Here is a 57,671-nt window from a genome sequence, read left to right as displayed (position 1 = left end):
ACAAGGTTCCAGTCAACTGAACGTCTGGACCGGCCTGGCCAACAACCAGATCGGCGCGTCCATTCAGCACTACAACCCGATCATCGATGAGCTGGTTGCTTCGGCCTTCGATATTCCGGCCAACTGGCAACTGCGCGCGCAGATGCCATTCGGGTCAATTGTTGCCCCAGCCGGTGCGAAGGACACGATGGCTAAAGCAGACCAGTTCAAGGTCCTCAACTAAATTGCATCCCTCACGCGGCCCTCACACTCAGTGGGGGCCGCGTTTTGCGGCCAGCGCTTCGGCTTCACGCAGCCCCTGCTGGGCGAGGGTGTGCGCGCCTTTATTTTGGGCCTCCGGCACCCACTGCCACAGCAGGAGGGTGAATTGGGCCATCAAAGCGGTCAGTTTTGTGACATAATCAGCGTAGTGCTTCGCGTAGCGTTTATCCATCGCCTCGATCACCAGCTTGGAGTCGGATGCGAGCCGCACGCTGCCGGTGCGGCCGCTTTCAATAAGCAGGGTGAGCCCGGCGATGACGGCCTCAAACTCGGCTGCGTGGTTCGACATGGCCGCAAGCGGCCGATGCACCTGGGTGGCCTGACCGTTTTCAACGATCAAAATCCCGATCCCACCCAATCCAAAGTTGCCTTTTGTCGCCGCGTCTGTGTATAGTCTTATCATAAATTCATTTACCCCAAGGAAGTGTTTGTGTGATCCCAAAGCGGTTCTTGATTCAACCCGCCTGGCTTGATTTTATCATTTTTTGGGCCCTCATCGTGAGCGGGGTGGCTGTTGCGGTCATTCTGCAGATGGAGCTCGTCGGTTACGGTCAGCCGGCCCCAATCGCAGTGGGGGTGCTACTCGTCACGCTCGCGCTAGCCGGCGTGCAAGTTTCGCGCTCACGCCTCATCATTGACGACCAGCGCGTGACACTGCGCCGCCTGCTGCCGGGCAACACGCTGACGTTGGCCCCCGGTGCGCTCACCGCGGTGCGCGTCCACGGCCACCAGCTCACACTCGTCACGCAACCCTATGGTGAGGTCGTCGTGGTGCGCCTAGGCAACCCCCGGCCCCTTGTTGATGCTTTGACCGCAACACTTAGAAAGGAACGGGACAATGTCTGATATCGAAATTGCACAAGCGAACGAAAAAACCGAAATGAAGCCGATCCAGGCGATCGGCGCCATGGTCGGCCTGACCGAAGATGACCTGGAGCTGTATGGCAAGGCCAAGGCCAAGATCAGCCTGCCGACCTTGCGCCGCCTGCAGCATCAGCCGCTGGGCAAGCTGGTCTTGGTGACCTCGATCAACCCGACACCCGCCGGGGAAGGCAAGTCGACGGTCACGATCGGGCTAGGCGATGCCCTGCGCCTGCGCGGCCAAAACGCCGTTATCGCGCTACGGGAACCCTCGCTTGGCCCGGTCATGGGGATGAAAGGCGGGGCGACTGGAGGCGGCTATTCCCAAGTCGTGCCGATGGAGGACATCAACCTGCACTTCACCGGTGACATGCACGCCCTGACCACGGCGGTGGACACCCTGGCGGCATTGATCGACAACCACCTGCAGCAGGGCAACGCGCTGAACCTCGACCCGCGGCGGATCATCTGGCGCCGCGCGCTAGACATCAATGACCGCTCGTTGCGCCACGTCACCATCGGGCTGGGCGGCGCCACGAGCGGTGTGCCCCGTGAAACCGAGTTTGATATCACGGTGGCCAGCGAGCTGATGGCCGTCCTGTGCCTCGCCAGTGACCTCGGCGACCTGAAGGCGCGGATCGCCCGCATTGTGATCGGCTACACCTATGACCGCAAGCCGGTGACCGTGGCCGACCTTGAGGTGACCGGCGCGATCGCCATGTTGTTGCGCGACGCCATCAAACCCAACTTGGTGCAGACGCTGGCGCACACGCCCACGCTGATCCACGGTGGGCCGTTTGCCAACATCGCCCATGGTTGCAACTCCGTTTTGGCGACGCGCACGGCGCTGGCCCTCGGAGACATCGCACTGACTGAAGCTGGCTTTGGCGCGGACCTCGGGGCGGAGAAGTTCCTGGACATCAAGACGCCGGTGCTGGGCAAGACCCCAGACGCCGTGGTGATTGTCGCCACCGTGCGAGCGCTGAAGTACAACGGCGGCCAGGCGCTCAAGGATCTGACCACGGAAGACCTCGCGGCGCTCAACACTGGGTTTGCCAACCTCGCGCGCCACATCCAAAACATGGCGCAGTACGGCGTGCCGGTGTTGGTCGCCATCAACCAGTTTGCCACCGACACCGAAGCAGAGCTCGCCACCCTGGTAGCCCTGTGCGCGCAAGTCGGCGCAACGGCGATCCCGGCCAACGTCTGGGGCGAAGGTGGCCACGGCGCGCTGGCACTGGCTGATGCGGTCGTTGCAGCGGTGGCGCAACCGAGCCACTTCACGCCGTTGTATGACCCAGCCAGTGACGTGAAGGCGAAGATCGAAACCATTGTGACGAAAATCTATGGTGGTGCGCGCGTTGAATACGACCACAAGGCGGAACTGGCACTCAAGACCATTGCCCAAAACGGCTGGAGTCAGCTACCGGTGTGCATGGCCAAGACGCAGTACTCGCTGTCAGACGACCCGAAGCGCTTGGGTGCACCAAGCGGCTTCACGATTCACGTGCGCGACATCACGCCCAAGCTTGGGGCGAGCTTCTTGGTCATCATGACCGGCAGCGTGTTGACGATGCCTGGGCTCCCGAAGCGCCCGGCCGCAATGAATATGGATGTGTCAGACGATGGCGTTATCTCAGGTTTATTCTAAGGCGCAGGGGCTTGCGCTGCCTAACACCGCTGGCTTTGTCCCGGGCCAAGGGGCGACTCACCCGCGCCTGATCCTGGTCGGGGAGGCGCCGGGCGAAACGGAGCTCCCCACCGCGCGGCCCTTCACCGGCCGCGCCGGAGTCAAGCTCGACTTGATGCTGGCTGCGCTTGGCCTCACGCGCCAAGAAGTGTTCATCACCATGGCCTTTCACCGGCGACCGACCCGGATGAGCCCCAGTGGCCGCACCGTGAACCGGCCGCCGACTAAGGCTGAGATGCTCGCCGAGGGCTTTTTGCTGGACGCCGAGCTGGCCGCACTGCCGCAGGTCCCATTGCTCCTGATGGGGAACACCGCGCTGTGGCGGTTGTACCGCGGACAAGTCAAGGACTGGCACGGCCAGGTGCTGCACGCACCGCTCAACCGCGTGGTGGCCGGGGCCCTGGTGCCCGGGCCAATGCGGCGCTTCGGCGTCACCGCACACCCGGCGGCGCTGTTATACCGGCAGGCGACACAGGCGATGGTCCTGGCCGACCTCGCGCAACTCAAACCACACTTGTTATTGGAGGCAACACATTGATTAGCTATCTTATTATCGCCGCGGCGCTGGTCGGGCTGGACCAGTGGGTGAAGGCCTGGATCATCGGCCACGTCGCCTTGGGCCAAACGGTCGGGTTCATCCCCGGGGTCGTCAGCCTAACGCACATCAAAAACACCGGCGCCGCCTTTTCCATTCTCGAAGGCAAGCAGTGGTTCTTTTACATCATCACCGTCGTGTCCTTGATCATCGTCGGCATGCTCTGGCGGGACGCCGGCAAGTCCCGGTGGTACCGGCTCGGGCTGACGCTGATCGTCGCCGGTACGCTCGGTAACGTGATCGACCGTCTGCGTTTTCAGGAGGTCACGGACATGTTTCAGCTGGACTTCATGAATTTCGCCATCTTCAATGTCGCGGACGCCTGTTTGACCGTTGGCGTACTGATCGTGCTGGTTTACTTGCTGTTTTTTGACGGCAAGGGGGCCCACCGATGAGCACTACACTGACCATCACCACCGAAACAGGGCGGCTGGACAAGGTGCTGGCTGACAGCCCGCTTGACGTCACGCGCTCGCAGGCCGCCAAGTGGCTGGCCGCCGGGCTGGTGCTGGTGAACGGCGCGCCTGGCGTGGCCAAATACAAGGTGCAGCCTGGCGACCACATCGCCGTCACTCCCCCGGCGCCCACCCCCCTTGAGGCCGGCGCCCAGCCGATGGCGCTTGCGATCGTCTATGAGGACGACCAGGTGATCGTGGTGAACAAGCCGCAGGGCATGGTCGTCCACCCGGCCCCCGGCCACCCGGACGGGACACTGGTGAACGGGCTTTTGGCCCACACCGACTTTTCCGCCATCAACGATGTCATCCGGCCGGGCATCGTCCACCGCATCGACAAGGACACCTCGGGCCTACTGATGGTGGCCAAGACCCCAGCCGCGCTGGAATCCCTCAGCGCCCAGTTGAAGGCCAAAACCACCATTCGCGAGTACTGGGCGATCGTTCACGGCACGTTTCGCGAAGCCAGCGGCACCATTGACGCGCCGCTGGGCCGCGACCCCAAGGACCGCAAGAAGCAGGCGATCGTCGCCGGTGGTCGGCACGCGGTGACACACTTTGAAGTGCTGGAACAGTTCACGCATTACGCGCTGGTCAAATGCGTCTTGGAAACCGGCCGCACGCACCAGATCCGCGTACACATGGCCTCAATTCACCACCCAGTGGCCGGCGACCCGCTGTACGGCCCCAAACTGACGCTGCCGGGGCACGGCCAGTTCCTGCACGCGCGTACGCTTGGCTTTGTGCACCCAACGACCGGTCAGTCGATGACCTTTGAGGCAGAGGTGCCGGAATTATTTGCCCAAACCCTGACGGATCTGCGCGCAGGCATTGACAGAACCGCTCGAATTCGCTAAACTACGGATAACTTAATAAGCACCTTTAACTAAGTCCAGAGAGGCTTAGAAGGTATCGTTCCCGCCGCGGCGGGAGACTAGGTTCGCACAATAGGCCGCCTTCTACACCCATACTGGATGCAGGAGGCGGCTTTTTTGGCGGCAAAGCAGAGAGGATGAGCAAATTGGCAAAACAAGTGGTCGATGCAGTCACCATGCAACGCGCACTGACGCGGATTACATACGAAATTATCGAGCAAAACAAGCAGCTCGACGAACTGGTGCTGGTCGGGATCAAAACCCGGGGGATCTACCTCGCTAACCGCATCGCGGCGCGCTTACAGCAACTTGAAGGGCTGACAGTACCAGTGGGGGAGTTGGACATTCGCCTTTACCGCGATGACATCCACAAGGCTGACTACCTCACGCAACCGGATGTGACCGGCGCCGATCTGCCGGTGTCCATCACCGACAAGCACGTGATCCTCGTTGATGACGTCATCTTCACCGGCCGCACGATCCGCGCGGCCCTGGACGCCTTGATGGATCAGGGCCGGCCAAAGAAGATCAGCCTGGCGGTGCTCGTCGACCGCGGGCACCGGGAGCTGCCGATCCGCCCAGATTTTGTCGGCAAAAACATCCCCACCGCGCGCACGGAAGAAATCAATGTGGCGGTTTCAGAAATCGACGGCACCGATGGGATCAGCATCGGCAAACTGAAGGAGTAATCATGGCCTACCGAAATGAAGACGCAGTATTAGACATTCACGACCGGCCGAGCTTCGGCCACTGGATGGGCCTGTCCATCCAGCACCTGTTCGCCATGTTCGGCTCCACCGTCTTGGTGCCGATCCTGGTGGGCCTGGATCCCAGCATCGCGCTGTTTTCCAGTGGAGTGGGGACGCTCATCTACATCCTGATCACCCGCGGCAAGATCCCGGCCTACATGGGCTCAAGTTTCTCTTTCATCGTGGTCATGCAGTCGCTGATGAAGGGCTTCGGTTATCCGGCCATCGCGCAGGGCACCGTCGCAGTCGGCGTGGTTTACCTGCTGGTGGCGCTGATCGTTAACTTCGCCGGGAGCGCCTGGATCGATAAGGCGCTGCCACCGATCGTGGTGGGCCCGATCGTCATGGTGATCGGGCTGAGCCTAGCCGGCACCGCCGCCACGGACGCGACGATGCGTCCCATCAGCGCCACCCAAAGCGTGTACGACCTGCGCTACTTCGCCGTCGCGCTGATCACACTGGCCGCCACCATTGCGTACAACATGTACCTCAAAAAATTCATCAGCCTGCTGCCGATCCTGCTCGGTCTGGTCACCGGGTACGTCGTCGCCATCGCCTTTGGCCTGGTCGACTTCACGCCGGTGCTTGAGGCGGGCTGGTTCACCTTGCCGGCCTTCCAGATCCCGTTTGTGACGTACCATCCCGGCTTCTACTGGGGCGCCATCATCTCTATGGCCCCGATCGCCTTTGTCACCATGACGGAGCACATGGGCCACATCATGGTGCTCGATGAGATGACGCACCGCAACTTCTTCAAGGATCCCGGCCTGAACCACACACTGGCCGGGGACGGGACAGCCAGCATCATCGCCGGATTCGTCGGTGGTCCCCCGGTCACGTCTTACGGGGAAAACATCGGGGTCATGGCGATGACCAAGGTGCACAGCGTCTATGTGCTGGGCGGGGCGGCCTTTTTCGCCATCCTGTTCGCCTTCATCGGCAAGCTCTCCGCCTTGATCCACACGATTCCAAGCCCCGTCATCGGCGGTATCTCCTTCCTGCTGTTCGGCGTCATCGCCAGCAACGGCCTGAAGGTGCTGATCGACAACAAGACGGACTTCGGTCAAAAACGCAACCTGATGATCGGCGCCACCATTCTGGTCATCGGCATCGGCAACGCGACCCTGCAGCTGGGCAAGTTCCAGTTCAGCGGCCTGGCGTTGGCCACGGTCATCGGCATCGCGCTGAACTTCATCCTGCCGGCGCACGCCGCTAATGAGGAGGCCTAACATGCAAACGCAAACCCGCATGACGCACTTTTGTTCCGCCGATCAGGTCGACCCGGCACTAGCCGCGCAGCTGATCGCCCGCGCAACGGCGTTCAAACGGGGGGCCACCCCGAGCATCCCGCTGCCGACCTACGTCGCGAACCTGTTTTTTGAAAACAGCACGCGCACGCACACCAGCTTTGAAATGGCGGAGCGCAAGCTGGGGATGACGGTGCTTCCGTTTGACCCCAAGCAAAGCTCGCTGACCAAAGGCGAGACGCTCAGCGACACCCTGCGGACGCTTGCGGCGATCGGCACGCAGGTGGCGGTGATCCGCCACCCAACGGACGCCTACTACCAGCCCTTGATCGACGAAGACATTCCGCTGCACCTGGTGAACGCCGGTGATGGGGCGGGGCAGCACCCCTCCCAGATGATGCTGGACCTGATGACGATCCATGAAGAATTCGGCCACTTTGACGGCCTCACAGTCGGCATTGTCGGCGACCTGACGCACTCGCGCGTCGCCCACAGCGACATGCAGCTGTTGACGCAGCTGGGGGCCAAGGTCGTCTTCTCCGGGCCGCGCGCCTGGTACACCCCAGAGTTTGAGGCGTACGGGGACTATGTGCCGCTAGCCGAGCTCGTGCCGCAGGTCGACGTCCTGATGCTCCTGCGGGTGCAGCTCGAGCGCCTCAGTGACGCCGAGCGCGCAGAGTTTTCCGCGGCCACATACCACGAGCGCTTCGGGGTCACCGAAGCGCTGTACGCGACCCTCAAGGACACCGCCATCATCATGCATCCCGCACCGGTCAACCGCGGCGTTGAGCTGGCTGATGCCTTAGTCACCGCGCCGAAGAGCCGCATTTTCACCCAGATGCAAAACGGGGTGTTCATGCGCATGGCCATGCTTGAACTCGTCTGCAACAGCTAAAGGAGCACTCATGAAAACACTGATTAAACATGCGATCGTTGCCGGCCCCAACGGCTTCACCGGCGACCTTTTGATCGAAGACGGGCGGATCGCCGCCATGGGCAGCCACCTCGCCACACCCGCGGACGCCACGGTAATTGAAGCCGCCGGGGCGACCGTCATGCCTGGCCTGGTGGATGTACACGTCCACTTCCGCGAACCGGGCTTCACCCAAAAGGAAACCATCAAAACCGGCGCGGCCGCAGCCGCGCACGGCGGCTACACCACGGTGGTGGCCATGCCGAACCTCGACCCAGTGCCCGATAACGTCACCGACTTGACTGCGCTGGTGGCCAAAAACGCCAGCGACGCCATGATTCACGTCGAACAGTTTGCCGCCATCACCACTGGCCTGCGCTCCACCGACCTGACCGACTACGCCGCGATGAAGGCGGCCGGCGCGCTCGGTTTTTCCAACGACGGGGTGGGGGTCCAAGACGCCGCCACCATGTACCACGCGATGCAAGGGGCGGCCGCCGTTGACGCGCCGATCGTTGCCCACATCGAAGACAACGGACTGGTCAACCACGGCGTGATCAACGCCGGCCCCAAGGCGCAAGCGCTGGGCCTGCCGGGCATCAACCACGTCAGCGAATCCGCGCAACTGGCGCGCGACCTGACGCTGGCCGAAGCCACAGGCGTGCACTACCACGCCTGCCACATCTCCACCAAGCAAAGCATTGAACTGATCCGCGACGCCAAGAAGCGCGGCGTCAACGTGACCGCCGAAGCCACGCCGCACCACCTGCTGCTGGACGACGGCCACATTCCGGGCGATGACGCGATGTTCAAAATGAACCCACCGCTACGCTCCGAGATGGATCGCCTGGCCCTGATGGACGGCCTGCTGGATGGCACCATCGACATGATCGCCACCGACCACGCCCCGCACACCGCGGCCGAAAAAACAGGCTCGTTCAAGGACGCCGCATTCGGCATCGTCGGGTCTGAAACCGCGTTTGCGCTGCTGTACACGAGCTTTGTGCGCTCCGGCTGGTGCACCCTGAATCAGCTGATCGACTGGATGAGCACCAAGCCGGCGGCGGCGTTTGGCCTAGACGCCGGCCGCATTGCTATCGGTGCCCCGGCTGACCTGACGCTGGTGGATCTCGACCACGCCTACCAGATCGATGACGCGACCTGGCTGTCCAAAGGGCACAACAGTCCGTTCATCGGCCACACCGTTTACGGCAAGGTGCTGGCCACCCTGGCAGCCGGCCAGCTCGCCTACCAAGAGGAGGGAACCCTGTGAAGCGCTACTTGATTCTAGAAGACGGCAGTGTGTTTGCCGGTGAGGGCTTCGGCGCCCAGACCGTCACCACTGGCGAGATCGTGTTTAACACCGGCATGAGCGGCTACCAAGAGACAATCACCGACCAGAGCTACAACGGCCAGATCATCACCTTCACGTACCCGCTGATCGGCAACGCCGGCATCAACCGCGACGATTACGAAAGCATCAACCCAACCGCCAAAGGCGTGGTGGTACGCGAAACCGCGCGTGTCACCGGCAACTGGCGAGCCCAGATGAGCCTCGATGAGTTCCTGCGCCGCAAGAAGATCCCCGGCATCACCGGCATCGACACACGCGCGCTGACCAAGCGCCTGCGCGAAGCCGGCACTATGAAGGCCAGCATCGTGGACGCCGCCGATGCCCACGCGTTCGACCAGCTCAAGGCCCTTGTGCTGCCGAAGAACAATGTGGAACAGGTCGCGACCAGCCAAGCCTACCCGGCGCCCGGCACCGGCAAAAACGTGGCGGTGATCGATTTTGGCCTCAAACATAGCATCCTGCGCGAGCTCTCCAAGCGCGAATGCAACCTGACCATCCTGCCGCCCACCGTGACCGCCGCGGAGGTGCTGACGCTCAACCCGGATGGCGTGATGCTGACCAACGGCCCTGGCGACCCCAAGGACGTGCCGGCCGCGCTCGACTTGATCCGCGGCATTCAGGGCAAGCTGCCGCTGTTCGGTATCTGCCTGGGCCACCAGCTGTTTGCCTTGGCCAACGGTGCGGACACCTTCAAGATGAAGTATGGGCACCGTGGCTTCAATCACCCGGTGCGCGAAATCGCCACCGGCCGCATTGATTTCACGAGCCAAAACCACGGCTATGCGGTCGACCCAGCCAGCGTGAACCCGGATGTGTTGCTGATCACCCATGAGGAGATCAACGACCACACCGTGGAGGGCCTGCGCCACCGCCTGTACCCGGCGTTTTCCGTGCAGTTCCACCCGGACGCCGCACCTGGCCCGCACGATGCCGATCACCTCTTTGACGAGTTCATGGAAATGATGGACGCCAACGCGCACAAAGGAGTCGAAAATGCCTAAACGCCAAGATATTCACAAGATCCTCGTGATCGGCTCCGGCCCGATCATCATTGGCCAGGCCGCCGAGTTTGACTACTCGGGCACCCAAGCCTGCCTGGCCCTCAAGGAGGAGGGCTACGAGGTGGTCCTCGTTAACTCCAACCCGGCCACCATCATGACCGACAAGGAAATCGCCGACAAGGTCTACATCGAACCGTTGACCGTCGAGTTCGTCAGCCAGATCCTGCGCAAGGAGCTGCCGGATGCGATTTTGCCGACCATCGGCGGCCAGATCGGGCTGAACCTCGCCATGAGCCTGGCCAACGCCGGCATCCTTGATGAGCTGAACATCGAGCTGTTGGGCACCAAGCTGTCGGCCATCGACCAGGCTGAGGACCGTGAGCTGTTCAAGAACCTGATGCAGTCACTGAACGAGCCGATTCCCGAATCGACCATCGCGCACACCTTCGAGGAGGCGCGGGCCTTCTCCGAAACCGTGGGCTACCCGGTCATCGTGCGCCCGGCCTTCACCATGGGCGGCACTGGCGGCGGGATCGCCAAAACCGAGGCCGAGCTAGCCGTCATCTGCGACAACGGGCTGACCCTAAGCCCGGTTCACCAAGTCCTGATCGAGCGCTCCATCGCCGGCTACAAGGAAATCGAGTTTGAAGTGATGCGCGACGCAGCGGACAACGCGATCGTGGTCTGCAACATGGAAAACTTCGACCCGGTCGGCGTGCACACCGGCGACTCCGTGGTGTTCGCCCCGGTGCAAACCCTGACCGACAAGGAAGTGCAAATGCTGCGTGACGCCAGCCTGCGCATCATCCGCGCGCTGAAGATCGAAGGGGGCTGCAACGTGCAGTTGGCGCTTGACCCCAATTCCTTCAAGTACTACGTGATCGAAGTCAACCCGCGGGTCAGCCGCAGCTCCGCGCTGGCCAGCAAGGCGACCGGCTACCCGATCGCCAAGATGGCGGCGAAGATCGCCGTGGGTCTGCACCTGGACGAAATCAAAAACCCGATCACCGACGCGACCTTTGCCGAGTTTGAACCAATGCTCGACTACGTAGTTGCCAAAATTCCGCGCTTTCCGTTCGACAAGTTCGAAAGCGGCGACCGGACACTTGGCACGCAGATGAAGGCGACTGGGGAAGTCATGGCGATCGGCCGCACCATCGAGGAAGCCTTGCTCAAGGCTGTGCGTGGGCTTGAAGTCGGGGCCTTGCACCTGTGGCGCAAGGGGGACGCGGCGGTCACGGACGACGCCTTGACCCACCAGATCATCACCCCCAACGACGACCGCCTGTTTTACCTAGCTGAAGCCTTCCGCCGGAACTTCACGATCGAGGAACTCAGCGAGCTGTCCGGCATCAACCCATTTTTCCTGGACAAGCTTAAGCACATCACCGAGCTTGAAGATGACCTGCGCACCCATGTCGGCGACCGCGACCTGCTGACGATCGCCAAGCGCAACGGGTTCGCCGATGCCACCATCGCCACGCTGTGGGCCACCACGGCCGACGCGATCCGCGCCCAGCGCAAGGAGGCTGGGATCGTGCCCGTCTACAAGATGGTGGACACCTGTGCCGGTGAATTCGAAAGCACTACGCCGTACTTCTACAGCACCTACGAAACCGAATCCGAGTCCAGCCGCGACCCGCGTGAAAGCATTCTGGTGCTGGGCTCCGGCCCGATCCGCATCGGCCAGGGGGTCGAGTTCGATTACGCGACCGTGCACTCCGTCAAAGCGATCCAAAAAGCGGGCTACGAGGCCATCATTATGAACTCCAACCCGGAAACCGTGTCGACCGACTTCTCGATTTCCGATAAGCTGTATTTCGAACCGCTGACCGTGGAGGACGTGATGAACGTCATCGACCTCGAGCAGCCTAAGGGTGTCATCGTGCAGTTTGGCGGCCAAACCGCCATCAACCTGGCGGCGCCGCTGGCCGCGCACGGCGTCCAGATTCTGGGCACCAGCCTCGACGACCTTGACGCCGCCGAGGACCGCGACCGCTTCGACGCCATCATCACCGCGCTGAAGATCCCGCAACCGGTCGGCGATACCGCCACCGACAAGGCAGGGGCCATCGCGATCGGCAACCGCATCGGCTACCCGGTGCTGGTGCGGCCAAGCTACGTGCTGGGCGGGCGCGCGATGGAGATCGTGCACTCGGAAGCCGAGCTGGCCAACTACATCGACCGCGCCGTGTCCGTTTCCAACGATCACCCCGTTTTGATCGACCAGTACCTGGTGGGCACCGAGTGTGAAGTCGACGCCATCACCGATGGCGAAACCGTTGTGATCCCGGGCGTCATGGAGCATATCGAGCGGGCCGGGGTACACTCTGGGGACTCCATGGCCGTGTATCCGCCGCAGGACTTCAGCCAAACCGTGCTCGACCAGATCGAAGCCGCCACCATCAACCTGGCCAAGGCGCTGCACTGCATCGGCATCATGAACATCCAGTTCATCGTCAAGGATGAGCAGGTCTACGTCATCGAAGTCAACCCGCGGGCCAGCCGCACCGTGCCGTTTTTGAGCAAGGTCACCGACATCGCCATGGCGCAGCTCGCCACGCAGGCCATTCTGGGCCAAAATCTGGCCGAGCTGGGCTACCGCACCGGCATTCAGCCACTGCGCCCGGGCGTACACGTCAAGGCGCCGGTGTTCAGCTTCTCCAAGCTCAATCACGTGGATTCCATGCTCGGCCCCGAGATGAAGTCCACCGGGGAAGTGATGGGTTCTGACACCACGCTCGAAAAGGCGCTGTACAAGGCCTTTGAGGCCAGCCACACACACCTGCCAAGCTACGGCACGGCGCTGTTCACCGTGGCCGATGCCGATAAGGCTGAGGCTGTGGCGCTGGCCAAGCGGTTCCGCGAGGTGGGCTACCAGATCGTCGCCACCACCGGCACCGCCAAGGCACTTGAAGCGGCCGGTGTGACGGTCAAAACCATCAGCAAGCTCGGCGAAAGCGGTGAGGACGCGATCCTCGATGCCTTGGCCGACCACAAGCTGCAGGTGGTCATCAACACGCCGAACGCCAACCGCGCCGCCACCAGCGACGGCTATCGCATCCGTGAGGCGGCCATCGCCCACGGTGTGCCGCTGATGACCAGCCTGGACACCGCTACGGCGATCGTCCGGGTGCTCGAGTCCCGCGCTTTCACGACACAGGCGCTGTAAGTCACACAAGCAGGCGCAGGGTTGCGCCTGTTTGTGCGCCATCACAAAGGAGTTCACATGCTACCGATTATTGCGTTAGATTTTCCCACGCCCGAAGAGGCCACGCGGTTCATCGCGCGGTTTGACCCCAAAGAACCGCTGTTCGTGAAAGTGGGCATGGAGCTGTTCTACGCCGCCGGCCCCCAGATCATTCGCGACTTGCAGGCTGTTCGTCCCGTCAACATCTTCTTGGACCTGAAGCTGCACGACATTCCGCACACGGTGGAACGCGCGGCGTACCAGCTCGGCCGCCTCGGCGTTCAGCTGACCACGGTGCACGCCGCCGGGGGAAGTCGCATGATCACCGCCGCAAAGGCCGGGCTGCTGGCCGGGGCCAAGGACGCCGGGTGTCCGCCGGCGCGCCTGCTGGCGATCACGCACCTGACCTCCAGCGACCAGGCGATGCTCAGCAATGAGCTGTCGATCAATGTGCCGCTGACCCAAGCGGTGCAGCACCTCGCCGCGGTGGCCCAGGCCGCCGGTGCCGACGGAGTCGTCGCCAGCGCCCAAGAGGTGCCGCTGATTCGCGCCGTCACCGCGCCTGATTTTCTGATCGTGACGCCGGGCATTCGCCCCGCCAACGCCGCGGTGGGGGACCAGGTGCGCGTCGTGACGCCAGCCGGTGCCGCTAAGCTGGGCAGCAGCGCCATTGTCGTCGGCCGCCCAATTACCCAAGCCCCAGACCCGGTCGCGGCGTATGCTGCGATCAACACTGAATGGAGGACCCACCTTGCCTGATTACGAAACGCAAATTGCCACCGACCTCTTGTCGATCGGTGCCGTCAGCCTACGCCCCAGCGCACCGTTCACCTGGGCCAGCGGCATTCTCAGCCCGATCTACACCGATAATCGCATCACCATCTCGTATCCCGCCGTGCGCACGCGCATCGCAGCCGGCCTCGCCGCGCTGATCCAGGCCAAGTTCCCGGCCGTAGCGGTGATCGGCGGGGTGGCCACGGCCGGCATTCCGCACGCCGCCTTGGTGGCCGACCGGTTGAACAAGCCGATGGTGTACCTACGCAGCAAGCCCAAGGACCACGGGGCAGGCAAGCAGATCGAAGGTGCCTTTGAGCCGGGCCAAAAGCTCGTCTTGATCGATGACCTGCTGAGCACCGGCGGTTCGGTCCTCAAAGCCGCCGAGGCTGCCCGCAAGGAAGGGGCCGACGTGATCGGCGTCGTGGCGATTTTCAGCTACCAGCTGCCAGCTGCCACCACAAACTTCGCGGCCGCAGACATTCCATTTGCCACGCTGACCAACTACACCGCGCTGATCCACACGGCCGCTGCCAACGGCACCGTGACGCCGGCCGAGTTGACACTGCTCAAAACCTGGCGCGAAGACCCCGAGCACTGGGGCAAGTAGCCACACAAATGAAAAGCAGAGGCCAAGACGATTTTCTGTCTTGGTCTCTGCTTTTTTAGATATTTTCCGGCAGAGTAAGTATTCAGCTGCCGGACTCCGGTTCAGCCCGTGACACTTCCAGCTCCGGCGGGTGGAGCGGCGCAACTTGGGACCCAACAGTGTCGCGCTTCTTAGCGATTTATCGCTTAGAAGCTGGGCCGTGTTTGAGATTGGCTTGCGATTTTGGCAAGACAGGCTTTTTCCGGGCCCACTGCGTTCCGGCCTCAAAAGTTGCAGAGCGGAACCTGCCGGCCTAGGTGTCCGACCTAAATCGATCTGGCAAACAAAGGCTACTTGCGCTGTCGCAGACGCGCCACGGTTGCCGCATCCGGCGTTGCGGTGACGGTGCGCTGGCCCTCATACACCACAAAGCCGGGCTTGGCGCCGTTGGGTTTGCGGATCTTCTTGACCTGGATCCAGTCCACCTGCACGTTGGCGCCGGCGCGGTTCTTTGAGAAGTAGGCCGCAAGCATGGCCGCCTCGGCCAAGGTCTGGTCGCTTGGATCACTGGCGTCGATGATGACGTGAGAGCCCGGGATGTCCTTGGCGTGCAGCCAGATGTCGGTTTTCTTGGCCTTGCGCAGGGTCAGCTGGTCGTTTTGCAGGTTGTTCTTGCCGACCCAGATCTTCGTGCCGTCGCTGGCGTAGAATTCTTCAGGTGCCGCGATCTTGCGCTTTGGGGCCTTTTTGCCCTTCTTGACCTTCAAGCCCTTGAGGTAGCCGCCGTCCTGCAGCTCCAGGCGAATGTCTTCGAGGTCCTTGGGGCTGGCCAGCTCGATTTGGGTCATGATGCCGTTCAGGTAGTCGAGCTCGGCCTGGTTGGCGGTCATCTGCTCACGGACATAGCTGACGGCATTGCGCAGCTTCTGGTACTTGGCAAAATACTTCTGCGCGTTTTGCGACGGACTCAGCTGGTTGGACAGGGTAATGGTCAGCGGCGCCATCTCCGCGTAGAAGTTTGGCAGCGTCACTTCGGTCATCCCGCGATCCACCTGGCTGAGGTAGGTGGTCAGGATCTCGCCGCGGATGCGAAACTCATCCGCACGGTCGCTGTCCGCCAGCGTCTGGGCGAGCTTGCGCTGCTTCTTGTTGTCCTTATCGATCACGTTCTTGAGCACGTGAATGATGTTGCTACCCTGGTTCTGCACGCGGTCGTGCTCGGCCTTTTGCGCGTAAAATTGGTCCAGCATCGCACTCAGCGTCGGGTAGGTCTGGGTCGTGCCGGCAATCGTGGTGTACGGCTGGGCGGCAAATGTCACCTTGGCCCCGGTGGTGATGGTCGGGGTGGGGGCGTCAAAACCGGCCAGAAAGTCAGCCCACGCCGCATCCGGGTCACCGCTTTGCAGTCGGGCGGCCAGCTCTTGGGCCGAGTCCAGTGCCAGCCCCTGGTAGTGGCGTTGCAGCAGCTTGGCCAGCGGCAGGTCGCTGGTTTTCATCAGCTCCCGATAGCCACGGCTGGTGTCGGTGAACGGGTCCACCTTATCCTGGCGCGGCGGTTCCACGTAGGTCGCACCGGGCATCAGCAGGCGATAGCGGTTCTGGTCGGCGCCGACATGGCGGATCAGGTCGATGATGCGGTTGGTGGTCAGGTTGACCAGGGTGATGTTGCTGTGGCGGCCCATCAGGTCGATGACCAGCCGCAGGGTCTGGTCATCCCCCAGCTCGTCGCGCGTGGCAAAATCCAGCTGCAACACGCGGTCATTGGCCACCTGCGCGAGGCGCTTGAGCGTGGCGCTGGCCAGGTACTTGCGCAGCGTCATCGTGAAGTTGGTCGGGACATCGGGGTTCTTGTACGGGATCTCGGTCAGCTGTACGCGCGCAAACTCAGGGTGCGCCGACAGTAGCAGCGGCCAGTTCTTCCGGTTGGCCCGAATCCCGAGGATCACTTCGTTAGCGTAGGGTTGGGTAATCTTATTGACGCGGCCGCCAACCAGCAGGTCTGCCAGTTCGCGCTGCATCGCGTGGGTAAAAAGTCCGTCAAATGACATGGGAGCCTCCATCCGCAAACGCCGATTTCATGACGTTTGATCCTATTGATTGTACCGTTTTTGGCGCACCGGCGCAAAAGTCGCTCTTGGCTTTTCGAGGAGAAATCATTCAAAATAACCGCGTTTCATGGTATGGTTATGGGAGCTAATTTAGAAAGAAGTGGGTGCACACATGAAGATCGCGGTCGTCACAGACAGCACAGCATACCTGACCGAAGCACAGGTCGCCGCGAACGACATCAAGGTCGTTCCGATCCCGGTCATTTTGGACGGTAACGTGTACGATGAAGGCAAAGACATCACCACGCCGGCGTTCTACGCCAAGTTGCGCACCGCCAAGACATTCCCGAACACCTCCCAGCCACCGCTGGGGGAGATGCTCAAGCTTTACGAGAACCTTGCTAACGAAGGTTACGACACCATCTTGAGCATTCACCTGGCCAGCACGATCTCCGGCTTCGTGAACACGTTGCGCGGCGCCGTCAGCGAAGTTAAAAACGCGAACGTCATCGTTTACGATTCCCAGATCACCGTCATCCTGATGGGCGAGCTGGTGTTGACGGCCGCGCGCATGGCGCAAGCCGGCCAACCGGTCAGCGAGATCATCGCCACGTTGGATGCGCTGCGGGCCACCATCGGCGAGTACTTCATCGTCAACGACCTGCAGAACCTCGTGCGCGGTGGCCGCCTCAGCAACGCCGCTGGGTTCATCGGGGGGATGCTGAAGATCAAGCCGCTGTTGACCTTTGATGACGAGAGCCACAAGATCGTCGCCTTTGAAAAGATCCGTTCGCTCAAGAAGGCATACGGCCGCGTGGAGGACCTGTTCACCGCAGCGCTCGCAGCAGTCGACTACCCGGTGAAGGCCTGGATCATCGATGCCAACGACCCCGAAGCTGGCGACGCGTGGCTGGCGACCCTGCAGGCCAAGTTCCCAACCGTCAGCTGGGACCGCTCCTACTTCGGTCCGGTCATCGGCACCCACTTGGGTGAAAAGGCCATTGCGCTGGCCTGGATCAAAGACACCACGAAGTAATTTGATGCAATCACGCGCGGCGCCGCACAATCGGTGTCGCGTTTTTGTGTGCCGTCTGCTAACATGGAAGGCAATGAGCATGAAGAAGGAAGGCATTGCTATGTTTCTGACCGCATCCCACACGCCTGGCCGCATCCTAGCCAGCCGGCCCGTTTACACGGGACCGATTTTCACCGTGGCGAAGCAAACCATCGACACCCCCGACGGCCTGCGCGTCGAGCGGGACCTGATCCACCACGCCCCGGCAGTGGCGATTCTTGCCATCACGCCAGACGACCAGGTGATCGTCAACCGCGAATACCGCGTTGGCGTCAACCGCGAGTCCTTTGCGCTACCGGCCGGGCTGATCAATCCGGGGGAAACCCCGCTGGCTGCTGCCAAGCGCGAGCTGGTCGAGGAAACCGGCTACGCAGTGCAGACCCTGACGCCGCTGTGTGCGGTCCACTCCAGCGAAGGGATGACCGATGAGCTGGTCCACCTGATGCTCGCCACCATCGACCCGACCCAGCGCACCGCCACCCATTTTGATCAAGACGAGTTCGTCACCGCCCAGCTGGTGCCGCTGCCAACCGTTATCGCGGCCGTGAAGGACGGTCGCATCACCAGCGCCCAAAGCGTGAGTGCGCTGAGTTACTACATGGCCTTTTGCCGCCAGGAAAGCTGAAGGGATCCCGCTTGAAAAACATTCAATTCATTGCCACCGATATGGACCACACGCTGCTGACAGAGGCGGGGACGCTACCGCCACACTTTGACGACTACCTGGACACCCTGGAAGACTTAGGGGTGCAGTTTGCCATCGCCAGCGGCCGGCCCCTGTACACACTGGCCAACCTGTTTCCGCGCCACAAGAACCAGCTGACGCTGATCGCTGACAACGGGGCGGTCATCTCCCACCGCGGGCAGATTTTGCACAAAACGTTACTGGACGTGGCGGACTATCAGGACATGGCCGCCTTCATCAAGGGCCATACCGATGGGCGCCCCTTGGTGTGCGGCCTACAAGCCGCCATTGCGGAAGAAGCGGACCGCGCGCTGGGGCCAGTGTACCAGGAGTTTTACCACAACCTAGAGTTCGTCGCGGACACCAGCCAGTGGGCGGGGGAAGCGGACAAGGTGACCATCTACCTGCCCAATGACGACGCCCAGGCGACCTTCGAGCAGGCGATCGCACCCCGTTACGGTACGCGTTTTTCGGCGACCGTTTCCGGGCCGGTGTGGATCGACATCATGCCCCAAGGCGTCAACAAGGGCAACGCGATCGAAGCGATCGGGCAGCACCTGAACATCCCGCTGGCGAACATGATGGCCTTTGGCGACACGTTCAATGACGCGGAAATGCTGGCCACAGTGGGCCACGGTTACCTGATGGCCAATGCCGCCAACGGCATGGCGCAATACGCTAAGTATCGCACCGCCAGCAACGAGGACTACGGCGTGCTCAAGGTCTTAGACCAAGTCATCGCCGCCAAACGCGGCTAGGGCCAAAGGAGGGGACTCATGCAAATCACGGCAACTTCTTTGCAATCGGTGCCCCTGACCGCGGCACCCGCTGATCTCCGCACGCACCGCGGGCCGGCCTGGGTACTGGCAGACCCAATGCCACTCGCCCTCGTCACGGTGTGGCGCAACGCGCTGCACCCCACGCTGCTCCATTTTGACTTTGGCTTGACCGCGGCGGGGACCACCTACGCCCCCGCCGCGCTGGCCGATGCGCTGATCAGCACGGTGGTGACGCACGCGAAGGCCACCAGCTTCCGTGGGGTGATCCTCAGCACGGACCGGCCGCTCACGCCACTGCTGGCTGCGCTGCTGTCGCGCGGGTTGCGGCGCGTGCGCACGACCTTCATGCCGACGCTCATGCTTGCGGCGGGGACCTTGCCCGAGGCGGCGCTACCCGCGGGGATGCAACTGGTCAGTGCCGCCACCATTCGCCAGACCCCGGCCCTTCAGGCGCAACTACTCACGCAGACATTTGCCGCCTACACCGCCGCGCACCAGGTCAATCCAGCCGCGGCCACTGCACCAAGCAACTGGCCCAGCCTGATGCTGCGCGACCTGGTGCCCGATGTGCCCGTGGCACTGGTGCACGCGCAGACCCTGATGGCTTACTGCCTGGTTTACACCAACGACGCCACTAGCGTCGACTTCGGCTACGCCTGGGGGCAAGACGCAGCCGCGCTCGCGCATCTGGCCCCGCAGACGCTTAGCGCACTGGCGGGGAGCTACCAGCGGCTGAACGGGGAATTTGACGACACCGACCCGTTTGCGATGCAGATCGCCCGCTACTTTCCGCCGGTTGAGGGACCTGAGCTGGCCGCTTACACCCTTGTGTTTTAACCCCACCCCAAAATCGCCCCGCCTGCAGCATTTGCAGACGGGGCGATTTTGTTGGTTATTGCAAGGCGGCCAAGACGCCCAACAGCGTGTCGGTAGCGGTCACCAGCGGCAACCCATGGGTGAGGGCGTAATCGTTGAGCGGCGAACTGGTGGTTTGCGTCGTCGCCGTGTTGACAACGGCCCAGCAGTCCTTCGCCTGCGCACGCGCGGTCACGCCGCGCAACCCCCAAGTCCCCAGTGCCTGCTGCACCGCCGGCGCGGCGGCGGCCGTGGCGTCCAGCAGAACCGTTTGACCCGCTTGGGGGACCGTCAGGTGGTAGCTGTCCACCAACGCTTTTTGCATCGCCGCCGCGTAAGTTGGCGCGATCCCGATTGTTTCACCGGTCGACTTCATCTCTGGCGCCAGTGCCGTGGGCAAGCCGGGCAGCTTGGCAAAGGAGAAGACCGGGGCCTTGACCGCCACCTGCGTGGGCACCGGCAGGTCACCGGTAGGTAAGCCGAGGGCCGCTAACGGTTCGCCAAGGGCCAGGCGTGTGGCAAGCTTCGCGAGCGGGTAGCCGGTCACTTTGCTCATGAAGGGGACGGTGCGGCTGGCACGCGGATTCACATCGATCACGTACACTTGCTCGGCCACAACGAATTGCACGTTCATCATGCCCTTCGCCTGCACCGCCAAGCCGATCTTGGTGGCGATGGCCCGAATCGTCGCCTGCTGCGCGGCTGTCAGGTGCTGTGGCGGCATCACGGCTAGGGAGTCCCCTGAGTGGACCCCAGCGCCTTCCACGTGTTCCATGATGCCCGGGATAAAGACCTGCTGACCGTCACTGAGCAGGTCCACCTCACACTCCAGGCCGCGCACGGCGTGATCGATCAAAATGGGTTGGTGCGGCGCGGCGTCAATGGCGGTTTGCACATAGGCCGCCAGGTCGGCCGGCGCCTGCACAACCGCCATCGCCCGCCCGCCGAGCACGAAGCTTGGGCGCACCATCACCGGGTAACCCACCGCTTTCGCAATTTGGGTGGCGGAATCGCGATCCGTTGCCGTCGCCCCGGCGGGCTGGGCGATCGCCAGCGACTTGAGCAGGGCGGCAAAGGCGGCCCGGTCCTCCGTTTGCCGGATCCCGGCCAGGTCGGTGCCCAGAATCGGTACCCCGCCTGCCACTAAGGCTTCCGTCAGGTTGATCGCCGTTTGCCCCCCGAACTGGACGATCGCCCCAAGTGGCCGCTCTAACGCCGCCACCGCCAGCACGTGTTCCGGCGTCAGGGGCTCAAAGTAAAGGCGGTCGGACACCGAGAAATCCGTGGACACCGTCTCCGGGTTGTTGTTGATGATAATGGCGTGGTAGCCCATCGCCTGAAGCGCCTGGACGCAATGCACCGTGGTGTAATCAAACTCGACCCCTTGCCCGATGCGAATGGGGCCCGACCCGATCACCAGTACGCTGTGGCCCAGCGGTTGGCTCTCGTTGGCGCTAGGATAGTGCGTACTGTAAAAGTATGGCGTGGCACTGGCAAATTCACCGGCACAGGTGTCCACCATCTGATAGCTCGGCGGCAGTGCAAGAGCCGCGACCGCCGCCAGTGGTTGCGCCCAGGCGGCGGCCAGCATCGCCTGAGTGAAACCGAAGCGCTGCGCCGCCTGAACCGCCGCAGCGGTCATCGGGGTCTGCTTCAGGGCCGCCAAGCGCGCCCAGATGCCCGCGAGTTTGCCCAAGAAAAACGCCGGGATGTGCGTTTCGGCGGCCACCTGCGCCACCGTCCAGCCTTGGTGAACCGCCGCAAAAATGGCGAACAGCCGCTGCTCGGTCGGCTGGCGCAGCGCCTGCATCAGCGCAGCACCCGTGGGTTCCGGCGTCGGCAGCAGGGTGGCCTGCGCCTGCGGGTCGCTGGCCAACGAGGCGATCGCCTTGAGCAGGGCCTCCTCGAAGGTGGTGCCAATGCCCATCACCTCACCGGTCGCCTTCATCTGAGTGCCCAGTGTGCGCTCAGCCGTGGGAAATTTGTCGAAGGGGAGGCGCGGAAGCTTGACGACCACGTAATCCAAGGCGGGTTCAAACGCTGCAAAGGTAGTGGCCGTCACCGGGTTTTGAATCTCCGCCAAGCTGAGGCCCACCGCGATCTTGGCAGCGATCTTAGCGATCGGGTAACCGGTCGCCTTGCTGGCCAAGGCAGACGAGCGACTGACCCGGGGGTTGACCTCGATCACCGCATACGCGTCAGAGTCAGGCGCCTGGGCGAGTTGCACGTTACAGCCGCCGCGAATGTCCAGCGCGGCCACAATTGCCAAACTCGCTGTGCGCAAACGCTGGTAGGTGACCTCATCCAGCGTCAGTGCCGGGGCCACCACCATTGAATCGCCCGTGTGGAGGCCCACTGGATCCAAGTTTTCCATGCAGCACACGGCAATGGCCGTACCTGTGGCGTCGCGCATCACCTCAAACTCAATTTCCTTCATCCCCGCAATGCTTTTTTCGATCAAGCACTCGGTAATGGGGGACTGCCGTAACCCCCGGTCACAGATCGTCGTTAACGCCGCCGCATCGGCGGCAATGCCCCCGCCGAACCCGCCCAGGGTGTAAGCCGGGCGAACGATCACGGGGTAGCCGGCAGTCGCAGCAAACGCCAGCGCCGCCTCAACCGTGTGAACGGTGCGGCTGGCCGGCACCGGTTGATGCAGCTGGTGCATCAGCTGGCGAAAGGCCTCGCGGTCCTCCGCCTGTTCAATGGTGGCCAGGCTCGTGCCCAAGAGCCGCACGTGGTACTGGGCTAAGACACCGGCCGCATCTAAGGCCTTGGCGAGGTTCAGCCCGGTCTGGCCCCCCAGCGTCGGTAACAGGGCATCCGGGTGCTCAGTCGCGATGATCCGCGTCAGTGACGGCACAGTGAGGGGCTCCAAGTAAACCGCATCGGCGATCTCAGGGTCCGTCATGATGGTCGCCGGGTTGGAGTTGACCAAGACGACTTGGTACCCTTCCTCGCGCAGACTTAAACAGGCTTGGCTCCCAGAGTAATCAAACTCCGCGGCCTGTCCGATCACGATCGGGCCGGACCCGATCACCATGATTTTATGAATGCTTTGATCCTTAGGCATGACGTGTCACCCGCACTTCCATCAGCTGAACGAACTGGTCAAAAAAGGGCCGTGCTTCCGCCGGGCCCGGCGCCGCTTCCGGATGATACTGCACCGAAAACACCGGGCGCGTCTTGTGGGCGAGGCCCTCAATGGTGTGGTCGTTGGCCTCTACGGCAGTCACCACCAGCGGGGTCTGTGCCAGCGAGGCTGGCACCACCGTGTAGCCATGGTTCTGGCTGGTCATGATGGTTTGCCCACTGGCAAGGAGTGTGACTGGGTGGTTGAGCCCCCGGTGACCAAACTGCAGCGGGGCGGTGCGCGCCCCGTTAGCCAGTGCGAGGAGCTGGTGCCCCAGGCAGATGCCAACCAGCGGGTAACGCTGCTGCAAGGCGCGAATCAGCGGCAGCACGGTCGGCATCGCCGCTGGATCACCGGGCCCATTGGACAGCAAAATACCATCGGGCCGAAGCGCCGTGATTTGCGCCAGTGACGTGGTCGGCGGGACCACGGAGACGGCACAGCCGTGCGCTTCCAGCTGGGCGATAATGCCAGCTTTGGCGCCAAAGTCCACCACCACGACATGGGGATGCCCCCCGGGCTGGGCCAGTCGTAGCGGGCGCACCGGTTCTTTGGCCGCAGCAGTCAGCCGTGCATAGACAGGCGCGAACGCGGCCGTCAGGGGCGCATCCAAAAGGAGGGCCTTGAGCGGACTGTGTGCGCGAATCCGCTGCGTGAGCGCCCGCGTATCGACACCCACAATGCCAGGCACGTTGCGCGCTTGCAGAAAGGCGTCAAGCGTCACGCCGGTTGGCCCCGGGGTGGCCTCAAGTGTATGCAAGATCACGGCCTGACAGCCGCTGGCCGTGCTTTGGTTACGGTCAGGCAAGACACCGTAAGTGCCGATGATGGGGAAGGTAAACGTCAACAGCTGGCCCGTGTATGAGGGATCCGTCAGCGCTTCCTGATAGCCCACCATGCTGGTGTTGAACACCAGCTCACCGGCGACTGCACCCGGTGCACCGCAAGCCGTGCCGCGCCAGCACGTGCCGTCTTCTAAGTAGAGATACTTTTCCATTGTGGCCATCTCGATTCTGAATGGGGTTTCATTCAGTAAACGGCATCATGATTAAAATGTCAACTATTATGTATAATTGTCGGATTTTTCACGGAAAAATTCTGAATAATCGGATTTTTTGTGCATATTTAGTATTTTTTGCTTGTGTTTCTAAAGGCCGAGTTGTAAGCTTCTCTCAACACATGAAATGAGGCGATCGCATGCAAGTCGCATTGATCGGCGTCACCGGCTACTCCGGGATGACGCTTTACCAGATGCTCCTCAGTCACCCCGCCATCAAAGCGGTGACTCTCTACGGGCACAACCTGACCACCCCGACACCGTTAGCCACGCTGGTGCCACCGTTGGGGTTCTTGACCCCTGACGCCATGGTGCAACCTTATTCCGCAACCCGGATCATGGCCACCACCGAGGCCGTCTTTTTCGCCACCTCAGCCGGGGTCACGCGCCAATTAGCCGCGCCGTATCTGGCCGCTCAGTTTCCCGTTATCGACTTGTCGGGCGACTTTCGGCTCAAAGACCCTGCGGCTTACACCGCCTGGTACCACCAGCCCGCCGCGCCCGCCGAGGCGTTGGCTTCGGCCTACTACGGGTTGGCGGAGTTCGGCTCTGCGGCAGGGCATGCCTACGTGGCGAACCCGGGGTGCTATGCGACCGCCACACTACTGGCCCTGGCCCCACTGGTGCAGCAGCACCTGATCGACCCGGCACGCATCATTGTGCACGCCATGTCCGGGACGTCCGGCGCAGGCAAATCGCTGAGCACGGCAACGCACTTCAGCGTCACCGATGAAAACCTGCAGCTCTACAAACTCAACCAACATCAACACCTCCCCGAGATGTTGCAACAGCTTCAAGCGTGGGATCCAACGATCAAGGCGCTACAGTTCAGCACCACGCTGCTACCGGTGACCCGCGGCCTGATGAGCACCTGTTATCTGACCTGCACGCCGGCCCAAGCGGCGCAAGTCGACCAGGCCTTCACGACCACTTACGCCAATCAGCCTTGGGTGCAGTATCTCGGCGAAACGATGCCGACCCTGAAAACCGTTGTCGGCGCCAACTACTGCGCCATCGGGGCCGTCTATAACCCGGCCACCCAGTGCCTAATGGTGGTCAGTGTCATCGATAACCTGATCAAAGGGGCAGGGGGCCAGGCGCTCCAAAACTTCAATCAATTCTTTGGCTTTGCCCCAACGGCAGGGCTTCCCACCACGGTCACACTGCCTTAGGAGGCGCCTCATGAACGAAACCAACACACTGCTTTGGCCCAAGGGTTACTACACCGACGGGCTCAACGCCGGCCTGCGCCACACCAAAAACGACCTCGGCTGGCTCGTTTCCACCGTGCCTGCGGCCGCTGCCGGCACGTACACCACCAACCAGTTTCAGGCCGCCCCAACGCGCGTGATGAAAGCGCTCATCGGGGGCCAGCACCAGTTGCAAGCCATCATCATGAACAGCGTGTGCGCGAACTCGTGCACCGGCGCCCAAGGCCTGGCCAATGTCGCCACCGTGCGCCAGTGGGGCGCGGCCGCTTTAGATCTGCCTGAGGATCTGGTCGGCGTTGCGTCAACCGGCGTGATCGGCACGCAGCTGCCGATGGCAAAGCTTAAAGCCGGCATCGCCCGGTTGCGGTTGACCCACGACGCTGGGGTGACCACCGCCATTATGACCACCGACACGCACCCGAAAGTGGTCAGCGTGACGCTGACCCTCGACGGGCAGCCGGTGACGATCGCGGGCTTTGCCAAGGGCTCGGGGATGATCCACCCCAAAATGGCCACCATGCTCGGGTTTATTTTTACCGATGCCGCCATTGAGGGAACCGATCTGCAGGCCCTGCTCAGCGCGACCGTTGACCAGACCTTCAACCAGATCACCGTCGACGGCGACACCTCCACCAACGACATGGTGTTGGCCCTTGCAAACGGTGAGGCCCACAACCACCCCTTGACCCCGCAGCACCCCGAATTTGCCGCCTTTCAGCAAGCGTTCACGCGGGTGCTGACAGTCCTGGCGCAAGGCATTGCTGCGGATGGGGAAGGGGCCACCAAGCTGGTTGAGGTGAACGTGACCGGTGCGGCCACGCATGCCGACGCGCAAAAGGTCGCCAAGGCAGTGGTCGGGGGGAACCTCGTCAAAGCCGCGCTGTTCGGCAATGATCCGAACTGGGGCCGCATCATGGGCGCCATCGGCCAAACGGATGCGGCGGTGGCCGTCGACCACACGGCAGTGGCCATCAACGGGTTGCCGCTGGTGCAAGACAGTGTTGCCGTGGCATACGATGAAGCGACCGTCAAGGCCAGCATGGCCCAGCCCAAAGTCACCATTGAAGTAGCACTGGGTGTTGGCACCGCCACCGGTCAGGCATGGGGCTGTGACCTCACTTACAACTACGTCAAAATCAATGCGTCCTACCGCAGTTAGGGGCCCACTCATGAAAGACCTGATTATCATTAAACTCGGGGGCAATGCCGCCACCAGCCTGCCTGCCAGCTTTTTTCACCAGCTGACTACTTGGCACCAGCAGGGGATCGCGCTGCTCCTCATTCACGGCGGGGGGCCACAGATCAACGGCTGGAGCACTCGGCTCGGCCTGACCCCGCGCAAAATCAACGGCATTCGCGTCACCGATGCCGCCACACTGACTGTGACGCAGGCGGTCCTCCTTGGACTCGTCCAGCCCGCATTGTGCCAGGCCCTGAGCGCGGCAGGCTTGCCCGCGCTTGGCCTCAACACCGCCGATCAACAGCTGCTGGTCGGCACCCCCCTTGAGCCGGCATACGGAGCGGTGGGTCAAATCACCAGCGTCAATCAGGCCCTGCTGCGCCAGCTGCTCGCGACCCACATCGGCGTGCTCGCACCACTAGCCCAAACCACGGCGGGGGCCATGCTGAACGTCAACGCCGACATGGCCGCAGCCAGCATCGCGCAGTTTCTTCACCCCAGCCGCCTCATTCTGCTGACCGATGTGCCCGGGGTGATGGCCAACGGGACCGTTCGCCCAACGCTTACCACGCGCGAAGTGACGGCACTGATCGACCAGCACATCATCACCAACGGCATGCAACCAAAAGTGCAGGCTGCACTGGTCGGGGCCCAAAGTGGGGCGCAAGTCGTCATCACGGATGACCTGACCCATGCCGGCACCCACATTCGGCGCGCCAGCTAGTTCATTGCGAAAGGAAGCCCTTATGACACACCTGTTTCCCACTTACGACCGATTCCCCATTGACCTCGTTTCAGGCACCGGCGTTCACTTGACCGATGCCACCGGTCAAACCTACCTCGACATGACCAGTGGCATCGGGGTATGCAGCTTTGGCTACGCCCACCCAGCGATCACAGCGGCCGTCAGTGACCAGATGACCCGCCTGTGGCACACCTCAAACCTTTACGCCAGCGCACTTCAGGAACACACCGCTGACTTGCTGGCCACACCAGCACAGCGCGTCTTCTTTTGTAACTCCGGCACCGAAGCCAACGAAGCCGCGCTCAAACTCGCGCGCAAAGCCACCGGTCGCACCCAGGTGCTGGCCTTCAACAATGGGTTTCACGGGCGCACGTTCGGCGCCATGTCCATGACCGGCAACCCCTCAATTCGCGAAGGATTCGGGCCACTGGTGCCAGATATCCAATTCGCGGATTACAACGATCCAGCGGCGGTCACGGCCATCACCCCGGCGCTGGCCGCGGTTATTTTGGAAGTCATCCAAGGGGAGGGCGGCGTCTATCCCGCCGACACCACTTGGCTGACTGCCATCGCGGCGGCCTGCCACCAAAATGGGGTACTTCTGATCGTCGATGAGGTGCAGACCGGGATCGGCCGCACCGGGACACGATTCGGCTACCAGCAATACGGCCTCACGCCCGACATCGTGACCTGCGCCAAGGCGCTGGGCAACGGGCTGCCGATCGGCGCCATGATCGGTTCGGCAGCTCTAGCGCCAGCGTTTGGCCCAGGGGTGCACGGCTCGACCTTCGGCGGCAACCTGTTGGCGTTGGCTGCGGCTAGTGCGGTGTTGACCGCGCTGACCCCTGACTTCCTCGCGCAAGTCCAGCACAAGGCGATCGGGGTTTGGCAGCAACTGACCACAGAGATCGCCCCATTACCGGCGGTCACCGGCGTGTCTGGGCGCGGCCTCATGATCGGCATTCACTTGGCGCCCGACCGGCCGGTCACAACGGTCATTCGTCAACTTCAGGCAGCCGGCGTCCTAACGCTGGCCGCGAAGCATAACACGCTTCGGTTGCTACCGCCACTGATCAGTACACCAGCCGAGCTCAACCTCGGGCTGACCACCATTGCCAATGTTCTGAAGGAGGAGCCCCATGAATCACTTTAAGAACCGTTCTTTTCTCAAAGAAATCGACTTCACGCCCAAAGAGCTGCAGGTGCTGATCGATTTTGCCCAGCACCTCAAGTCTCTCAAGGCAGAAAACATCCCACACCCGTACCTGCAGGGCAAAAACATTGCGCTGCTGTTCGAGAAGACGTCAACGCGCACCCGCGCCGCGTTCACTGTTGCTGCCACCGACCTGGGGGCGCACCCGGAGTTTCTGGGCAAAAACGACATTCAGTTCGGGCAAAAAGAGTCCACTGAAGACACCGCCAAGGTCCTCGGCAGCATGTTTGACGCCATTGAGTACCGTGGCTTCGCGCAGGCCACCGTTGAGACCCTAGCTGCCAACAGTGGGGTGCCCGTCTGGAACGGCCTGACCGATGAGTGGCACCCGACGCAGATGATCGCGGATTTTCTGACGCTTCAGGAACACTTTGGCCACCTCAAGGGGCTGACGCTCGCGTACTTTGGTGATGGGCGGAGCAACATGGGCAACTCGCTGATCACCACGGCGGCCATGCTCGGCGTAAACATCCATATCGGCGCCCCTGAGGCGCTTTGGCCGGCGCCGGCGATTGTGACCCAGGCCAAAGCTTACGCGGCGCAGGCGGGCAGTGAGGTCCTGCTGACGGCAGACGCACAGGCGGCTGCAGACGGCGCCGACGCTGTGTACACCGATGTCTGGGTCTCCATGGGCGAAGTCGTTGACCCAGCCGAGCGCATCGCGCAGCTGCTGCCGTACCAAGTCAACGCCGCGCTCGTGGCCGCCACCGGCAAGCAGCCGCTCATCATGCACTGCCTGCCCGCTTATCACGACCACAACACCGTGGTGGGGAAACAGCTCGGCGAACAATTCGGCCTTGCGGCGCTGGAAATCACCGATGAGGTCTTCACCAGTCCGCAGTCCGTTGTCTTTGAAGAAGCCGCCAACCGGATGCCAGCGATCAAAGCCATCATGGCCGCCACCTTAGGCGACCCGTTTTTGCCCGAGGCCTTGTTCAACTGACCAGGCGCCATGCATGTAAGTCAGATTGATTGCTGCGGGCAGCGTTATCGATTACGATGAGCGCAAGGAGATGACGACCATGGCAGAAATTTTTGAATTCATTTTACTCATCGGCGGTTTTGGCCTCTTGTTCTTGGCTGTTGCGCTCGGCGTCAGATTCGGCATCTTGTGGGCACTGCGCGCTTTAACGGACGATGACCTGGCCAAACTCAGACGCCATTTTCACGCGGACAACTAGATTCGATGCACACGCCACTTGCTTGGAGCGGGTGGCGTTTTTGATTGTAGCCAATCGATTGAGACGTGAAAGGGCCTGGTCAGTTGCTGATCGATAGCGACCCAAATCTGACCGTTTAGATTCGGCGAGTTGTTCAAACCAGTCAAACGGTGCAATGTGGTTTGAGCTGCACCGGAACTGGAACTGGCTCGGGCCGCAAAACCAACCCGGGACCGAATCTGATCGGCGCCGCAATGAGACAAACAAGCTGAACAATGGCGCGATCATCAGCAAGCGCGCCTCACAAACACTCGCACAACTCTCAGCAAAGCACAAGAAAGCACAAGCCAACTGCTGAACCAACTGGCTCGCGGTGATCGGCGACTGGATATGGGGATCATGCTGGTCACACGCGCCAGTCAAACCCAAGGGGAGTGCGCAATGATCCCACAGATTTCCCTTATATTTTCTAGTTGTAGAGTCCATTATAAAGTGCAACAAGACGACCACCAGACCCCACCTATCAGCATTCGCTATGTGAGAATCTAGTAGTAGCAAGGGCTGGGGCTTGTTTGGCGTTCTTTGACAAGTGAATATTGCTTGTATGAAAAAACAATAAGGAGTAGATCGTCTAAGCGTTAATATTTGTATTGTTCCCTTATCAGAAAAGGCTTACACTTCTGATAAAGGGGTGAGCTGATTGCAGGAAGAAAACGATGTGCTGCTTAGACAAATCAAAGCATTTTCACAAGGTCTTGGGTATCTATTGGGTAAGGGTAATGGCAATCCGGGAAACGAGATCGTCTTTCCTCAAAAGGAAGCTCAGAAGTTGCCCAATCAAGAACAGCTTGAACAGTTTATCAGTGACGGCACCTTGCACGAAGCCACCAGATTCTTATTCAGTCGCAGATACGCAATGTCTGAGGAGAAGTTTATCGTACTTGGAACGTGGTATTTTGGAGAAATCAACAATATGAGTGATAGCCAACTCATGCAAAATAACTACACGAGGCATGAAATAGAATTGGGACTCGAACAGCTTGGCAGAATCCAACGTGGTGAGACATAGCGACTCAGGAGGCCTTTCGTCATGAAAAAGATATTGATTGCATCGCCAACTTTTGTGTTTCTTGTGATGGTCATACTCGGTTTATTTGGTCACCAATCTGCGGGCTCACAGAGCAATTTGTTGGGCTTCGGGACTATGGGTCTAATTGGTTATTCGTTTATCGCAATATTTGCATACGGCCTCTCATTTGCATTTCAGGGACATTCACACGTTAAGTTTTCTCAAATGCCCCGTGGTAGCAAATTACTCTTTGAATATTTAATAGCCGTCCTTGTAGTCACGCTATTTACAGCAATTTATTTCATGGCACATAACTAACAACCAACACCGCCTAAACGGAGGCCATTAATTCTTGGCAACTATTGACTTAATCAGACATGGACAGCCCGACACAACGATTCACGACGACTTCAAGCGCCCGTTAGCCGCTCATGGACGTGAACAGGCTCAGCAACTCGTAAAACAGCTACACAGCACGCCATACACTGCGATTTATTCCAGCCCTCTGTTACGCGCATTAGAAACCGTAACGCCACTAGCAGCAGATCATCAGCTCCCGATAATCCAAGATGAACGATTAGTCGAGCGCAAAATGCCTAGTTGGATCTCGGATAAAGCAGAGTTTTCCGACTACGTGCTGCATCAATGGCGTGATCTTGGATTCGCTAACGGTGAAGGTGAGTCGATCCGCGGTGTACAATACCGATATTTAGACTTCATGCGCAGCCTACCTGAAGATGCTTGGGTTGCGGTTGGCGCACATGGCACGGCAATGAGCAGTATCATCGAAGCGGGCATTCCGGGATCGGGGTATGCTTTCTGGGGACAGATGCACTTCGGAGACATCACACGCGTCACTATGCACGATGGCGGCTTGGTCGAATTTTCTTCCTGGTCTTTATAAACAAACACAAAGAGTCGCAGACATCGTCTACGGCTCTTTGTGTTTCAAGGTGGGTACAGCAGAATGAACGCAGTTTTCAGCTAAAATTCAATCACGGAGAGGGTGGTAGCAACATGACATTCAAGCATCTAAGTGAGGCCGAACGCGGTAAAATTGAACTTTTATGGAACGATGGTAAGACTCAAGCAGACATCGCGCGTATACTACATCGAAACCGTAGCACAATCTCACGCGAAATCCTACGCAGCCAAGAGTTCCAGGATTACAAGATGCTTAGGCCAAGGCAGCGTCAACGTATCCTTCGCTATAATGCCATGATTGCCGAGACTAATGCCCGCTCACGGAGTACTAAGATTGGCCGTAAATGCTTTGTGACGACTAAAATGGTCGAAATTATCGCAGAAGGTTACTCACACCACTGGTCGCCCGACCAAATCGTACATGGGAACGTAGAAATCACTGTATGCCGCAATACCGTCTACAACTGGATATTTCGTGGCTGGGTTCCAAAGGTCGGTCACGACCAGATTAAACGGTATCACAGGCGTCCTAAGCGTCGCAAAGAGGCCCTTACGGAAGCAAAACGTAAAATGATCAAAGACCGCTCGATTGATAATCGTTCCGAGGTCATCAACAATCGCGAACGTTTTGGTGATTGGGAACTTGATTGCGTTCTACCGTCACGTGATGGCAAAAAAGTGATTGTCACGTTCAATGAACGGCTCACACGACTAACATTTGCGGCGTTTGCAAAAGCTCAGACAGGTAAGGCGTTAGTCCCTGTAATTGATACGTTCATGTCGTTGTATGGCAATCACGTGTTGTCGTTGACGTGCGATCATGGAGCAGAGTTCGCTAATACAACACTGATCGGCAGAATTGAAGACACATACCACAAAAAGCTGTATTTTGCGCATTCTTATGCGCCTGAAGAACGCGGTACTAACGGTACTAATGAGAACAGCAACGGTCTAATTCGTGCGTTCTTGCCCAAAAAACAAACCTTTGAGGGCAAGACTCAATCTGACATGATTAATATCACCAAAGAGTTAAATACTCGGCCTCGAAAGATGCACGATTGGAAGACGTGTGAGGAGATTTTCAACAATGAAATCCAAAAAGCCGAAATTGTATAAATATCGCAGGGGAGTGTTTAATATTTTGTTAAGTTGTTGCATTTTATCTTGACATCCGTCTTATATTTTCTAGTTAACATAATATATATTATACGAATAAACGTAATCGGAATTAATTGAAGCCAAAAACCAGCTTCAACCATCGCAAAGTCTCCATAGCCTCCGCAGCAGCCTCCGCGAACTCCGCCGACTTGCATTAACGCGCCTCCGCCAGTACACCAGCACATCTGATTGTTCGACTGACTCACATCAAGCCGTACGTCGCGCCCACGAGTCAACTCAAGTGATCGTCACACGGCCGCAATCTGCTTCGTTTGCACCAGACCGACCAACCATGGCACCAACCAAAAACGCCCCGCACAACACCTCAACCGAGATGTCATGCGGGGCGTAATTTCATCCGTGAGACGTGTCACACGGTCTCGAATCAGCCTTTGACTCGTGCGGATACTTTGCCTAATCCACGCTACTGAAGCTGGCGATGGTGGCCGCATCCAAGCGCTTGAGCAGAGCCGACACCAGGCTAACAGACGTCTGGAAATCGCTCAGCGCCGTGTAGTTGAAGGCCGAGTGCTCATAACGCACCGGAATCCCAACGACAATGGTCGGCACGCCTTTCCAGTACCCGATGGCTGCCCCATTCTGTCCCCCACCGGTGCGGACAGCCCGGGTGTAGGGCAGGTGCAACTCATCGGCGAGATCAGCGGCAAACTGCTGAAACTGCGGGTTAACGATGAACGTCGTGTCCATGTCGCGCAGCATTGGCCCGCCCTTCATCCGAGTCTGGCTGAGCCAATCGGGTTCAAAGGTATCGTCGGCCGGACAGCCTTCAAGGACAATGGCGAGGTCTGGCTCGACTTTCCGGGCGGTCACGTAAGCGCCGCGTAGGCCAACTTCCTCCTGTGTCGACAGACCGGCCACCACGTCCACGCTCAGCGCCGCCTCAGCCACATTGGCCAGTGTGTTGACCATCGCAGCGGCCCCAATGCGATCATCGAAGGCCTTGCCGAAAAACATGCCATGTTTCGCGTCAAACTGGCAATCAACGGTCGGCACGATCGGACAGCCGGTGTCGATGCCAAAATCGTTGATGGTTTCCTCACGGCTGCTACTGCCCACATCAATGGACATCTCGGCGATCTGTGGCACGGCGTTACGTTCCGCGGCCGTCATGAAGTGCGGTGGCTTGGTCGCCACGACCCCAGGGATGTACTCACCGCGTTTGTTGCGAATCGTCACGGCCATCGCAGGCACGTTGGTTGGCACCCAGCCACCCAGCGTGACAAACTTGATCAGGCCGCTTGGGCGCACGGCCTGCACCAGCAGGCCGACTTCATCGGCGTGGGCATCCAACTGGACGACCGGCCGCTTGCCGGTATTACCGTTCAGCACCGTGAGGGCATTGAACATCCCGTCGATCGTAGTGGTGCCAAAGTCGGCCACCGCGTCCCGATAGGCGCGCACGACCGGCTGCTCAAAACCGGACGGGCCAAAGGCATTCGAAAAAGTTTTGACCAGTTCCACTTGTTGTGCTTCATTCATGACTGCATCCTCCTAAAAAAGGTCGAGCGCATCGGCTCGACCCAGTAGTTGATTACGCTTCGTAAGCCGCCTGCAACGGTGGCACGACCTGCTTCTTGCGGGAGACCACGCCTGGCAGGGCCAAGCGGTGCGCCGCATCAAAGGTCACCCCAAAGGCCGCTTCAAGCTTATCCTGATCCGCCCCGTAAGCCAGCCCAATGGAATTAGAGTTGAGGATGTCGGTGGCGATCAGCACGAAGGTGGCGTAACCATTCTGGTCCGCCTCCGCCTTCATCGTTGCCTCGATCGCCGCTTGGCGCGCTTCGATTTCGGTAAGATCCACGACGTTGACCTGCCCGATGCGAACGGTTTTGCCGCCCATATCAAAGCTCTTGGCGTCCCCTTCGACGATGTCCAGATCCGACTTGGCCGCCAGGTTGGTGCCCGCCTTGAGCATTGCCAGGCCGTATGCCTCAAGGTCAAGGCCCGCCAACTTCGCCAGTTCAGGCAACACCTGGCGTTCCAGATCCGTAGTGGTTGGGCTCTTCAGCAGCAAGGTGTCGGAGATGATCCCACTGGCCATCAAGCCTGCCAGCTGCGCCGAAATCGTGAAGCCCTGTTCCTGGAACATTTCGTAGATGATCGAGTTGGTGCTGCCCACCGGTTCGGCCCGGTAGAACAGCGGTGCCGCCGTCTGGAAGTTCGCGATCCGGTGGTGATCCACGACGCTCGCCACGGTTACGGCCGCAATGTCCGCCACGCTCTGCTGGAACTCGTTGTGGTCCACCAGCATCACGGTGTCGGTTTCGTTCGCCGCGGTTTGGATCACGCGCGGCGCGGTGGCCTTGAAGTAGTCCAGCGCAAACTTGGTTTCGTCGTTTGGTTCGCCCAAAGCCACCGCCTCAACGTCCGTGTTGCCCAGCTGACGCTGGTACTCGGCCCAGCTCATCGCGCTAGTCAGCGCGTCGGTGTCCGGGTTTTGGTGGCCAAAAATCAATGTCGTCATGTTTGGATCTCCCTTTTTATGGTCTAAAACTACTCATTTAGTGTAACACGGTTCTCAGCGACCCGCGACAGGTAATCTTCCTCCTCGAGGTACGCGTCAAAGGCAGCCAGCAACTGGGCCACGCGCGGGATCTTATCCTTGCCCTTGCGGAAGACAAACGCCAGCTCAAAGTTGACGGCCGGGTCAAAAGCCACGGCATACGCATGGATCTGTTCCTGGTGCGCCTGGTAAAAGGAGTTCGGCAATGCCGTGTTGACGCCGGTCCGGTTCAGGAACTGCATAATCTGGTACGGGGTCGTGAACTGCGCCACGCACTGCGGGTTGTCGACCAGCTGGTTCTTGTATGCCTCACGCAACAAGTGACTCAGGAAGTGGCTCTCCGGGTAAGTGACCCATGGGTTCTCTAAGGTGTCTTTGAAGTGCACCCGCTTGCGCTTCGCCAGCTTCTCGCTGTGATGCAAAAACAGGAGCTGCTCATCCACGATCTTGCGAGACTCGTAGGGCTTCCAGTTCTTGATCGTGTCATCTGGCAGGTACATGATGGCCAGGTCGATCTGGTTGTTCTCCAGATGCTCCCAGATCTCATGGCGCGTCATGTTCAAAAACTGCACCTGCACGTCCGGATTCTGAAGGTAATACTCGGAGATAAACCCGGTAAAGGCGGCGTCTTCGACCGATGCCAGCAGCCCGATATTGATGATCCCGGTGTTGGCGTTAGACGCCTGTTGAATCTCATCGGTCGCCTGGTTCAGCACCTCGTAGATGTCATGCGTGGCGCTCAGCATCGTGCGCCCGGCATCACTCAGGTGAAGCTTCTTGCCGACGGAGTAAAACAGTGGTGCCCCAACCGTGCGCTCCAACTTTTTGATTTGTTGCGTCAGGGCCGGTTGCGTGATGCCGAGCAGCTGCGCGGCTTGCGTGTAATTCATCGTCTCGGCCAGCTGAAGGAAGTATGACAGTGTCTTGGACGAAAAAATACTCTCTTGTTTTGTCTTCATCATGAACCCCTTTTGAATGCAGTTTCGCGAACAAACTTACTGACCCAATAATAAGTTAAAACAAAAAAAGAAGCAACAAAAATGCATGCTTCTTCTTATGATTTCTAAAAGAATATTCGTGTTTTAGCGGTCCGGCGTCCAAGACTGCCAGCCGGTGTAGTCGGCAGTGTGAAGTAACTGCTCGGCGTTCTTGACCCGCGCCGCCGTTGGGGGCTCAATGCCCTCCAGCGGATACGTGATACCCAGTTCATGGTACTTCTTCACGCCAAGCGTATGGTAAGGCAACACCTCAACCTTTTGAACGTTGTGCAGCGTCTGAATGTAAGTCCCCAGCTCGCTCAGGTAGTTATCGTAGTCAGTGCGCTCAGGCACCAGCACGTGGCGAATCCACATGTCACAGTGGTTGTCAGACATCCACTGCACCATATCGAGGATGTTCTCGTTACCAAACCCCGTCAACTTCTTGTGCTCCGCAGAGTTGATGTGTTTGATGTCGACCAGTGAGATATCCGTCACGGCCATCAGCTGCTTAAACTTCGAGAACCAAGGCTCGCTGCGTGTGAACGGGTTGCCCGATGTGTCCAAGCAGGTGCTGATGCCACGGGCCTTGGCCTTCGTGAACAGATCCAGCAGAAAGTCGATCTGCACCAGTGATTCCCCACCGGAACACGTCAAACCACCGGTCTTGCCCCAAAACGCGCGGTAGCGTTCGCAATCATCCAAAAGCTCATCTGCGGTCATTTCATCGCCGACCCCAATGTTCCAGGTATCGGGGTTGTGGCAGTACTGGCAACGCATACGACATCCTTGCAGGAAGACCACGAACCGAATGCCCGGGCCATCGACCGACCCAAAACTTTCAACGGAGTGCACGTAGCCCTTTACCGGGCCCTCCGGTTCCAATCCGACCTGATCGAGAATGTTGAGTGGGCTGTTACTGTTATCGATAATTTTCATCGCTTCCGACCTCCAATGGTGGACCTATCTCAAGGATAGGCCGAATCGGTTTTGACCACAAGCGGCAAAAATGGTTTGCCGCCTCTGGCCAAAACGGGAGCCATGGGCTCCCGTTTTGGTAATGCATGACTGTTGTGAGCCGATTACATTTCTTCGAAGAAAGTCCGGGAAATGACATCGTCCTGTTGTTCCTTGGTCAGGTCTGCGAAGTAGACGCAGTAGCCGGACACCCGAACGGTCAGGGTTGGGTATTCTTCTGGGTGCTTTTGGGCATCAATCAGGGTCTCCTTGTTGAAGACGTTGATGTTCAAGTGCATCCCGTTGTTGGTCATGTACCCGTCGATCATGTTGACCAGCGTGTCCTTGCGGGTTTCATCGTCGTGGCCCAGGGTGTTCGGGGTCACGCCGAACGTGTTGGAAATCCCGTCCGTTGCGTAGTGGTAAGGGATCTTCGCAGTGGACATCAGGGATGCCAAAGCCCCGTTCTTTTCAGCCCCGTAAGCTGGGTTAGCACCTGGGGAGAATGGTTCGCCCTTTTGGCGGCCGTTAGGTGTGGTCCCGGTGTTCTTCCCATAAACCACGTTGGAGGTGATGGTCAAAACAGAGGTGGACAACTTAGCGCCATGGTACAGGTGGTGTGTGTTCATCTTGTTGTAGAAGTACTTGATCAACCACTTGGCAATGTCGTCCGCACGGTCATCGTTGTTCCCGTAGCGGGGGTAGTCGTCATTTTCAACTTCAAAGTCGATGGCAACGCCCTTTTCGTCACGGATCGGGTGCACCTTGCCGTACTTGATCGCGGAAATGGAGTCAACCGCGTGGGAGAACCCGGAGATCCCGGTGGCAAAGGTGTAATCCAGATGTGTGTCCTTCAGTGCGAGCTGCGCTGCTTCGTAGTAGTACTTGTCGTGCATGTAGTGAATGGCGTTCAGCGCATTGACGTAAACATCCGCCAGCCAGCCGGCCTGAACATCAAACTTCTTCATGAACTCGTTGTAGTCGATCACATCGGAATCGATTGGCTCGGTTTCTGGCCCAACTTGGGTTTCACCGATTTCGTCCATCCCACCGTTGATCGCGTACAAGATGGCCTTGGCCAAGTTTGCCCGAGCGCCGAAGAACTGCACGCCGTCCTTGATCGGTTGTGCGGACACACAGCAGGCAATGCCGTAGTAGTCCGTGCCCCATTCGGTGCGCATCAGATCATCGTTTTCGTACTGGATGGTGGAGCTGGAAATGGACACTTCCGTGGCGTAGCGCTTGAAGCCTTCTGGCAGGCGTTCGGACCACAGCAAGGTGATGTTTGGTTCTGGTGCAGCGCCCATGTTTTCCAGCGTCTTCAGGAAGCGGAACGCAGTCTTGGTGATGTGGTGACGGCCGTCAAGCCCCATCCCACCCAGAGACAGCGTTGCCCAGATCGGGTCGCCGGAGAACAGGGAGTTGTAATCTTCGGTCCGGATGAAGCGCACCATGCGCAGCTTCATGACCAAATGATCGATGAATTCCTGCGCCTTTTCTTCGGTCAGCAACCCGCGCTTGATGTCGCGTTCGATGAAGGCATCGATGGTGGTGTCGATCCGGCCAACGGACATCGCAGCGCCGTTTTGGGTCTTGATGGCGGCCAGGTAGCCGAAGTAGATCCACTGGATAGCTTCCTGCGCGTTCGTTGCAGGCTTGGAGATGTCGAAGCCGTAGCTAGCCGCCATCTTCTTCATGTCATTCAGGGCCCGGTATTGGTCAGACACCTGCTCGCGCAGCTTGATGATGTCATCCGTCATCTCGCCATCGCCGATGTTGGCGAAGTCCTTTGCCTTTTCAGCCATCAGCTTGTCGATCCCGTAGATGGCGATCCGTGGGAAATCAGCAACGATCCGGCCACGGGCGTAGGCATCTGGCAAACCGGTCACGATCTTGTAGTGACGCGCCTTACGCATATCCGGGGTGTACACATCGAACACACCCTGGTTATGCGTCTTGTGGTAGGCCGTGAAGATCTTGTGCATCTCAGGATCTGCCTTGTAGCCATACGCTTCAAGCGCATCTTCGGCCATCCGGATCCCACCGAAAGGCATGAACGCACGCTTAAGTGGCTTGTCAGTCTGCAGACCAACGATGGTTTCGAGGTCTTTGTTCAGGTAGCCGGCCGCGTGGCTGGTTACCGTTGCCACAACCTTGTTGTCGGCGTCAAGGACACCGCCGGCTTCACGCTCTTGCTTCTTCAGGTTCAGCACCTGGTTGTTCAAGACCGTGGTCGCTTCGGTTGGGCCAGCGAGAAAACTTTCGTCGCCATCGTACTGTGTCAGGTTGTGCTGAATGAAATCGCGGACGTTGATTTCATCTTGCCAATCCCCACCGGTAAAACCTTCCCAGTAGGTCTTGATGTCTTCTTTGTCTAACTGCTTCATCTGGATAGCCTCCTAATGTTGATTTCATATCACAGATTTTACATTCTCAGTATAACACATCGGCCGATCCTTGCAAGCACTTTCTTTTTGGCCCGTCGACCGTTAAATCCCCTGATTTATCGAGGATTTCCGCGCGTTTTACCGCCGCTCGCCAAAACTTGATGCAAAAAAATCGACGGCCACCGCTAAAAATGTAAGCGTTTATTGTACCAAGCGATAATGGTACAGTTTATCAAAAACTGACTTATAACAGGCTCATTCATTCACAAACTTTAGGGCAAAAAAACTCCGTCCCCCAGTGGCTTGACTGAGGGGCGGAGAGGTGGTTACTCAGCGTCCGGAAGCGCCAGAACAGTGTCTACAAAGACGTACTGTGGCACACCCTGCGTGTCGGTGTCGAGCACAAACGAACCGTTCGAGTACCGGTCACCATCTGGGAACCGGCTCGGCGCCAGCGCCACGATTTCATCGGTGCTGGTCAGAATCTGTAAGGCGGTATTCGCCGTCACCTGCGTCATCGCCACGATGCGGTGTGGGTCGCGCTTGAGCTCACGCAGGACCATCAGCCCCCGGCGGGCGCGCGCGCCCACGCCCATTTCCTTGAGCTTCATCTTCTTGAACGCCCCACGTTGCGTCAGGATGCCCACCTCGGTTTGGAGCGGATCGTCGGCCAGGATAAAGTTGACCACGGTGTCACCGTCCTTGAGGTCCAGGCTCTTGACCCCCGTGGACCGCGCGCCGATGACCGAGACCTCAGCCAGGGGGAACTGCTGCCCATACGCGCGCTCGGTGACGGCAAAAACCGTCTGCGTGCTGGTCGGGCTGGCGGTGTACACATTGGTCACAATAGCGTCCTTGGCTTTGAGCTTCATCCCCACCATCGGTCGGCTCTTGTAGTTACGCTGCGGCTGCAAGTCAGCCAAGGCGGTTTGCTTGATGTACCCATCGCTTGAGCCGAGCACAAAGTTCAGCGGCTGCGTCAGATCGCTGAGTCCAAAGGCCGCGACCACGTGTTCGGTGGTGCCAATGCCCACGGTTTGGCTCAGATGCTCGCCGGCATCCTTCCAGCGCTGATCGGCGATCTCATGCACCGGCCGGTACACGACGTTGCCGGCGCTGGTGAAGATGTACAGATGCTCCAGTGTGCCCATTTCGCGGGCAAACAGCGCAAAGTCATTGGCCTTGAGCCCGTTGTCCGCCGCGTCAACCGCCTGGTAGCTGCGCAATGAACTGCGCTTCAGGTAGCCATCACGCGAAACCAGCACCATGACGCGCTCGTCCGCCACGGTGACCGTGGTATCGACCTCCAGCTGCTCGATCTCGGATTCGATACTCGACAGCCGGTCGTTGCCATAGGTTTTCGCAAGGGCACTGAGTTCGCGTTCGATGACGGCATCGCGGGCGGTTGGGTTAGCCAGAATGTCCTGGTAACCGGCAATGGCCGTTGCCAAGGCGGCCGCTTCGGCCTCAAGCGCGGTGATGTCCGTGTTGGTCAACCGGTACAGCTGCAGGGACACGATGGCTTCCGCTTGCGCGACCGAAAAGCCGTACGCCTTCACCAGGTTCTGCTTGGCATCCCCCTTGTCCGCACTGGCGCGGATGGTTTTGATCACCTGATCGAGGATCGAGATCATCTTGATCAGACCTTCAACGATGTGCTGGCGCGCCTGCGCCTTGGCCAGGTCATAGGCTGTGCGCCGAGTGATCACCTGCCGCCGGTGCTTCAGGTAGGCTTCTAGCATCGGGGCCAGCCCGAGTTGGCGCGGCTTCATGTCGGCGATCACCACCATGTTGAAGGAGTAGTTGATCTGCAGGTCGGTGTTCTTGAACAGGTAGGTCAAGATCCCGTCCGCGTTGGCTTCTTTCTTCAGCTCAATGACCACAGACAGGCCGAAGCGGTCGCTTTCATCCCGCACCTCCGCGATCCCGTCCACCTTTTTGGCCAGGCGCAACTCGTCGATCTTCTTGACCAGTTGGGCCTTGTTGACCTCGTAAGGCAGCTCGGTCACCACGATCTGCTGCTTCCCCCCGCGTAGCTCGGCCATGTGGGTGCGCGCACGCACGACGATCTTACCGCGGCCGGTTTCGTACGCCTGGCGAATGCCAGCGGCGCCCTGAATGATGCCGCCGGTTGGGAAGTCTGGGCCCTGAACGAAGGCCATCAGGTCGCGCAAGGTCGCCTGTGGGTGCTTCATCAGGTACAACAGCGCATTGATCACCTCGCGCAGATTGTGCGGCGGGATCTCCGTCGCGTAACCGGAGGAGATCCCGGTGGCCCCGTTCACCAACAGGTTCGGGAATGCCGCGGGCAAAACGGTGGGCTCTTCGGTCGTGTCATCGAAGTTCAGCACCATGTCCACGGTATCCTTATCAATGTCTTTCAGCAGCTCGCCGGCGATCTTGGCCAACCGCGCCTCGGTGTACCGCATCGCGGCCGGCGGGTCGCCGTCCATGGAACCGTTGTTCCCGTGCATCTCGATCAACGGTTCGCGCAACTTCCAGTTCTGCGATAAGCGCACCATCGCCTCGTAAATCGAGGAGTCGCCGTGGGGGTGAAAATTCCCCATGACATTCCCGACCGACTTGGCCGACTTGCGAAAGCCCTTGTCGTAGGTGTTGCCGTCCTGATTCATCGCGTACAGGATGCGCCGCTGCACCGGTTTGAGCCCGTCACGTACGTCTGGCAACGCGCGTTCTTGGATAATGTATTTCGAGTAGCGGCCGAAACGCTCGCCCATGACGTCTTCAAGCGTCATTTCTTGGATCTGGTTTGCCAACGCGGTCACTTTCCTTTCTTCAGTTGCTTCTTGATCTGGTTGACGCCAAACTGCATCTCGGAGTGGTCGTTGGTTTGCGTCTCCATGATCGAGCCGTCGTCGTCCATGTCAAAGTCGACGTTTTGTTCGATCCACTCCCGCCGCGGCTCCACGCGATCGCCCATCAGGGTGGTCACGCGGCGCTCAGCCAAGGCGCCGTCTTCCACGTGCACTCGAATCAACGTGCGGGTCTCGGGGTTCATGGTCGTCTCCCACAGTTGGTCGGCGTTCATTTCCCCCAGCCCCTTAAAGCGCGTCAGCGTGTAACCCTTGCCCATCTTCTGGTTTTCCTTCTCCAGCTCCGCATCCGTCCAAGCGTAGGCGATCTTGACGTTGCCGCCCTTGCCCTTTTGCAGGCGGTAAAGCGGCGGCAGGGCGATGTACACGCGCCCGGCGTCCATCAAAGGGCGCATGTAGCGGTAAAAGAAGGTCAGCAGCAGGATTTGAATGTGGGCCCCATCGGTATCCGCATCGGTCATAATGATCACTTTGTCATAATTGGCCGCGGCCAGGTCGAACTCGGCCCCAACGCCAGCACCGATCGTGTAGATCATCGTGTTGATCTCCTCGTTTTTCACGATGTCCTGCAGCTTGGCCTTTTGTGTGTTCAGCACCTTGCCTCGCAGCGGCAAGATCGCCTGAAACTTGCGGTCACGGCCCTGCTTGGCGGAGCCGCCGGCGGAGTCCCCTTCGACCAGGTACAGCTCGTTTTTCTTGGCGTTCTTGCTTTGCGCCGGCGTCAGCTTGCCGGACAACAGCCCCTGGTCCTTCTTCTTGCGCTTGCCGGTGCGCGAGTCGTCGCGCGCCTTGCGGGCCGCTTCGCGCGCCTCCCGGGCCTTGATGGCCTTGCGCACGAGCTCTTGGGCCGCCTCGCCGCCTTCCATCAGCCAAAAGCTCATCTTCTCGTAGATGACGTTATCGACCACGGTGCGGGCCTGCGGGGTGCCCAGTTTGCCTTTGGTTTGGCCTTCAAATTGCAAGATCTCCTCAGGGATGCGTACGGATAACACCGCCGCCAACCCTTCGCGGACGTCTGAGCCTTCAATGTTCTTGTCCTTCTCCTTGAGCAGGTTGACCTTGCGCGCAAAATCGTTGAACGCCTTGGTCAACGCCGAGCGCATCCCCACCTCGTGCGTGCCGCCGTCGCCGGTGCGCACATTGTTGACGAAGCTGATCGTGTTTTCGGAGTAACCGTCGTTGTACTGACCCGCAAAATCGACGACCACGCCATCGCGCTCGCCTTCGAAGTTGAATACGGGGCTGACCGTGTCCCGGTCCTCGTTCAGGTACTTGACGAAGCTGACCAGCCCATCTGGGTAGTGGTAGCTTTCCGCCCGCCCGGTGCGCTCATCCGTCAGGGTGATCGCAATATTTTTGAGCAAAAAGGCGGACTCGCGCAGCCGCTCGGCCAGCGTGTCAAAGGAGTAGGTCGTGGTGGTGAAAATCGTTGGGTCCGGCTTGAAGGTCAGCGTTGTGCCGTTGGGTTCGTTGACCTTGCCGAGCTTCTGCAGCCCGCCATCCGGGTGCCCCCCATTGATGAAGTGCTCCTCAAACGCCTGCTTGTCGCGCACAACGCGCACCGTCAGCGATTCCGACAGCGCATTGACGACGCTTGAGCCGACCCCGTGCAGGCCCCCAGACGTCTTATAGGAGTTCTGGTCGAACTTCCCGCCGGCGTGCAGCACGGTTAAAATAACCTCGATGGTGGGTTTGCCAGACGGGTGCATCCCCGTTGGCATCCCCCGCCCGTGGTCGACCACGGTGATCGAATTGTCCGCGTGGATGGTCACGGCGATCACGTCTCCGTAACCGGCCAGCGCCTCATCGACCGCATTGTCCACGATTTCGTACACCAGGTGGTGTAACCCCCGGCCATCGGTTGACCCGATGTACATCCCCGGCCGCTTGCGCACGGCTTCCAGACCGTGGAGGACCTGGATCGAAGAATCGGTGTATGTCTCACTTGCTTTAGCCATATAACGCTCCTTTGGATAAATTGCTATGTTTAACCATACACCAGACGCCGCAGAATTTGTACGCAAATTTCCGCGTATCGAATGTATGTTCGCTTTTGCCAGTTTAGCGGTTCTTTGCGTGGCCGTCAAAAAATGGTAGAATCGATAGGCAAGTGACACACCGAATGGGCCTGAATAGGCTTCGATACGACGAAAGGATCTCACTATGACGATTGCACTCTGCTTCATCCTCGCCTACCTCATCGGCTCGATCCCCAGCGGCGTCTGGGTCGGCCAAGGCTTGTTCCACAAAGACATTCGCACCGCCGGCTCCCACAACATCGGCACCACGAACGCCTACCGCGTCCTCGGTCCGGTCGGCGGAACGCTGGTGCTCGCGATGGACATCCTCAAGGGGACACTCGGGGCCAGCCTACCGATCCTGTTCGGTTTGCCGCAACACTGGCTGGTGCTCATCGTGGGGCTTGCCGCCGTGCTGGGCCACACCTGCTCGATTTTCATCGGCTTCAAAGGGGGCAAGGCCGTCGCCACCAGCGCCGGCATCTGCCTCGCCTACAACCCGCCGTTTTTCCTGTTCTGTTGTGCGGTGTTCATCAGCCTGGTTTACCTGACCAGCATGGTGTCGGTGGCCTCCACCGTGGGAATGGGCATTGTCACCGTCGCGTCGCTGTTTTTGCACGACTGGCTGCTGACACTGGTCGCGCTGGGCATCTGGGTGCTCTTCCTCGTCCGCCACAAGGACAACATTAAGCGCATCAAGGCCGGCACGGAAAACATGGTGCCGTTTGGCTTCGGCTACCGGCGCCGCCAAAACCGGCACTAAAAAATCGCTTCCCGCGAAGGAAGCGATTTTTTTAGTTGCGGCGCTGCCAGGTCTCAAACGTGTGGGCCAAGGCCGGGTCATCATTGGGCACCAAGCGGGCACTGACCCGCTCAAAGGCGTCCCAGTCCAGCGGGGGCATCACCACGTCGCCGCTCACCTCACCGGCCAGGCGCGTCACGTACAGGGTGTCCACAACATCGGCAAACAGCGTGAAGACCTGCGCCCCGCCGACGATCATCAGATCCTGTTCGGGGTGCGCGGCGGCCAGCGCCAGCGCCTCGGCTTTGCTGTGCACGACCACGGCCCCTGGCGCCGTGTAATCCAACCGGCGCGTCAGGACCACGTTGGTGCGGTTGGGCAGCGGCCGCTTGCGCAGGCCGTCATAGGTCGTGCGGCCCATCAGCGTCAGCTGGCCCAGCGTCTTTTGTTTGAAAAACTGCAGATCATCCGGCAGGTGCCACGGCAGCGTCCCGTCGCGGCCGATCGTGCCGTTGCTGGCTTGCGCCCAAACATATGCAATCATGCGAACCCTCCTTAAACCGCCACCGGCGCTTTGATGGCCGGTTGCGGATGGTAGTCGGTGACCTTGATATCCGCCATGTCAAACTCGGCAATGTGGCGCTTTGCCGGGTTCAGCCAGAGCTTCGGGGCCGCCGTTGGTGTGCGGCTGAGCTGTTCTTGCACCTGAGTCAGGTGGTTGGCATAGATATGCGCATCCCCGAACGTATGGACGAACTCGCCCACCGCCAGCCCGGTTTCGCGGGCCACCAGCGCCAGTAGCAGCGAATAGCTCGCGATATTGAACGGCACGCCCAAGAACATGTCCGCCGAGCGCTGGTACAGCTGGAGCGACAGGCGCCCATCGTTGACGTAAAACTGAAACAGCGTGTGACACGGGGGCAGCGCCATGGTCGGAACGTCTTCGGGGTTCCACGCGCTGACGATCAGGCGGCGCGAATTCGGCGTCGTTTGGATCATGTCGATCACTTGTTGCAGCTGATCGATGGTGTCGCCCTGACTGGTGCGCCAGGCCCGCCACTGGCTGCCGTACACGTTGCCGAGGTCGCCATAGCGCGCCGCAAACGCGTCATCCGCCACGATTTGCGCGTCAAAAGCCGCAAGCGTCGCCTCGTAAGTCGCCGCAAAAGCCGGATCTTCCAACCGGCGGCGGCCGAAGTCGGTCATGTCCGGGCCTTGGTAGGCCGGGTCTTGGACGTAGCGGGCAAACGCCCACTCATCCCAGATGTGGTTGTTGTGCTGCAGCAGATACTGAATGTTGGTGTCCCCGTGCAAGAACCACAGCAACTCGCTTTTGATCAGCCCCAGCGGGACCTTTTTGGTGGTCAAAAGTGGGAAGCCCTGGCTAAGGTCAAAGCGCAACTGTGCGCCAAACAAACTGTAAGTGCCGGTGCCGGTGCGGTCTTCCTTGAAGTGTCCGGTGGTCAGGACGCGTTCCAGCAAATCCAAGTAGGGTTGTTCAAGCATGGTCTCAATCCTCCACGTAGTCATCGAGTTCGGCAAAGCGGTCAAACATGGTGTCAAGCTGGGTGTTGAGTTGGTCGATCTGTTGCTGGAGGTCACCGAGCCGCACATAATCGGCCCCGCTGACCTGCGCCATTTCGGCCTTAAGTGCGCTGATCTGATCATCCAAGGCGTCCATCTGACCCTGAAGCTGATCGTGCTCCAGTTGCTCGGCGTAGGTCAGCTTGGTCTTGACCTTCGGGGCGCTGGGCGCCGCCACTGGAGTCGGCTTGATCACTTTGGCCGGTTGCTTGGCCGCCGCCTGCTGAGCCCGCAGGTAGTCAGTGAACAACCCGGTATGGCGGTCGATCACGCCGTTGCCTTCAAAGACCAGCAGCTGCGTGGCCACTTTGTCCAGAAAATAGCGGTCATGCGACACGGTGATGACGGTGCCCGGGAAGCGGTCCAGGTAATCCTCCAACACGGTCAGCGTGGCCACATCCAAGTCGTTGGTCGGCTCATCGAGCAGGAGCACGTTGGGTTGGCTCATGAGGATGCGCAACAGGTAGAGCCGGCGCTTTTCCCCGCCTGACAGGCGGCCGATCAGGTTGCCGTGCATGCTACGCGAAAACAGGAACTGCTCCAGGAGCTGGGTGACGGAGATGCGCTCACCGGCGTTGGTGACCAGCTCCTCGCCGGCCTCCTGCAGGTAACTGATGACGCGCTTAGTGCCGTCTAGGGTCTGGCTCAGCTGCGTGTAATAGCCCAGGCGCACGGTTTCGCCAAGCTCAACCACCCCATCATCCAGCGGCAGCTTGCCGGCGATCACGTTCAGCAGGCTGGACTTGCCCGCACCATTCGTGCCGGTGATGCCGATACGCTGGCCGGGCTGCACCAGCCAGTCGAAGTGATCAAGGATCTGGTGGTCGCCCAGGTACAGGCTGGCATCGTGCAGTTCGATCACCTTTTTGCCCAGTCGGGCGCTGGCGACCTTCATCGCCACCGTGCCGGTGGCACTCGGGCGGTCCGCCAGCGTCTGCTTCAGGTCGTTGAAGCGATTGATCCGCGCCTGCTGCTTGGTCGAGCGGGCCTGCGCGCCGGCGCGCATCCACGCCAGCTCCTGTTGGTAGAGTTGCTGTTGCTTGTGGCCGGCCGCCGCGTCTCGCGCCACCTGCTCCGCCTTTTGGCCCACATACGCCTCGTAGTTGCCAGTATACTTGCTGAGCTGGCCATGGTCCAATTCCCAGATCGTGTTCGCCACCCGGTCCAGAAAGTAGCGGTCATGGGTCACGCACAGCAGCGCGCCCTTGTACTTGCTCAGGTAGGCCTCCAGCCAGTCGATGGAGTCAAAATCCAGGTGGTTGGTCGGCTCATCGAGGATCAGCAAGTCCGGTGATTCGATCAGCACCTGGGCCAGGCCCACGCGCTTTTGCTGGCCGCCGGACAACTGGCCGATCTGCTGGGTCAGATCCGTGATGTGCAGCTGGGTCAAAATGGTCTTGATGTCGGTGTCCACCCGCCAAGCGTCCAGGCTGGTCATCTGCGCGTCCGCTTTGGTGTATGCCGCCTGCGCCGCGGCATCCAGCGGCGTGGCCGTGTACGCGGCCAGGGCCTGCTCGTACTGGCGGATCGCGGCAAACACCGGCGAGTCCCCGCCGTAAACCGCGTCCATGATGCGCTTATGCGGATCCAGCGCTGGCACCTGCGCCAGGTAGCTGATGCGGTAGTTGCGGGGGGTCTCCACCGTCCCGGCATCAAACGGCTCCGTCTGGGCCAGGCCGTTCAGAAGCGTCGTCTTACCGGTGCCGTTGACCCCGATCAGGCCGATGTGATCGCCTTCGTTGATCAAAAAATCGAGTTGCGTGAAAAGCTGTTTATCGCCGTAAGCCTTACTTACGGCCGTTGCGGTCAATGTTTGCATGTTTGTCCCCACTTTGATGGTCTGTCACCATCATACCATGGAACCCGGCGCACCGCTTCCCCCGGTCAAGACTAGCCGCCGCTTACCCTAAGCAGGGGGGCCGCGCCTACACAAAAACCACCCGCAACCGTGTGCTGCGAGTGGTTCGGCTTACGTCTGGGTCAGCCTTGCGCGGCGGCCAAAAGCGCAGCGGGGGTGTTGGGAAGGTCGCCCATCACCACGGCCTGCTCCAAGTGGCCCAGCATTTGACCGAGCTTGGGCCCCGGGGTGAAGCCATGTTGCATCAGCGTCGCCCCGGTGATCGCCAGCTCATGCTTGGTATGGATCGGCAGCGCAGCGTAAGCGGCAGTGACGCCAGCCTGCGACACGGCGGGCGTGAGGTACTGCGCCGCGGCCACCGCAACGCGCACCGCCGCTTCGCCGGCCTGATAGAGCTGCCACGGGTCCGGAATCGGTAGCACCGGCAGTAGCGCCGTCGCCCGCTGCGTCACATCAGCCAGCGCATTGGCCTGCTTCCAGGCCGTCATCAGCTGGCGCACCGGCGCCTGCGTGAGCGCCGCGACCAGCGTCCAGGCCACCGCGGGTTCCTCGATCGGGGTCGCCGGCAGGGCGGCCAGCCGCTGCATCGCCGCAGGATGCGCCGCCAGCACCGGCACATGCGCGCTCAGCGCTGTGGCCAAAAACGTGGCCAGCCCCGCATTGCGCCACTGACCGAGCATCAGGCGAGTGAACTCGGCCGCCACCCGCTCAACGGAAATTTTGGCAAGCAGTGGCGCGTTCGCCTGGATCGCCGCCTGGGTGGCCGGCGCCACGTGAAAGCCGAGCTGGCTTTCAAACCGCACCGCCCGCATCATGCGCAGCGCGTCTTCATGGAAGCGCGCGTGGGGGTCGCCCACCGCCCGCAGCGTCTGGCTGGTCAGATCCGCCAACCCGCCGAACAAATCGATGACCGTCCCATCGTGGCGCACGGCCAAGGCATTGACCGTGAAGTCGCGGCGCTTCAGGTCCTCCTCAAGGGAGCGGACAAAGGTGACGTGGTCGGGGCGCCGAAAGTCCTGGTACCCGGACTCCGTGCGAAAAGTTGTCACCTCATACCCCTGCCCGTGCCGCAGCACCATCACCGTGCCGTGCTGAATCCCGGTGTCCACGGTTTTGGGAAAAATCTGCTTGATCTCCTGTGGGTAGGCGGAACTGGCGATGTCGACGTCGTGAATGGGCAGGCCCAAAATAGCGTCGCGCACGGCGCCGCCGACAAAGTACGCCTCAAACCCCGCGGCTTCGATTTCTTTCATGATCGGAATCGCGGCTTGAAAATCAGGATGGGATAAATCGATCTGCATGAGCTCACCTTTTTCTCTAGATTGCTTATCTATCATAGCACACCGACCGCGTCGCTTCTGTTATGATGAAGACAGAACTGGCGCAAGGGGGCGAGTGAATGACGAAAACAACACGGCGCATGGTCCTAGATCTATGTCTCATCACGCTGGGGTGCGCGCTTTACGCCTTCGGGCTGGTCACCGTCAACATCGAGAATCACTTGGCGGAAGGCGGCATTACCGGGATCACCCTGCTGATCCGCTACTGGTGGCACATCGACCCGGCCTACTCGACGCTTGTGCTTAACATTCCCCTGATCATCGTGGGGTACAAATTTCTGGGCAAGCGCGCCTTGGCCTACACCATTTACGGGACAGGGATGCTATCCGGGTGGCTATGGCTCTGGCAGCGCCTGCCGGTGAGCCTGAACATCCACCACGACCTCTTCATCGCGGCGCTGTTGGCTGGCCTGTTCGGCGGTATCGGCAGCGGCCTCATCTACCGTTGCGGGGGTACCACCGGCGGGTCCGATGTGATCGCCCGGATTCTCGAGAAGCAAACCGGCATTCCGATGGGCAAGTCGCTTTTGGCCTTCGATGTGCTGGTGCTGACCGCCAGCCTCTCGTATCTGAGCCTCGAGCTGATGATGTACACGCTGGTGGCCAGCTACGTCTTCTCCCGCATCGTCGACTTCACCCTTGACGGTGCGTACGCAGCCAAGGGCGTGCTGATCGTCAGTAGCGCCGCCCAGCCGATCGCCGCCACCATTATGACCCAGCTGGAACGCGGCGTCACCTACCTGCACGCGGAAGGCGGCTTTGCGCGCGACCAAAAGCGTGTCGTCTACGCCGTGGTCGCACCAACCGAGGTGGTGGCCGTTAAGCGCATCATTGAGGCCAACGACCCGCAGGCCTTCGTCACGATCCTCGACGTGCACGAGGCCCTGGGCGAAGGCTTCACCTATAAGAAAAAGCCGCGGCGGCTGTTTCTCAGCTGAGCGCAAAAACAACCGACTCGCCCACGCCTGTACGTGCGCGGAGAGCCGGTTGTTTTTTGCTTAGTGGCCGTCATCCAACTCGTCCAGCCGGTCCTGCATGGCCGCATCGTCAGGCACCAAGGCTAGGTAGCGGACCATGGCGGCGCGCAGCTCAGCCTGCGCCCCGGTGGATTGGAAGAAGTCGATGATGTCGCGCAGAAAGTCTGGCGAATCCTGGAACTGGCGGAACGCCAGCAAGTAGTTCTCCCGGGCCTTAACGGGATCGTCCAGGCGGTCGTAACTCTTGGCAAGGTTCCAGTAGATCTGTGGGTCGACCTCGCCGCTTTGATCGATGGCCTCCAAGTAGGCCACATTGGCCGCGTCTTCGCCCTGCGCCACCAGGAGGTTGCTCCACTCCAGCATCACGGTTTGATTCTCCGGATCCAGCTGACGCGCCTGGGCCAAATACTCTTCGGCGAGCGGTAGGGCCGCCAGTTTCAGCGCCAGCCGTGCCCCCAGTGTGAACAGCGCCGGGTTGGTCGCATCAACCAGCAGGCCTTGCTGCACGGTCGTCAGTGCGGCCTCATTGTCATTGGTTTTGGCTTGGGCCTCAGCCAGCGGCAGGTACGCGTTGGCGAAGCTTGCGTCTTCTTCGATAACTGCCTGCAGGGTTTTGATCGCGCGCTCCGGCTCATCCAGCTGGGCGTAAAGTGAGCCTAGCTGAAAGGCGCTGGTTGGATCCAGCGCCGCAACGCCGACCTCTTCGTACACCGCGACGGCGTCCTCGTACTGGCCGAGGTGCGCCAGCGTGGCCGCATAGCGGGCCTTCAGGTTCACGTTGGCAAGCACTGTGACGCCGCTGTTGATCAGCTGCGCGTACGCCACGCTGGCCAGATCATCTTTGCCCCAGTCAAAGTAAAGCTCAGCGAGCGCAAAGGTCACGATGGGCTCATCCGGTACCAGGCGAAGCGCCAGCTGAAGCTTCGCCTCGCTGACCTCATAGAGTCCCTGCGTCTGGTACACATCGGCCAACGCAAGCAGGGCCTGGGGGTAAAAGTCGCTGCTGGGGGTGATCATACTGAGCAACCCGATGGCTTGATCCGGCTCACCATTCGACACGGCGATGTCGGCCAAAGCCGTCTTCAGGTCATCTTGATCCGGGTATTTGCCCATCAGCTCCTGATACAGGCGCTGTGCCTGACCAGTGAAGCCCAGGGCGTACAGTTCACCCGCCAGATTGTACTTCGTCTCGTCCGAATCAACCGTCAGCACCTGCTGAAAGAGCTCGCGACTCTTGGCAAGGTCCCCTGCCTCCAGCGCGTCCAACATCTGCTCAGAATAACTTGCCATAGTGTCCTCCCCAAACATGTGCGGTCGTAGTCAGAAAAAAGAGGCCGAGCGCTGGCTCGACCTCTTTGCCCCAGGATCGGTGATTCAAGAGACTACTTCACAGCGTCCTTGAGTGCCTTACCTGGCTTGAACGCAGGCACTTTCGATGCAGGGATTTCAATCTCTGCGCCGGTTTGTGGGTTGCGGCCCTTACGAGCTGCGCGTTCGCGGACTTCGAAGTTACCGAAGCCGATCAGTTGAACCTTTTCGCCCTTGGCCAGGACGCCCTGGATAGAACTGAAGACGGCATCAACTGCTGCGGTTGCATCCTTCTTGGTCAAACCAGTGGTTGTTGCAACGCTTTCGATCAATTCTGCTTTGTTTGCCATGATCTATTTCACCTCCGTAAATTTACGGTGCGAACACCGTACGACCCATTCGGGGATTCCCCAAGAATGAGGAAACAATGATAAACCCGTATCACTATTTCATTCCTAAAGTTATCACACAAAGCCCGTTGTGGCAAGGTTTAATGCGCTTTTTCCGCGGGTTTTCGCATTTGTGTGAAAAAATCTTTTTGAAACATTACGTGCGCCGCGAACGGGCCACAAACGCCGGTTACTTGCGACTTCGCGCAATTAAGTGGATCGGTGTGCCGTCAAAATCAAAGGCCGCGCGCAACTGATTGATGAGAAAACGTTCATACGAGAAGTGCAACAGCTCCGGATCGTTGACAAAAACCACGAATGTCGGCGGTTTCACGGCCACCTGCGTCATGTAGTAGATGCGCAGGCGCTTCCCGTTGATGGTCGGCGTCGGGGTCACTGCCAGCGCGTCCATCAGCACATCGTTCAGCACCGCGCTTTGAATCCGGCGGTTCTGGTTTTCAGAAACCAGTGAAATCATGGCCGGCAGGTTCTTCAGGCGCTGCTTGGTCTTCGCCGAGACAAAAATGATCGGGGCGTAATCCAGGTACTGGAATTCGTCGCGCACATGCTGCTCGAACTCCTTCATTGTGTGGTTGTCCTTCTCGTGAAGGGTATCCCACTTGTTGACCACGATGATGACGCCGCGACCGGCCTCATGCGCGTACCCAGCCACCTTCTTGTCCTGCTCGCGAATGCCTTCCTCGGCGTTCAGCACGACCAAAACGACATCCGACCGGTCGATCGCCCGCAAAGCGCGCATCACGGCGTACTTTTCGGTGCTTTCGTAGACCTTCCCGCGCTTGCGGATCCCGGCTGTGTCGATCATCGTGTACTCCTGATCATCGTGCACGAACTTGGTGTCGATGGCATCGCGCGTAGTGCCTTCGATGTCGGAGACGATCACCCGCTCCTCGCCGAGAATAGCGTTCACCAGGCTGGACTTGCCGACGTTCGGCCGACCGATGAAGGAGAACTTGATGCTGTCGTCATCGTCCGATTGCCCTTCGGCTGGGAATGCGGCAAAGACGGCATCCAGCACATCGCCCAGGCCGATGCCGTGCGTCCCAGACAGCGGGAACGGCTCACCAAAGCCGAGGGAATAGAAGTCATAGATGTCGTTGCGGCGCTCGGGGTTATCGACCTTGTTGACGGCCAGCACCACCGGCTTATCCGCGCGGTAGAGGATCTGGGCAACCTTTTCATCCGCTTCCGTCACCCCGGCCTCAACGCTGGTCAAAAACAGGATCACATCCGCTTCCTCGATCGCGATTTCCGCCTGCTGCGCGATCTGGCTGAGGAACGGCTCGTCCCCCATATCGATCCCACCGGTGTCGATCAGGGCGAATTCCTTGCCGAGCCATTCACCCTTCCCGTAGATCCGGTCCCGGGTAACCCCCGGGGTATCTTCAACGATTGAGACGCGCTCGCCGAGGATCCGGTTGAAGATGGTCGACTTGCCGACGTTCGGTCGGCCCACGATGGCTAATGTTGGGAGTCCCATTGCGTCACTTCCTTTCTTTCTCAATGGCGCAGGCACCCCCGCGCTTTTTTAGTGGCAAGCGAAGAGGAGGACGTGACAATGTCACGCCCTCCTCCCCGTACGCTTGTTGGTTAGTCTTTGTCGTCGGTGCCAAAGCCCTTGAGCGCATCGCCGAGCAAGTCGCCCATGGAGAAGCCGGAATCATCCTGCTGGTATTCAGCCGGGATCGCGGTGTGTTCTTCACGTCGGTTGTTGCGACGAGGACGGTCGCCACCGCGGTTGTTGTTGCGGTTTTGGCTTGGGCGGTCTTCTTCAACGCCTTCAGGACGTTCCTGGAGGGCCTTGATGGACAGCGCCAGACGGTGTTGGTCTGGGTCAACAGACAGCACCTTCACGTCGACGGATTGACCTTCCTTCAGCACATCGTTTGGTGTTGCGATGTGTTCGTGGGAGATTTGAGAAATGTGAACCAGGCCTTCAACGCCAGGCAGCACTTCAACAAAGGCCCCAAAGGAGGTCAGACGACGCACGGTCCCGGTCAGCACAGCGCCGGCTGGGGCTTCGGTGTCGATGTTGTCCCATGGCTGTGGCAGGGTCGCCTTGATGGACAAGGAGATGCGGTCACGTTCTGGGTCAACGGCAAGCACTTTGACCTTCACGTCTTGACCAACCTTGAGGACGTCGCTTGGCTTGTCCACGTGGTCAAAGGCGATCTCGGAAACGTGCACCAGACCATCCACGCCGCCGAGGTCAACGAAGGCCCCGAAGTTCGTCAGACGGGCAACCTTGCCGTCAACCACGTCGCCAGGCTGGATCTTGGCAAAGATCTCAGCGCGGGCTTCCTTCTTGTTGGCTTCAACGATGGCACGGTGGGAAAGGATCAGACGGTTGTCGTTTGGTTCAACTTCAACGATCTTGAATTCCAGTTCCTGACCCTTGTACTGGGACAGGTCTTCAACGAAGTGGTCCGCAACCATGGAAGCAGGCACGAAGCCACGCACGCCAGCGTTGACCACCAGGCCACCCTTGACCACGGAGGTCACAGGGGCGGTGATGGTTTCACCGGCATCGGCCTTGGCCTTGATTTCGACCCAAACCTTCTGGGCTTCAAGACGCTTCTTGGACAGCAAGTACTGACCGTTTTCTTTGTCTTTGCCGATCGTGGAGATCACGACCAAATCGATTTCATCGCCGACGTTAGCAACCGACCGAATGTCATCGATTGGCTGAGTTGATAACTCTTTCAGAGGAACGACACCTTCAACACCGGTGCCTTCGATCCCAACGATCAGTTGCTTGTCCTCAACGGCTAATACTTCACCTTTTACGGTGTCCCCAATATGAACGGTTTCGACTTCCTTCAAAGCGTCCGCCATGGTTTGGGCGTTCTCGTTTGCTGCATTGTTTTCACTCATGCCAAAAAATCCTCCTATACGACTGTCATACAAACACTATTGTACCTAATGTGTCAAGAAATTACCAACTATTTGTTCACCGTGGCTGGCGTTTTTCTTGGACGAGTTTCAAAATGGCCGCGACCTCTTCATCGATCGTCATCGCACTGGAATCAATGCGCACCGCGTCAGCCGCCTCACGTAGCGGACTGACGGCCCGCGTGGAGTCCTTGCGGTCGCGTTCTTCGATTTCATGCGCCAAAACTGCGAGCGGCGTGTCGATCCCTTTGACCAGATTCTCCTTGTAGCGGCGCTTGGCGCGCTCCGCCACGCTGGCCACCATGAAAATTTTCAAGTCAGCATCCGGCAACACGGTCGTGCCGATGTCCCGTCCGTCCATCACGATGTTGTGTTTGGCCGCGATCTCACGCTGGCGCGCCACCATGTTCGCGCGCACTGCAGGCAATGCGGACACCTGGCTGACGTTATTAGTGGCTTCCGGTTCGCGAATCGCCAAAGTGACATCCACCCCATCCATGAACACCAGCTGGCCGTCCGCAGTCGGCTTGAACGTGATTTCGAGGGGTTCGAGGTGGGCCATGATCGCGGCCTCATCCCCGTAATCTAGTCCCAGGCGCTGGGCCATCACCGTGGCCGTGCGGTACATCGCCCCGGTGTCACAGTAAATGAACCCCAACCGATTGGCAACTAACTTGGCAATCGTACTCTTTCCGGACCCCGCCGGGCCGTCAATGGCAATCTGCATGGTTTAACTCCTTCAGTGCCGCCGTGTTGCGGCAATTTTTTTCTCACAAAAAAGTTGAGCCCAAGTGCGGCTCAACTGATGATTACTTCACTCGAACGCTTCGTCCCGGATGCAGGGACTGACCGTTCCACGCGTAGAACTGTGACAACGAGATGCCGTTGTTCAACGCGATGCGGTAAGCGTTGTCCCCAGCCTTGACCGTGTAGTACTGAGCCCCTGTCTCAGCGCTACTGGTTGAGCTGCTCGTGGCCGCCGGTTCGCTGCTACTCGTTTCGCTGACCTGACTCGCCGACGACTCGGTGCTGCTGGCCGTGCTTTCGCTGGTCGAGCTGGTTTCGCTTGACTGGCTGGAAGACGACTTGGATGATGATTTGGAGCTGGATTGCTTGGTCTTGCTCGAGCTTGATTTTTCACTTTCAACGGCGATGTGGGTGCTGTCGTTCCCGGACTTGCCGGAATTGCTCGAGATCGCGTACAAGCTGACCGGGACCAAGACGAACAGTGCGATCAGCGTCCATAAGACGTAGGTCAACACCGTCGTGCCGTGGTGCTTCTTCCGAGTGGCGAGCCGTGACAGGTTGCCGTCGTCGTCTCGCTCATCTTCAAACTGCTTTTCCCACGGTTTGGTTGGGTCGTTAGAGGTTGTTTCCTCTTGGTCATTTTTATGCATAACGATCCTCCTTACTCAACTGTACTCATTGTATCATAGTTGATGTCACTGGTTATTAATTCATTGTAAAGATGCGCTGAAAAATTGCTCGCCACGTGGTCGGAGCCGCGGCCTGCGGCGACGTTCCCGGGGCCAATTGGGCCAGGACTGCCGGTGTCAGCGCACCACAGCACCGCTCATGATGCGCCACCGGTGGCGCATCAAAATGGGCCAGCAGTGCGGCCCGGTGGCATGTCGGCGCCTGCAAAAATGTCCCCATCGCATCGAGACCCCGCTGTTTGTCGCCGCGGCGGGCGCGGAGTTGGGTCAGGACCTGCGCCTGCGAAAATCCTGCCTTGATGTAGGCTTCAACGAGCATCACCTGCGGGTCATCGAGGGTCACATACGCTTCCGGATGCTTGAAGACGGTTTGAATCAGCTGCGCGTCTGGCAATGCTTGGGCGAACTGCGCAGCTCGCTGGTAGTCGCCCGGCCCCATCAGCAAAAGGCTCGCGCTGAACTGACCATCGCGCCCCGCGCGGCCGATCCCTTGCGTGTACGCCTCCAGCGACTCGGGCACATGCGTGTACACCACCAGTCGAACATCCGGCTTATCGATGCCCATGCCAAAAGCGCTGGTC

Annotated in this window: 52 protein-coding genes (2 of these 52 only partly in view); 30 read left to right on the top strand and 22 right to left on the bottom strand. The window is 59.8% G+C overall.

Annotated features, from left to right (window positions below):
• A protein-coding gene (locus tag EKM88_RS04060) for a nitroreductase family protein (protein WP_125703387.1) crosses the window boundary here: on the top strand, positions 1-223 show its 3' end. 380 nt of this gene lie to the left of the window's left edge; 223 of the gene's 603 nt are visible here — the last part of the coding sequence; the start codon falls outside the window, past its left edge; its stop codon occupies positions 221-223.
• Between the two features lie 27 nt (positions 224-250).
• Here the strand turns inward: EKM88_RS04060 and EKM88_RS04055 are convergent, their stop codons facing one another.
• A complete protein-coding gene (locus EKM88_RS04055; RefSeq protein ID WP_125703385.1) occupies positions 251-664 on the bottom strand; it encodes a ribonuclease HI family protein in 414 nt (137 codons plus the stop codon).
• Positions 665-693: 29 nt separating this feature from the next.
• On the opposite strand from EKM88_RS04055, the gene EKM88_RS04050 reads away from it, so the two are divergent.
• From EKM88_RS04050 to pyrE, 13 genes are all read left to right on the top strand, one after another.
• On the top strand, positions 694-1,107 hold the full coding sequence (locus tag EKM88_RS04050) for an EbsA family protein (protein ID WP_125703383.1): 414 nt from the start codon (positions 694-696) through the stop codon (positions 1,105-1,107).
• On the top strand, positions 1,100-2,773 hold the full coding sequence (locus EKM88_RS04045) for a formate--tetrahydrofolate ligase (protein WP_125703381.1): 1,674 nt from the start codon (positions 1,100-1,102) through the stop codon (positions 2,771-2,773). Before EKM88_RS04050 ends, EKM88_RS04045 begins: the two co-directional genes overlap by 8 nt.
• Positions 2,748-3,350 (top strand): uracil-DNA glycosylase, encoded by a 603-nt coding sequence (locus EKM88_RS04040; RefSeq protein WP_125703379.1) that lies wholly within the window; start codon positions 2,748-2,750, stop codon positions 3,348-3,350. The genes EKM88_RS04045 and EKM88_RS04040 overlap by 26 nt, the downstream gene beginning before the upstream one ends.
• Entirely contained in the window at positions 3,347-3,802 is a 456-nt protein-coding gene (gene lspA, locus EKM88_RS04035; RefSeq protein ID WP_125703377.1) for a signal peptidase II, read from the top strand. Before EKM88_RS04040 ends, lspA begins: the two co-directional genes overlap by 4 nt.
• A complete protein-coding gene (locus EKM88_RS04030; RefSeq protein ID WP_125703375.1) occupies positions 3,799-4,719 on the top strand; it encodes an RluA family pseudouridine synthase in 921 nt (306 codons plus the stop codon). Before lspA ends, EKM88_RS04030 begins: the two co-directional genes overlap by 4 nt.
• A gap of 155 nt (positions 4,720-4,874) precedes the next feature.
• Positions 4,875-5,426 (top strand): bifunctional pyr operon transcriptional regulator/uracil phosphoribosyltransferase PyrR, encoded by a 552-nt coding sequence (pyrR, locus tag EKM88_RS04025; protein ID WP_125703373.1) that lies wholly within the window; start codon positions 4,875-4,877, stop codon positions 5,424-5,426.
• Between the two features lie 2 nt (positions 5,427-5,428).
• The gene (locus EKM88_RS04020) at positions 5,429-6,715 is read left to right on the top strand and encodes a uracil-xanthine permease family protein (RefSeq protein WP_125703371.1); all 1,287 of its coding nucleotides are present in this window, start codon (positions 5,429-5,431) and stop codon (positions 6,713-6,715) included.
• A 1-nt stretch (position 6,716) separates the two neighbouring features.
• Entirely contained in the window at positions 6,717-7,628 is a 912-nt protein-coding gene (locus EKM88_RS04015; protein WP_125703369.1) for an aspartate carbamoyltransferase catalytic subunit, read from the top strand.
• A gap of 10 nt (positions 7,629-7,638) precedes the next feature.
• Complete coding sequence (locus tag EKM88_RS04010; RefSeq protein ID WP_125703367.1) at positions 7,639-8,919, top strand: dihydroorotase; 1,281 nt, start codon at positions 7,639-7,641, stop codon at positions 8,917-8,919.
• Positions 8,916-10,001 carry a carbamoyl phosphate synthase small subunit gene (locus EKM88_RS04005; RefSeq protein ID WP_125703365.1) on the top strand — a complete coding sequence of 362 codons (1,086 nt, stop codon included), beginning with the start codon at positions 8,916-8,918 and terminating at the stop codon, positions 9,999-10,001. The genes EKM88_RS04010 and EKM88_RS04005 overlap by 4 nt, the downstream gene beginning before the upstream one ends.
• Positions 9,994-13,173, top strand: a complete 3,180-nt coding sequence (carB, locus tag EKM88_RS04000; protein ID WP_125703363.1) for a carbamoyl-phosphate synthase large subunit — start codon at positions 9,994-9,996, stop codon at positions 13,171-13,173. The genes EKM88_RS04005 and carB (EKM88_RS04000) overlap by 8 nt, the downstream gene beginning before the upstream one ends.
• Positions 13,174-13,230: 57 nt before the next feature.
• Positions 13,231-13,950, top strand: a complete 720-nt coding sequence (pyrF, locus tag EKM88_RS03995; RefSeq protein WP_125703360.1) for an orotidine-5'-phosphate decarboxylase — start codon at positions 13,231-13,233, stop codon at positions 13,948-13,950.
• Positions 13,943-14,575 (top strand): orotate phosphoribosyltransferase, encoded by a 633-nt coding sequence (gene pyrE / locus EKM88_RS03990; RefSeq protein ID WP_164511987.1) that lies wholly within the window; start codon positions 13,943-13,945, stop codon positions 14,573-14,575. Before pyrF ends, pyrE begins: the two co-directional genes overlap by 8 nt.
• A gap of 329 nt (positions 14,576-14,904) precedes the next feature.
• On the opposite strand, the gene EKM88_RS03985 is transcribed toward pyrE, so the two are convergent.
• Positions 14,905-16,602, bottom strand: a complete 1,698-nt coding sequence (locus EKM88_RS03985; RefSeq protein ID WP_125703356.1) for an NFACT RNA binding domain-containing protein — start codon at positions 16,600-16,602, stop codon at positions 14,905-14,907.
• Between the two features lie 172 nt (positions 16,603-16,774).
• Here EKM88_RS03985 and EKM88_RS03980 point away from each other — a divergent pair, with 172 nt between their 5' ends.
• The 4 genes from EKM88_RS03980 to EKM88_RS03965 all read left to right on the top strand — a co-directional run bounded on the left by EKM88_RS03980 (position 16,775) and on the right by EKM88_RS03965 (position 19,978).
• Positions 16,775-17,638, top strand: a complete 864-nt coding sequence (locus EKM88_RS03980) for a DegV family protein (protein ID WP_125703354.1) — start codon at positions 16,775-16,777, stop codon at positions 17,636-17,638.
• A gap of 100 nt (positions 17,639-17,738) precedes the next feature.
• On the top strand, positions 17,739-18,302 hold the full coding sequence (locus EKM88_RS03975) for an NUDIX hydrolase (RefSeq protein WP_125703352.1): 564 nt from the start codon (positions 17,739-17,741) through the stop codon (positions 18,300-18,302).
• 11 nt (positions 18,303-18,313) lie between these two features.
• Positions 18,314-19,120, top strand: coding sequence for an HAD family hydrolase (locus EKM88_RS03970; RefSeq protein ID WP_125703350.1), 807 nt, complete (start codon positions 18,314-18,316; stop codon positions 19,118-19,120).
• A gap of 18 nt (positions 19,121-19,138) precedes the next feature.
• Positions 19,139-19,978 carry a hypothetical protein gene (locus tag EKM88_RS03965; protein ID WP_125703348.1) on the top strand — a complete coding sequence of 280 codons (840 nt, stop codon included), beginning with the start codon at positions 19,139-19,141 and terminating at the stop codon, positions 19,976-19,978.
• A gap of 55 nt (positions 19,979-20,033) precedes the next feature.
• On the opposite strand, the gene carB (EKM88_RS03960) is transcribed toward EKM88_RS03965, so the two are convergent.
• Both carB (EKM88_RS03960) and EKM88_RS03955 read right to left on the bottom strand, forming a co-directional pair.
• Positions 20,034-23,069 carry a carbamoyl-phosphate synthase large subunit gene (gene carB / locus EKM88_RS03960; protein ID WP_125703346.1) on the bottom strand — a complete coding sequence of 1,012 codons (3,036 nt, stop codon included), beginning with the start codon at positions 23,067-23,069 and terminating at the stop codon, positions 20,034-20,036.
• Positions 23,062-24,126: a carbamoyl phosphate synthase small subunit gene (locus tag EKM88_RS03955; RefSeq protein ID WP_125703343.1), complete on the bottom strand. Its 1,065-nt coding sequence runs from the start codon at positions 24,124-24,126 to the stop codon at positions 23,062-23,064. The genes carB (EKM88_RS03960) and EKM88_RS03955 overlap by 8 nt, the downstream gene beginning before the upstream one ends.
• Positions 24,127-24,326: 200 nt before the next feature.
• Here EKM88_RS03955 and argC point away from each other — a divergent pair, with 200 nt between their 5' ends.
• The 10 genes from argC (at position 24,327) to EKM88_RS03910 (ending at position 32,804) form a co-directional block, all read left to right on the top strand.
• Positions 24,327-25,358 (top strand): N-acetyl-gamma-glutamyl-phosphate reductase, encoded by a 1,032-nt coding sequence (gene argC / locus EKM88_RS03950; protein WP_125703341.1) that lies wholly within the window; start codon positions 24,327-24,329, stop codon positions 25,356-25,358.
• 10 nt (positions 25,359-25,368) lie between these two features.
• Complete coding sequence (gene argJ / locus EKM88_RS03945) at positions 25,369-26,556, top strand: bifunctional glutamate N-acetyltransferase/amino-acid acetyltransferase ArgJ (protein WP_125703339.1); 1,188 nt, start codon at positions 25,369-25,371, stop codon at positions 26,554-26,556.
• Between the two features lie 10 nt (positions 26,557-26,566).
• On the top strand, positions 26,567-27,301 hold the full coding sequence (argB, locus tag EKM88_RS03940; RefSeq protein ID WP_125703337.1) for an acetylglutamate kinase: 735 nt from the start codon (positions 26,567-26,569) through the stop codon (positions 27,299-27,301).
• 22 nt (positions 27,302-27,323) lie between these two features.
• Entirely contained in the window at positions 27,324-28,475 is a 1,152-nt protein-coding gene (locus EKM88_RS03935) for an acetylornithine transaminase (protein WP_125703335.1), read from the top strand.
• Positions 28,462-29,478, top strand: coding sequence for an ornithine carbamoyltransferase (argF, locus tag EKM88_RS03930; RefSeq protein WP_125703333.1), 1,017 nt, complete (start codon positions 28,462-28,464; stop codon positions 29,476-29,478). The genes EKM88_RS03935 and argF overlap by 14 nt, the downstream gene beginning before the upstream one ends.
• A gap of 79 nt (positions 29,479-29,557) precedes the next feature.
• Positions 29,558-29,716, top strand: a complete 159-nt coding sequence (locus tag EKM88_RS13230) for a hypothetical protein (protein ID WP_164511986.1) — start codon at positions 29,558-29,560, stop codon at positions 29,714-29,716.
• A 679-nt stretch (positions 29,717-30,395) separates the two neighbouring features.
• A complete protein-coding gene (locus tag EKM88_RS03925) occupies positions 30,396-30,764 on the top strand; it encodes a DUF6483 family protein (protein WP_125703331.1) in 369 nt (122 codons plus the stop codon).
• Between the two features lie 21 nt (positions 30,765-30,785).
• Positions 30,786-31,082, top strand: a complete 297-nt coding sequence (locus EKM88_RS03920) for a LasU family protein (RefSeq protein ID WP_125703329.1) — start codon at positions 30,786-30,788, stop codon at positions 31,080-31,082.
• A gap of 34 nt (positions 31,083-31,116) precedes the next feature.
• On the top strand, positions 31,117-31,668 hold the full coding sequence (locus EKM88_RS03915) for a histidine phosphatase family protein (protein ID WP_125703327.1): 552 nt from the start codon (positions 31,117-31,119) through the stop codon (positions 31,666-31,668).
• A 113-nt stretch (positions 31,669-31,781) separates the two neighbouring features.
• Positions 31,782-32,804 (top strand): IS30 family transposase, encoded by a 1,023-nt coding sequence (locus EKM88_RS03910; RefSeq protein ID WP_125703325.1) that lies wholly within the window; start codon positions 31,782-31,784, stop codon positions 32,802-32,804.
• Positions 32,805-33,260: 456 nt separating this feature from the next.
• On the opposite strand, the gene EKM88_RS03905 is transcribed toward EKM88_RS03910, so the two are convergent.
• From EKM88_RS03905 to parE, 7 genes are all read right to left on the bottom strand, one after another.
• Positions 33,261-34,346, bottom strand: a complete 1,086-nt coding sequence (locus EKM88_RS03905; RefSeq protein WP_125703323.1) for a M42 family metallopeptidase — start codon at positions 34,344-34,346, stop codon at positions 33,261-33,263.
• 52 nt (positions 34,347-34,398) lie between these two features.
• Complete coding sequence (locus EKM88_RS03900; protein WP_125703321.1) at positions 34,399-35,331, bottom strand: manganese-dependent inorganic pyrophosphatase; 933 nt, start codon at positions 35,329-35,331, stop codon at positions 34,399-34,401.
• A gap of 29 nt (positions 35,332-35,360) precedes the next feature.
• Entirely contained in the window at positions 35,361-36,329 is a 969-nt protein-coding gene (locus tag EKM88_RS03895) for a LysR family transcriptional regulator (RefSeq protein ID WP_125703319.1), read from the bottom strand.
• A 123-nt stretch (positions 36,330-36,452) separates the two neighbouring features.
• On the bottom strand, positions 36,453-37,286 hold the full coding sequence (pflA, locus tag EKM88_RS03890; RefSeq protein WP_125703317.1) for a pyruvate formate-lyase-activating protein: 834 nt from the start codon (positions 37,284-37,286) through the stop codon (positions 36,453-36,455).
• 143 nt (positions 37,287-37,429) lie between these two features.
• A complete protein-coding gene (gene pflB / locus EKM88_RS03885; RefSeq protein ID WP_125703315.1) occupies positions 37,430-39,691 on the bottom strand; it encodes a formate C-acetyltransferase in 2,262 nt (753 codons plus the stop codon).
• Positions 39,692-40,017: 326 nt separating this feature from the next.
• Positions 40,018-42,468 (bottom strand): DNA topoisomerase IV subunit A, encoded by a 2,451-nt coding sequence (parC, locus tag EKM88_RS03880; RefSeq protein WP_125703652.1) that lies wholly within the window; start codon positions 42,466-42,468, stop codon positions 40,018-40,020.
• A 5-nt stretch (positions 42,469-42,473) separates the two neighbouring features.
• Positions 42,474-44,483, bottom strand: coding sequence for a DNA topoisomerase IV subunit B (gene parE / locus EKM88_RS03875; protein ID WP_125703313.1), 2,010 nt, complete (start codon positions 44,481-44,483; stop codon positions 42,474-42,476).
• 205 nt (positions 44,484-44,688) lie between these two features.
• On the opposite strand from parE, the gene plsY reads away from it, so the two are divergent.
• The gene (gene plsY / locus EKM88_RS03870) at positions 44,689-45,306 is read left to right on the top strand and encodes a glycerol-3-phosphate 1-O-acyltransferase PlsY (protein WP_125703311.1); all 618 of its coding nucleotides are present in this window, start codon (positions 44,689-44,691) and stop codon (positions 45,304-45,306) included.
• Positions 45,307-45,337: 31 nt separating this feature from the next.
• Here plsY and EKM88_RS03865 read toward each other — a convergent pair whose 3' ends face one another.
• From EKM88_RS03865 to EKM88_RS03850, 4 genes are all read right to left on the bottom strand, one after another.
• Positions 45,338-45,829, bottom strand: a complete 492-nt coding sequence (locus tag EKM88_RS03865; RefSeq protein WP_125703309.1) for a dihydrofolate reductase — start codon at positions 45,827-45,829, stop codon at positions 45,338-45,340.
• Positions 45,830-45,840: 11 nt separating this feature from the next.
• Positions 45,841-46,791 (bottom strand): thymidylate synthase, encoded by a 951-nt coding sequence (locus EKM88_RS03860; protein ID WP_125703307.1) that lies wholly within the window; start codon positions 46,789-46,791, stop codon positions 45,841-45,843.
• A 4-nt stretch (positions 46,792-46,795) separates the two neighbouring features.
• Positions 46,796-48,688: an ABC-F family ATP-binding cassette domain-containing protein gene (locus EKM88_RS03855; RefSeq protein ID WP_125703305.1), complete on the bottom strand. Its 1,893-nt coding sequence runs from the start codon at positions 48,686-48,688 to the stop codon at positions 46,796-46,798.
• A gap of 161 nt (positions 48,689-48,849) precedes the next feature.
• Positions 48,850-50,028: a CCA tRNA nucleotidyltransferase gene (locus tag EKM88_RS03850; RefSeq protein WP_125703303.1), complete on the bottom strand. Its 1,179-nt coding sequence runs from the start codon at positions 50,026-50,028 to the stop codon at positions 48,850-48,852.
• Between the two features lie 98 nt (positions 50,029-50,126).
• On the opposite strand from EKM88_RS03850, the gene EKM88_RS03845 reads away from it, so the two are divergent.
• Positions 50,127-51,005: a YitT family protein gene (locus EKM88_RS03845; protein WP_125703301.1), complete on the top strand. Its 879-nt coding sequence runs from the start codon at positions 50,127-50,129 to the stop codon at positions 51,003-51,005.
• Between the two features lie 60 nt (positions 51,006-51,065).
• On the opposite strand, the gene EKM88_RS03840 is transcribed toward EKM88_RS03845, so the two are convergent.
• From EKM88_RS03840 to EKM88_RS03810, 7 genes are all read right to left on the bottom strand, one after another.
• Positions 51,066-52,334, bottom strand: a complete 1,269-nt coding sequence (locus EKM88_RS03840) for a tetratricopeptide repeat protein (protein ID WP_125703299.1) — start codon at positions 52,332-52,334, stop codon at positions 51,066-51,068.
• A gap of 92 nt (positions 52,335-52,426) precedes the next feature.
• The gene (locus tag EKM88_RS03835) at positions 52,427-52,702 is read right to left on the bottom strand and encodes an HU family DNA-binding protein (protein WP_125703297.1); all 276 of its coding nucleotides are present in this window, start codon (positions 52,700-52,702) and stop codon (positions 52,427-52,429) included.
• Positions 52,703-52,931: 229 nt separating this feature from the next.
• Positions 52,932-54,242, bottom strand: coding sequence for a ribosome biogenesis GTPase Der (gene der, locus EKM88_RS03830; RefSeq protein ID WP_125703295.1), 1,311 nt, complete (start codon positions 54,240-54,242; stop codon positions 52,932-52,934).
• Positions 54,243-54,352: 110 nt separating this feature from the next.
• Positions 54,353-55,636 (bottom strand): 30S ribosomal protein S1, encoded by a 1,284-nt coding sequence (rpsA, locus tag EKM88_RS03825; RefSeq protein ID WP_125703293.1) that lies wholly within the window; start codon positions 55,634-55,636, stop codon positions 54,353-54,355.
• Between the two features lie 76 nt (positions 55,637-55,712).
• Complete coding sequence (cmk, locus tag EKM88_RS03820) at positions 55,713-56,381, bottom strand: (d)CMP kinase (protein WP_125703291.1); 669 nt, start codon at positions 56,379-56,381, stop codon at positions 55,713-55,715.
• 82 nt (positions 56,382-56,463) lie between these two features.
• The gene (locus EKM88_RS03815; protein WP_125703289.1) at positions 56,464-57,051 is read right to left on the bottom strand and encodes a LysM peptidoglycan-binding domain-containing protein; all 588 of its coding nucleotides are present in this window, start codon (positions 57,049-57,051) and stop codon (positions 56,464-56,466) included.
• A gap of 55 nt (positions 57,052-57,106) precedes the next feature.
• Positions 57,107-57,671 carry the 3' portion of a RecQ family ATP-dependent DNA helicase gene (locus EKM88_RS03810; RefSeq protein ID WP_125703288.1) on the bottom strand. 851 nt of this gene lie beyond the right edge of the window, so 565 of the gene's 1,416 nt are visible here — the last part of the coding sequence; its start codon lies off the right edge, out of view; its stop codon occupies positions 57,107-57,109.

Source organism: Lacticaseibacillus daqingensis (genome assembly GCF_003946115.1).
In the GTDB taxonomy this organism is placed as follows: Bacteria; Bacillota; Bacilli; order Lactobacillales; family Lactobacillaceae; genus Lacticaseibacillus; species Lacticaseibacillus daqingensis.
Note: the sequence above shows the minus strand (reverse complement) of the source record. Positions and strands in the feature narration are given on the sequence as shown.

Excerpts from the sequence above, each read along its gene's own strand:
- EKM88_RS04055 (WP_125703385.1), bottom strand. The coding sequence starts at position 664 with ATGATAAGACTATACACAGACGCGGCGACAAAAGGCAACTTTGGATTG.
- EKM88_RS04045 (WP_125703381.1), top strand. The coding sequence starts at position 1,100 with ATGTCTGATATCGAAATTGCACAAGCGAACGAAAAAACCGAAATGAAG.
- EKM88_RS04040 (WP_125703379.1), top strand. The coding sequence starts at position 2,748 with ATGGCGTTATCTCAGGTTTATTCTAAGGCGCAGGGGCTTGCGCTGCCT.
- EKM88_RS04030 (WP_125703375.1), top strand. The coding sequence starts at position 3,799 with ATGAGCACTACACTGACCATCACCACCGAAACAGGGCGGCTGGACAAG.
- pyrR (WP_125703373.1), top strand. The coding sequence starts at position 4,875 with ATGAGCAAATTGGCAAAACAAGTGGTCGATGCAGTCACCATGCAACGC.
- EKM88_RS04020 (WP_125703371.1), top strand. The coding sequence starts at position 5,429 with ATGGCCTACCGAAATGAAGACGCAGTATTAGACATTCACGACCGGCCG.
- EKM88_RS04015 (WP_125703369.1), top strand. The coding sequence starts at position 6,717 with ATGCAAACGCAAACCCGCATGACGCACTTTTGTTCCGCCGATCAGGTC.
- EKM88_RS04010 (WP_125703367.1), top strand. The coding sequence starts at position 7,639 with ATGAAAACACTGATTAAACATGCGATCGTTGCCGGCCCCAACGGCTTC.
- carB (WP_125703363.1), top strand. The coding sequence starts at position 9,994 with ATGCCTAAACGCCAAGATATTCACAAGATCCTCGTGATCGGCTCCGGC.
- pyrF (WP_125703360.1), top strand. The coding sequence starts at position 13,231 with ATGCTACCGATTATTGCGTTAGATTTTCCCACGCCCGAAGAGGCCACG.
- EKM88_RS03985 (WP_125703356.1), bottom strand. The coding sequence starts at position 16,602 with ATGTCATTTGACGGACTTTTTACCCACGCGATGCAGCGCGAACTGGCA.
- EKM88_RS03980 (WP_125703354.1), top strand. The coding sequence starts at position 16,775 with ATGAAGATCGCGGTCGTCACAGACAGCACAGCATACCTGACCGAAGCA.
- EKM88_RS03975 (WP_125703352.1), top strand. The coding sequence starts at position 17,739 with ATGTTTCTGACCGCATCCCACACGCCTGGCCGCATCCTAGCCAGCCGG.
- EKM88_RS03965 (WP_125703348.1), top strand. The coding sequence starts at position 19,139 with ATGCAAATCACGGCAACTTCTTTGCAATCGGTGCCCCTGACCGCGGCA.
- carB (WP_125703346.1), bottom strand. The coding sequence starts at position 23,069 with ATGCCTAAGGATCAAAGCATTCATAAAATCATGGTGATCGGGTCCGGC.
- EKM88_RS03955 (WP_125703343.1), bottom strand. The coding sequence starts at position 24,126 with ATGGAAAAGTATCTCTACTTAGAAGACGGCACGTGCTGGCGCGGCACG.
- argC (WP_125703341.1), top strand. The coding sequence starts at position 24,327 with ATGCAAGTCGCATTGATCGGCGTCACCGGCTACTCCGGGATGACGCTT.
- argJ (WP_125703339.1), top strand. The coding sequence starts at position 25,369 with ATGAACGAAACCAACACACTGCTTTGGCCCAAGGGTTACTACACCGAC.
- argB (WP_125703337.1), top strand. The coding sequence starts at position 26,567 with ATGAAAGACCTGATTATCATTAAACTCGGGGGCAATGCCGCCACCAGC.
- EKM88_RS03935 (WP_125703335.1), top strand. The coding sequence starts at position 27,324 with ATGACACACCTGTTTCCCACTTACGACCGATTCCCCATTGACCTCGTT.
- argF (WP_125703333.1), top strand. The coding sequence starts at position 28,462 with ATGAATCACTTTAAGAACCGTTCTTTTCTCAAAGAAATCGACTTCACG.
- EKM88_RS13230 (WP_164511986.1), top strand. The coding sequence starts at position 29,558 with ATGGCAGAAATTTTTGAATTCATTTTACTCATCGGCGGTTTTGGCCTC.
- EKM88_RS03920 (WP_125703329.1), top strand. The coding sequence starts at position 30,786 with ATGAAAAAGATATTGATTGCATCGCCAACTTTTGTGTTTCTTGTGATG.
- EKM88_RS03910 (WP_125703325.1), top strand. The coding sequence starts at position 31,782 with ATGACATTCAAGCATCTAAGTGAGGCCGAACGCGGTAAAATTGAACTT.
- EKM88_RS03905 (WP_125703323.1), bottom strand. The coding sequence starts at position 34,346 with ATGAATGAAGCACAACAAGTGGAACTGGTCAAAACTTTTTCGAATGCC.
- EKM88_RS03900 (WP_125703321.1), bottom strand. The coding sequence starts at position 35,331 with ATGACGACATTGATTTTTGGCCACCAAAACCCGGACACCGACGCGCTG.
- EKM88_RS03895 (WP_125703319.1), bottom strand. The coding sequence starts at position 36,329 with ATGAAGACAAAACAAGAGAGTATTTTTTCGTCCAAGACACTGTCATAC.
- pflA (WP_125703317.1), bottom strand. The coding sequence starts at position 37,286 with ATGAAAATTATCGATAACAGTAACAGCCCACTCAACATTCTCGATCAG.
- pflB (WP_125703315.1), bottom strand. The coding sequence starts at position 39,691 with ATGAAGCAGTTAGACAAAGAAGACATCAAGACCTACTGGGAAGGTTTT.
- parE (WP_125703313.1), bottom strand. The coding sequence starts at position 44,483 with ATGGCTAAAGCAAGTGAGACATACACCGATTCTTCGATCCAGGTCCTC.
- plsY (WP_125703311.1), top strand. The coding sequence starts at position 44,689 with ATGACGATTGCACTCTGCTTCATCCTCGCCTACCTCATCGGCTCGATC.
- EKM88_RS03865 (WP_125703309.1), bottom strand. The coding sequence starts at position 45,829 with ATGATTGCATATGTTTGGGCGCAAGCCAGCAACGGCACGATCGGCCGC.
- EKM88_RS03860 (WP_125703307.1), bottom strand. The coding sequence starts at position 46,791 with ATGCTTGAACAACCCTACTTGGATTTGCTGGAACGCGTCCTGACCACC.
- EKM88_RS03855 (WP_125703305.1), bottom strand. The coding sequence starts at position 48,688 with ATGCAAACATTGACCGCAACGGCCGTAAGTAAGGCTTACGGCGATAAA.
- EKM88_RS03850 (WP_125703303.1), bottom strand. The coding sequence starts at position 50,028 with ATGCAGATCGATTTATCCCATCCTGATTTTCAAGCCGCGATTCCGATC.
- EKM88_RS03845 (WP_125703301.1), top strand. The coding sequence starts at position 50,127 with ATGACGAAAACAACACGGCGCATGGTCCTAGATCTATGTCTCATCACG.
- EKM88_RS03840 (WP_125703299.1), bottom strand. The coding sequence starts at position 52,334 with ATGGCAAGTTATTCTGAGCAGATGTTGGACGCGCTGGAGGCAGGGGAC.
- EKM88_RS03835 (WP_125703297.1), bottom strand. The coding sequence starts at position 52,702 with ATGGCAAACAAAGCAGAATTGATCGAAAGCGTTGCAACAACCACTGGT.
- der (WP_125703295.1), bottom strand. The coding sequence starts at position 54,242 with ATGGGACTCCCAACATTAGCCATCGTGGGCCGACCGAACGTCGGCAAG.
- rpsA (WP_125703293.1), bottom strand. The coding sequence starts at position 55,636 with ATGAGTGAAAACAATGCAGCAAACGAGAACGCCCAAACCATGGCGGAC.
- cmk (WP_125703291.1), bottom strand. The coding sequence starts at position 56,381 with ATGCAGATTGCCATTGACGGCCCGGCGGGGTCCGGAAAGAGTACGATT.
- EKM88_RS03815 (WP_125703289.1), bottom strand. The coding sequence starts at position 57,051 with ATGCATAAAAATGACCAAGAGGAAACAACCTCTAACGACCCAACCAAA.